This is a genomic window from Armatimonadota bacterium (assembly GCA_013314775.1).
Taxonomy (GTDB): domain Bacteria; phylum Armatimonadota; class Zipacnadia; order Zipacnadales; family JABUFB01; genus JABUFB01.
Genome location: JABUFB010000010.1, coordinates 115,343 through 173,013, shown reverse-complemented (window position 1 = coordinate 173,013; position 57,671 = coordinate 115,343). Strand labels below are relative to the sequence as shown.

Sequence of the window (57,671 nt, the reverse complement as noted above, 5' to 3'; positions counted from 1 at the left end):
TATACCACCGACCTGTACCTGCTCGGGGGAGCCACCTATCGCGTCGAAGCCTGGGTTCGCACTGAGGGCGATGCCACGGCTCAACTCGCCCTGCCCTTCGCGGGACGGGGACTTGAACGCGTGGTGCGAGACAGTCCGGACTGGACGCACGTGGATGGCGAGTTCACTGCACCCGACACCGGCAGCTATGGGATTTACCTGCAGAACCTGGGCACCGGAGCCGCATTCTACGATGACGTAACCGTGGAACTCGTCTCCGCTCCTCCTTCCAGGGCCGGCGAACCCGTTTCCACAGATGGTAAGCCGATCGTGGGGATCGTAACCCCGGACACCACGCTGCCCCACCACGTCTATCTTGCCCTGGAGACCCAGCGCATTCTCAAGGCGATGACCGGCGCGGCGCCCGGAATCACGTCAGCCGGAGCCGTACCGAAGGATGGTGCCGGACGGTTTGTCTGGATCGGCGTAACACCGCCCGGGTCTGACTATGCATCAAAGCTCGCGCTGGTTGGCGAGGAGGGCATCGTGCTGGACATCGGCCCGGATGCTGTCGTCTGCCTGGGGAATACCCCGCGCGGGGAATACTACGCGGTTCATGAGTTCTTTCATGAGATCGGCTGCCGGTGGTGCTGGCCGGGCAAGGACGGCGAGGTGATCCCGCAGGTGGAGACACTCGCACTGCATCCGCGCATGATCGTCCACAGGCCCAGCTTCGACCTCCGCGGCGGGCACACGATCCAGGTCTACCACACCCCGCCGGACTGGACACCGAAACACGTGAACACGACAGACTGGGTAGACTGGGCGGCGCGCAACCGGATGAACCGCCTGAAGGCCTCGTACACCACCACCTGGGAGCACGGCGCTATCCGCGGCGGCCAGGTGGACGAGGTGGCCGGGCACACGCTGTACACCATGCTGCCGCCTGAGAAGTGGTTCGCGACCCACCCGGAGTATTACACCCTGGTCAGGGGTAAGCGCACCGCGACACACTCCAGCGGACGACCTTCGGAGATCTGCGTCTCCAATCCCGACTTGCCCCGGATCTTCGCCGATATCATCTGCGACTTCTTTGCCGCCCACCCGTCGGCGATCCGGTACTGCGTGAATGCTGAAGATGAGCCGAGCTACTGGTGCGAGTGCGAGCAATGCAAGGCGCTGGACCCGGTGCCACAGGACTGGAGCAAGAACGGTGAGGGCAGTATGCACCTGACCGACCGCTGGCTCACTTTCATCAACCGCATCGCCGAACTGGTTGAAGAGAAGTACCCGGACAAGTTCGTAGCCACCTTTGCGTACGGTTCCACACATGAACTGCCGTACAAGGTGAAGCCGCGCCGGAACGTGATGATTGAGCTTTGCTGGTGGGACCAGTGCTTCAAGCACGACATCGAGGACCCGGACTGCCAAGTGAATGCCCGGGGAATGGAATTGTTCCGGGGGTGGAGCCGCCTGGCGCCGCTTGCCCTGTATCGGTATCTCGACTACCACCACCTCGAGAGTCCCGGCGCGTACCAGCGGTTCGAGCAGGACATCCTGCGCACCACCCACGCGGCGGGTTGCCGGTATCTGTCGGATGAGTGGGACACCACCTTCAACGCCTCGCCGCTCCTGCTCAACTACCGGGCGCGGTTGCAGTGGGATGTGAACACCGATCTCGAAGCCTTCACCGATGACTTCGCGAACCGGGTCTACGGCAAGGCCGGCCCGGAGATCGCCCGGTACTTCCGGCTGCTGGATCAGGCGGTGCTCGAGTCCCCCACCGACCATGTGAGCATGAACAATCTGGAGAAGTTCACTCCGGAGGTTCTGCGCCAGGGCCACGCGATCCTGGACTTTGCCGCCGCCGCTGCCGGGGAGGATGACACCGTGCTGGCGCGGATCGACCGCCTGCGGTATTCCCTGCTGTTCGCGGAACTCGACCAGATCGAGGCCGACGCGCTGCAGAAGCCCGAACTGTATCCGACGCTTGCTGCAGTCCAGGAACGCATCTGGCAGCTTGTGGAAAAGCGCGGCATCGAGCCGATCGTGGGCTACTACGGGAAACTCGGGCGCGAGTACAGCCCGCCCGTTCAGGCCATGTCGGGCCGGCGGGTGCTGCAGATGCCGCAGCAGTGGCTGTTTCGCCCTGACCCGGACGGGGTGGGAGAAACTGACGGCTGGTTCGCCGCAAAGCCGGACGCCAACTGGAAGCCCATCTCGATCCTGAGCCCCTGGGAAGGTCAGGGCTACGAGGGCTACGACGGCGATGCCTGGTACACGGTGGAGGTCGATGTGCCTGAGATTCCCGAGGCTCGGGTGTGGCTTTACTGCGAGGCCGTGGACGAGACCTTCAAGCTCTGGATCAACGGCAAGTACGTGGGCGCCAGCGACGGTGACCCCGGGCTGCTGTGGGATAAGCCCGTTGCGGTGGATATCACGGGTAAGCTGAAGCCCGGCGCGCGCAACCGGTTGACCATGAAAGTTCATGACATCGGCTACGCGGGAGGGATCTGGAAGCCCGTCTGGATTACGGCGAGCGAGTAGTGCTGCCGAGGCTCTACCTGCGCACCAGCACCGCTACCCAGGGACCGTTGCCGGGCGCGCTGACGGGGTGCTTCGCGCCGCCTGGCAGCGTGAATTCATCTGCCCATTCGCCCGTGCTGACGTTGATCCAGCGCCCGGCGAAGAGACCAGTCGCGGCAGACAGGTCCAGGCTTACCGAGCCGCCGTTGCAGATGAACAGGACGTAGGCCTGCCCCGGCTTTCCCGCAATATACGCTTCATTGGGCTCGCGGTCGCCGAGCAGGTCCATGCACGGGGTGATGTCCCAGAACCGCACTCGCTCCTCAACCTTCCGCGCCGACCGAATGCACGCCTGGGACTGCTCGTTCAGGCCGATGCCCGATGTTGGCCGGTGGAAGCGCGAGGACGCCGAGCCCCCCAAAAGATTGCGCCAGAAGCGCTCGATTCCGTCCTGTGGAGTTCCCGAGCCGAAACTCGTCTGCCCCGCCGAATATATCTTCGTGTGGTTCACCGGGCGCGGGTGGGTCTGAGCCTGCTCAACCACCCATCGCAGCCGCCGCCAGTGGTCTTCGCCGAAGTTACGGCTGTTCACCTGCGAGATGTCGATGAAGTCGTATAGCTCCGGGTGGTCGAGTACCAGGCGGATCTGAGGGGACTTCTCGGGGATGAACCCATTGTCGAACATGTCGGTGACATACACGTCCACACCCGCCGCCGCCGCGCGGTCCTTGATGAACCGCATCCAGTACTGCCCCCAACGCACATCGGTGGATGTCTCGTTGTTCATGCAGTAGAGCACATTCCCGCAGGGCAAGCTGTACTCCAGCATCTTCGCCACGAACCGCTCCTGATACTTGCGGATCGTGTCATACTTGGGCTGGTACTCCGCCATGCCCGGCACGGTGTGGTAGAAAGGCTGTTTGTCTGCAGCCGGGTGATCGGGGTAGCGATCCGCGAGTCCGGTCTCGTCCCCCGTGTAATTGACATTGTTCGCCGGCCGGTACGGATGACGCTGCCAGTTGCGGCCGGTCCCGGAGTCGGTCAGGTCGAAGCGGTCCCACACCTCGATCTGCACAATGATGTCCCGCTCTCCCGTCCAGCGCAGCATGTTGGCGAAGCGCGTCCAGTACTCTTCGTTCCACTGGTCGAGGTCGTACTTTCCGCCTTCGATCTGCTTGTAGGGGTATACATTCCCCTCGTCCCTGTCGCTCATGGTGTTGCGGATCACGTTTCCGCCCACACTGTGCAGCAGGTCGAGGTGCTCCTCGAGGTCCGGGATCTGGAACAAGTTATCCTCGCGTGAGCCCCCGATGAGGAGCACCGGTTCGCCTTTGTACTGCCAGTAGCGCGGGTTCTCGGACCACGGGCGAATTCGGTCGGCGTTGGCGGCGTTCTGCTCCTGTCCCATGGCACTGCCTCCGCAGAGAATCGTGGTGAGTACGAGGACGACCAGACTGACCTGCACACAGGTGCTCGCTCTGGCTATGGCCATCGTCGTTGAGGCCTCCTGTCGCCAACGCTATCCGTTGGCCCGAATCTGTCCTGGGATAGGTTCGTAACGCTTACCGCTGTGAGACGGCGCCTGCGCGGGATCCGACTCTGTGCACTATTCGTTCCAGTCCCGCGTATTCCTGCGTTCACCGCGGCTCTCCGCGCCGTGCAGGCTATTGTGGCATCCGCGGCGAACGTTTCAACCGCGCACCAGACCGCCGCGTGCCCAGCGGCGCCTTGGGGAGGCTTGCGATGGGTAGCCCGGCAGGGCTGTTTCTCACTGTTTTGATAGCCCTGATGCTGATAACTCCTGCGCACGCGCAGGGCGTCACCTTCCGCGCGTCTTTCGACCACTGGCTCAAGGCCGACCAGGCTGTCGGGCAGTCCAAGCCTCTGCGAATCATCGGCGGGCGCCTCAGTCCCGGCAGATTTGGTCAAGCGCTGCTTCTGGACGGCAACTCGTACCTGGAGTTCCAGCCAGAAGGCAACGTGCCAAATGACGCCGGGACCGTTGCGGTGTGGTTCCGCCCCGATGACTGGGGCCGCAAGACTTACGACAACTTCCTCGGATTCAGCGACAACGACGTGAACGCCCTGCATTTTGAGCGCTCCCATCCCAGCGGGAAACTGCGCATCGTGCTCGGGGGGCCGGATAGCGGGAAGAGCTGGTCGATCTACTCACAGCAGCCACTGGTGAATGGCCGGTGGTACCACTGCGCGGTGGCGTGGGACATATCAGCTCGCCGCGCTGAACTCTTCGTGAACGGCGTTAGCGAAGCGATGGCCACGGAGGCCGGGCCGCTTCCCAGCAATGTCCCCGCGCTCCTGGTGGGATGCGGGTTCGGGCGGATGAGCCGAGCGGCTGTGGGGGCACTCGACGAACTTGTCATACTCGATCATGCCGCGAACGCACTGGAGGTCCAGCAGATCATGAACGGCTCTCTTTCCGACCGCGATTCCGTCGCCGTGTCCGGGCCCGGGCTGCAGACGGTGGTCCACACCGAGAACGGGACGGTGACCTTCGGCGCGACCGGTGGTTGCTCGCTGGTGGCAGGACCCTTCTCGGCCCATGTGCGCGTGGGTGAGCAGGATCTAGCGCTGAACCATCTTTCGGCCCCGGAGGACCTTCCCCCGATTGCCGCGGCGCTGGGTGAGTCCGATCACCGGCGTTTCCGCGGACAAGCCGGCGCTGCCGGACTGGCGACAGCTCTGCATGTCCAGGCACAGCGCGGCAAGATGCAGGCGCTGGTGTGGCTGGAAGTCACGAACCAGAACGACCAGAAGGTGCGGGTAACCGAGATGAGTCTGCGCGCCGAGGGAGCCGAGGCCTTGATGCTTCCCGAGCCCCTCCCGCGGCTGCGCATTTTCACGGACAACGGCAGCCTGTGCGGATCGGGTTCCCGTGATCTCGCGACGCCGGGCGCCAGCCACAGTGCAGCGGGAGCTTTAGTGATTACCGATCCCGAGGCAGCCTGGGCTGCGTCCATGTCCTTCGCCAGCTTCCAGACCGCCACCGTGAGCAACCGGGTTCGCGTGAACAATGGGGGAGTGCCTGATGCGGTCGCGGCGGTCTGTTCGTACCCGGGCGGGTATGTGCTGGATGCGGGGGAGACGCTGGCCTCCGAGGTGTTCGAGTTCTCCATCCATCCCGGCGGGCATGCGGCCCTTGAGCACTGGGCGGACACGGTCATGGCAGTGGGCGATCTGAAGCCACCCAGACACTGCGTCTCGGGATGGAACTCGTGGTATGCGTACCGCCTGACGGTCTCGGAGGACATCGTGCTGGACAATGCCCGAATCATCCGAGACCGTTTCGCGCCGCTGGGTGTGAGCAATATCCAGATCGATCACGGCTGGCAGCACCGGGACATCATCGGCCATTGGGTGCCCAACGAGCGCTTCCCGCATGGGCTGCCATGGCTGAGCGACCGGCTTCGAGAGATGGGCCTGTCACTGGGTCTGTGGGCTGCAGTGACCAGCGTTTCCGAGTTCTCGCCCGAGTATCAAGAGCACCCGGAAATGCTGGCGAAAGACGCCGAGGGAAAGCCTTTCGTGTCCTGGGATAAGTGGTACTGGGTGCCGCATGGGGCTACTCTTGCCGTGGACCCAACCAGCCCTGCAGGTGCAGCTTATTACCTCGATGCGGGCGAGAAGTTTCGCTCCTACGGCTGCACGTACCTGAAGAATGATTTCCAGGCTCATCTCATCGATCCGCGGATGAAGCTGTACGATGCGGACATGACCTTGGGCGCTCCGGTCTGGCGCGAGTTCACGCGCCTTCTCCGCCAGGGCATGGGGCAAGACATGGCGTACATGGCCTGCAACGCACCACTGAACCTGGTGGCCGGGCTATGCGATGCCGCCTGGACACATCGCGATATGGGCAATCCCGCCGGGAACTGGGAGCACATGCGGGGCTGGACCAATGACTTCGCCTGCAGGTACCACGTGAGCGGGAAGTTCTACTGGTCCGACCCCGATTACCTGCAGATTGGCCAGGGCGACGAAGACGAGAACCGCATCCGTATGGTGATCTGCGCATTGGGTGGCGGCCCGGCGTTCCTGGGAGACCGGCTGCCCGACCTGCCCGAACAGAAACTTCAGATGCTGGCCAAGTGCTTGCCCTCATACCAGCGCTGTGCCAGGCCAGTCGACCTTTTCGCGCGGGATGAATACGCACAGGTCTGGGACCTTCCAGTGAAAACGGACTGGGGCGACTGGCATGTGGTGGGGCTGCTCAACCTGGACGAACTAGACGCGCGGGTGACGATCGAGCTCGCGGATATCGGCCTCGCGGACGGTCAGCCCGTGGTGATCTGGGACTTCTTCGAGGAGCGGCTCATGGGCGAGATTCGCGCCGAAGAAGGTCTCGGACTGGCCCTGCGCGTGCCGTTGTCCGGCACGTCTTGCAAGCTACTGCGAATCGCGCCGAAGCTGGAGCGGCCTTTCGTTCTCAGCACCGACATGCACCTCACTCAGGGCGGGGTTGATCTCACCGACGTGGTGTGGGATGGGAAAGCACTTAGCCTCAGCGGCATCGCTCACCGCATGAAGGGCATGTCCGGCCGGGTATTTGTGTACGTGCCGGACGGGTATGTGCCGGCCGAGGGGAAGGCGGAGGGCAATGTGCTGGCCGTGCCGGTGGAGTTCGACGAAGCGGCTAAGTCATGGGCGGTGAAGTTCGCAAAGGCGGCTCGGTGACCCCGGGGTGCGAGTAGCGTCCGGGGACCTCGGGTGCCACACAAGGCACTGCCTGGTGTGTTCCTTCCCAGTGCACTGCTTCGTGGAGCAGCGCCCCCCGCACCGGGTGCACCACGGGTTTTCGGCCGGGCCCTTTGCCTCACTGCCCGCGAAACGGGCGGCAGCATATTGCCACGGGTGGAGTGAAGCGAAGCGAAACGAAACCCGTGGATTCGGTTTGCCCTCTGCCCCTTGAGCCCCAACGGGGGCGGCACAAGCAGGGACTGCCGGCCTCTGTCTTGCCTTGCCCGATTACTGTCCCGTGATCTCCTTCACCTTCGCAAAGAACGCCCGCTTGCGGTCCGTGTTCAGCCCCCAGTTCACGGGCGGACACTGGTAGCCGTTTTCGTAGTTGCTGGCGCCCGGGTCGAAATACCCCCATGAGCAGTATTCGCTCAGCGCCGCCAGCATATTGTTCCAGGGCTTTTCGAAGTCGAAGTGGTCATCCTCATTGAACAGGATCGGCATTGGTCGGTAACCCGGAACCTGTCTGGTCTGCCGGACCATCTGGGCGATTCGATCCGGATCGCTTACGCCGTTGCCGTGGATGAGCAGGAAGTCGGCTTCGCGCACCACGTTCTCTTTCGGGACAGTGCCGCCGCCGTAACTGGTGCTTACCAGGAGCCGCCGGCCGTCCCGCTCCCGCTCTTTGACGCGTCGGATCAGCTCATGCACTCTATCGGGCTTGAGTATCGCGTGGTCGTACGCCTTCACGTTGCACTCGTTGTTGACCTCGATGAGGACGTTCCGATAGCCGCGATCGAAGACCCAGTCCACCGCATTATCCACCGCTGTGCATACCGCCGCCTCATCCCGCAGCCGCTGGTCCTGGCCGAAGTAGAAGATGCCCAGGATCGCCACCATTCCCAGGTCGTCGGCACGGTCGAGAATGCGCTCCTGCCGCGTCATGTATTCGACCCGCAGGGAGCCGTCGCTGTTCAGGGCGGAGTTGTGCCAGGGCTGCTCTTTGCTGTAGCCCTGGGGGCTGCCCCCCTGCAGGTTGATGGTGAAGGCCAGCAGGCCATGCGCGCGCCAGGTTGGCATGGCAGCGACGAACTCGGCGGTGTTGCGCTCCGGGTCCCACTCGCCTGTGTCCGGATAGACCCATCGGACCACTGTCTCCGGGTTCATGTCGTCGAAGATTCCCTGGACCATACGGGAGTTGAATAGCAGACCCTCCACCTTCCGGTCGTTCCAGACCCGCCCGGCGTACGTGGGCTGGCCGTTGATGTGGAAGGCCTCCCCCACGATACTCACCTCGGTTTTCCGCGCGGGCGCGGCGGACGCAGCGACACTAAGCAGCAGTAGGAAGCAGACGAGAGCGGCCATGTTCTTCTCCAATTCACCTGTTGGTGGGTCTCATCGCCCGCAGGTCGCGGCGGGGATCGCTCCAGGCCCGGGCGACGGCTTCGGAAACCAAGCGCAGGACTTCAGCGCAATCCGGGTCATCTTTGGCGTACGGGGCTGGATCGCACTTGCGTCCTGATGGGGTCGGTTGGCCGGAAGGCGCGGCGATGAACAGCGACTTTGCCGGATCCTTCAGATCGACCCATTCGGGCCGGGCGAGGTTGGTCTCGGCGTGACAGGAAGAACAGCGCCTGCCGTGTATCTCGCCAATTTTCGCCCAAAGCTCCTGATCCTCGACCAGCGAATACCCCGCGGCGCCTGCAGGCCGCTTGCGGATGAAGTCGTCGTGGTAGATGCCATTGGCGTCGATCCACATGTACAGGCGCTGCCAGTCGTCGTCCGTCAGTGTGCAGCGCTCGGCATGGGTGGTGCGCAGGATCTTCACCAGCCGGCTCTTGTGAGACCCGAACTCGCCCACGGGAGTGATCCGTGCGTCGTCGTTCTTGCTGCTCAGGCAGAGCATCCCCAACCCGATGAGAGTGTCGTACGCCCGGTTATTGTTCGCAGTCAGGCCGGGCGACAGGTCCACGTTCCCCGCGGGTTTCAGGCCGCTGTGGCATGACAGGCAATTGCGGTCGATTACCGGCTGGACATCTCGCAGGAAGTTGAGTGGCTTGTGCCCCCACGGCGGCGGGACAGGCGTGGATGGCTCGCGGCGAACCGCAAGCGGCACCCCTGAAGGCAGGCGAGGGGCCACTGCCCGCGTCTCGTGGCAACCCGCGCACCCCCGGGTCTCGCCGGGTTGGAAGCTCACGTAACTGCGCATACGGCGCAATTCCATGCCGTTTTCGTCCAGCGCCTGGAAATACAGTTCGGTATCCGCGGGAACCCGGAAATACGCCGATCCGTCGGCCTCGACAGGGACGGTGCCGAATATCCGCACCGGCGTCCAGTTCACCCCTGTTGCTTTGGCGTCGGGTTCGTAGCGTTGCCCGCCGATCTCATTGTCATATGGCCACGGCACGGGTTCGGCGATGCGCAGATACCGGACCGTGCCCTTCGCGAGTTCCGGGACGCCGTCGGTCACGTCGGTGAGCACGCAGAGCGCGTCCTTCATTTCGGGCGCCAGGGCACTCGCCACGATGGGAGGCCTCTCGCGCGGGCGCAGCGGGATGGGCATGACGCAAGAGATCGACGGATCGCGGTAGAGCAGTTCCCGGCCGCCGTAGACATCCATGAGATAGAGCGCATACCCGGTCTCGTCCTGCATCGAGCCGGCGCAGTAGGCCGCAAGGTAGGTTGTACCGGACAGCGGGTACGGGTCCATGTACCAGCCCTGTCCGGGTGGGATTCGCCAACCCTCCGTGTCGGGCGGCGGTGCGGCGCCACCCAGTTCCGGCCAGATATCCGGCCCGCTGATTCGGGTAATGCACGCCGGATCGTTCATCCCCTTCCGGCGGTCCACCAGCACCACGGGTCCGGCTGCAAGGGTGTGATGACCGGTTGCTATTGCCATTACCAGGTCCGAATCCGGCACTTGGCGCGGTACCGTCAGCGTCAGTGGATAGTTGAAGTGTTGCTTCGCGAAGTTGTCAGGACCCGTGCCGTCCGGCCGGATCAGCCACAGGGGATGGGGGAACATAAGCCCGCGCTCGTGGTACTCCCAGTGGGAGTAGACGAGGGAGCCGTCGGCCAAAACGCGCGGGTACCAGTCACCGTCCTTCGTGACAGATAGACGCTTCAGGCCGGTCCCGTCGCGCTGGATAGTGTACAGGTTGGTGGTAGGTTCGTCCTTGTCGTACTCATTGCACTGGAGGGAGAATTGGCAGCGTTCGGATTCGAAGGCGATCCCGCCGTCCGGCAGATAGCACGGGTTCAGGTCGCTCCATTGGCCATCCGTGATCCGGCGCAGCTGGGACCCGTCTGCACGCATTTCATACAGGTGCAGCAGGTCCAGCGTGCGGTGGAAGTCATAGGTGTTCTGGCGCACCGTCCAGCCTGGCGGCGGCTCGTTGCTCTGAGCCCGGGTGTACGCGAAGACAATGTGCCCGGCATCGAAATCCAGGTCGATTCCGTGTACGTTTCCCGGGCCCAGCCTTCCGGCAAGAAGCGGCGTCTCGCGCCAGTCCTCGCCCGGCCGGAACCCCTGGAGCACAACGATGTCCCCGCCCGGACGTGATCCCCAGGCGTGGTGATTCACATTGATGTCCGCATAGCTCTGCTGGGTGAACCGCTTCACGAAGAGCAGGCGTTCGAAATCCAGTGCGGGGTTTGCGAAAGCCAGTTCGCGCAGGGCTACCTGCTGATCTCGTCGCAAGGCCATCCAGCCGTCAACATCCTCGGGCGTCTGCCGCAGGCTCTCAACCCGCCGGCGCAGAAGCCTGAACCGCTCTTCGAATTGCGCCCGTTCATTCGCCGGCATTCCAGCAGTTGCGAAGTCGACCATCAACCGGCGCGCGCGGTCAAAACCCGCCTCCATCGCCCTCACTACCCGCCGCATGAGCGAGGGCGCGGTCGCCGGATTTTGTCGCCACAGGTCCCAGCGCAGTCCGAGAGCCGCGTCCTGTTGCCGCCACTCACGCTCGAGCATCTCCGCGGGGGTGGGTGGTCGAACATTGGCGGTTCTGAACTCTCCGTCGGCCAGGCCTTCCTCACGCCAGCCGTCCAGAGCGTCTGGTTGGTCGAAGGTGATGACGCGATCACCCAGGGGAATCCGGTCGCAGCCGATCCAGGCCCAACCGCTGGCGGGGTTGTTGTCCACCGCCCGGAAAAACACCCGCTTGCCAAGGAATTCGCGCACGTCCCAGGTGATGGGGCGCATGGTGTTGCCCACGATGGGCTGGGCTCTGCGCAGTATCTTCTCGGTCGCCGCTTCCACAAGCTGGAAGCTGTTGAGACCCAGGTCGCCAGACGGACTGTCGGCGCCCATGACGAAGAAGGTGTACTCGGGTGTCGTGAGCTCGAAGGCTGGCGACCGCACCGCACCCGTGCCCTGCTCCCCGCCGCGCAATGAAGACAGGTACGGCGGGCAGGCGCGGTTCTCCCCGTTCGTGGTCATAATGCCCCACGTGCGGGTGGATGGTATCTCCTCCAGGGCATACTCGTCGCTGGCGCCCGGGCAGTTGAGCCACTCCTCGACGGTCAGATTCTCAGGCTTCTTCTCTTCATACCAGCCCGCCGGCGGTTGGCCCGGCGTGAGTGTCCCCATAATTGCCCGGTCACCCACTCGCACGTTGGCCCAGCCGATCCAGGCGAAGGCGTTTTCTTCCAGTCCATCCACCGCGCGGAAGTAGACCCGCCTTCCCACAAGCTCCAGGACATCCCACACGACGGGCGTCATCGGGTCGGTTCCGGGTGGGGGAGTGCGCCGCAGCGCAAGCCCGGTGTCGGCGTCGCAGAGCGCGAACCAGTTGCGGAACTTGCGCTGACCCGGCCATCCATCAGCCCCGCACATTTCGAAGCTGACAATGTCCTCGTCCAGGACGAAGACATCCGAGCGCACCGCGCCGGTGCCGCGTTCGCCGCCTCCGAGTGACGACAGATATGGGGGGACTTCCCTGCCCGCTCCGTCGCGGGTGAGCACCGCCCAGGTCTCGGCGCTGGCGCAGGCGGTGAAAGCCATGAGGGCGAGGACGAGAACGACTCTCCCGAAGAGCATTCAGCAACCTCCCGGGTGGGGTCGAGCTGGATTTCGCGTTCTCGCAGCGTTTGCGGCTTCGCGCCTGTGGGAGCCCGGTCTTCCGACGCCCGTCTTGGGTTACCCGGTCGCCTCCAGGAATCCCCGCAGGTTGCGCGCCGCTTTGAATGTGTCGCCGCGAGGGTCGACCTCGCGCTGGTAGGGGCAGTCGGTGATCTCCACCATGTAGACACCCCTGTAGCCGACCTCGCGGAAAGCCGCTATGGCCGCAAGCCAGTCGATGGTGCCTAACCCCGGCGGAAGGTGGTCATCTCGGGCGCCGTGATTGTCCTGCAGGTGGGTGGTGCGGATCAGGTCGCCGCCCAGTCGGATGCAGTCCACCACATTCATGTCGCCCAGGTTCGCATGTCCGGTGTCGATGTTCAGTCCCACATTGGGCAGGGCCACCTCGCGTACCAGGGGCACCAGGAACTCCCAGTCTGCGCGGGAGGTCATGTTCTCGACCGCGATAGTGATGTCCGGGCCCACCATCTCCGAGAACGCCACCAGCGTCTCCGTGTTGGCCTTGCGCCGCTCTTGAAGGGTTTCGGGCGCAATGCCGCCGCTGCTGTGGACTACGATTACCCGCACCCCCAGGGCTTTCGCGCGCCTTGCCGAGTCGGCGTAGGCTTCCAGCGCCGCCGGGATTCCGTCCCTCGTGCCCGGCAGGGACATCCACGCATGCAGGGACCACGAAATGAGCCCGAGTTCGGCTGTATGATTCGCGACCCGCGCAAGCCCCTCGTCATCCAGTGGCGCGGGATGGGAGTACTCGACGGCATCGAACCCGGCATCCGCAATGGTGTCCAGCGCGCGCAGGTGGCAGTCGGTGGTGAAGGTTTCCTCGGCGCCCAGCATTCCGTCGGGGTAGAGGGTATTACAGCCGATCTTGGGCGCTTCCATGTCGGACCGTCCTTGGCAGATTGGCGTTGGCACGCTCACTGGCCGGAATGGAGAAAGCTTCGCCGCCCGCCGGGAAATGCCTCCGTGTCGGACGGGTGCTATTCCGGGCCACCGCTGTGCCTCAAGCGGCGTATCCTCATCGACAGCACGCGCCTGTAGGGCTATAATTCCCGTGCAGGACGCAATGCCAACAGCGGAACACAGCCAAGACTCACCGGATAAGACCGCCATCCTCCAACGGGGTTATGTGGTGGGCTGCCCAGTTAGCCTCTCGCGCTGGGGGCCCCGCACCCCCGTTTTGGCGTGAGTACTGCCGTGCGAGCCAGTGGGTCTTCCGCGATCCTTTGAGAGATGATTTGGTCATGCCCAGCATACTCCGTCGTATGCTCGTGGGGCAACCGCTTGCCACAGTGCAACAGGCCCACGAGCGCCTCGGGAACTTCGCCGCGCTTGCTGTCTTCGCATCGGACGGGCTCTCCTCGGTTGCGTACGCCACGGAGGAAATCTTGCTCATCCTCGTCTACGCGGGGACTGGAGCGCTCCACCTGTCGCTGCCGATCTCGCTTGCCATCGCGGTGCTGATCGCGATCGTTGCGACATCCTACAGGCAGGTTGTCTACGCCTACCCCTCCGGGGGAGGCGCTTACGCAGTAGCTCGTGAGAACCTGGGCGTCATCCCCAGCCTTGTGGCCGGGGCGTCGCTATTGGTCGATTATGTGCTTACCGTCGCCGTCTCGGTTGCCGCCGGCATCGCGGCCCTCACATCGGCGTTCCCCGCGTGGTACGAACACCGAGTCGCCCTGGGGCTTGCCGCCATCGCCGCCGTGACCATCGCGAATCTGCGCGGGGTGCGGGAGTCCGCGCGGGTCTTCATGCTTCCAACCTACGGTTTTGTGGCGAGCATGCTGGTGGTGATTATGGCTGGCCTGTGGCGCGGGCTTTCCGGGCAGGGGCCCGTTGAGCCCCTCCCGGCGCACACGGATGAGGCCGCGGTCGGTGCGGTCAGCCTCTTCCTCATCCTTCGCGCCTTCTCGTCCGGGTGCGCAGCTTTGACGGGCATCGAGGCAGTGAGCAATGGCGTCCAGGCGTTCCGCGAACCGGTCGGTGCAAATGCCGCGAAAGTCCTGACGTGGCTCGCGTTGCTTCTGGGCGGGCTCTTCATCGGAACCTCGGTGATCGCCAATCTCTACCACGTGATCCCAGTGCACGACGAGACCGTGGTTTCGCAGATCGCCCGGGGCACCTTCGGACGAACCGTACCGTACTACGCGGTGCAGTTCTTCACCGCTGTTATCCTGATCTTGGCCGCAAACACCAGTTTCAACGGATTCCCGCGCCTTGCCAGCGTGCAGGCGAATGACGGCTACCTGCCCCGTCCCCTGGGCAACATTGGCGACCGCCTCGTGTACTCTAACGGCATCCTCCTACTCGGCCTTGCATCGGGGTTCCTACTCGCCGCGTTCCGGGGCGAGACCCATCGCCTCATTCCGCTTTACGCGGTGGGCGTGTTCCTGAGCTTCACGCTATCGCAGGCCGGGATGGTGCGGCACTGGATATCGGTGCGTGACGAGCAGGTGGACTGGCGGCAGCGGGTCGCCATCAATGCCGTCGGCGCGGTAATTACGGGGGGCGTGACGCTCGTGATCGCCATCAGCAAGTGGTCTATGGGCGCATGGATTGTAGTAGTGGTGATCCCAGCACTCGTGCTCCTGTTCTTACGGATCCACGAGCATTACGAGTGGTTCGGACGGCGTCTCAGCCTGGAGGGCACGCCCCAGCCGCCTCCGCCCGGCAGGAACCTGGTTCTTGTCCTTGTTGCAAGCGTCCATCGGGGAATGCTGGAAGCGGTTCATTACGCCAAGAGCCTGTCGAGTCCCGATGGCGACGTGCGCGCGGTGCACGTTGAGACGGAGTCCGATCGCCCGCGGCCCAGTCTGCTCAGTGGGTGGGAACGCTACGGGCTGGGCATCAGCCTTGTGGCGCTGCAGTCTCCTTACCGGAGCGTTGCCGAGCCGCTGCTGGAGTATGTGGAGAAGGCGATGCAGGATGAAGGCTTCGACACCGTGACCATTGTGATCCCCGAGGTGGTGATCCAGGGCTTCCTGGTCCAGTTCTTGCATAACCAGACCGCGTTGTTCTTGCAGATCGCCTTCCGAAACAAGCCGGGGGTTGTCATCGCAAATTTCCGCTATTATCTCTAACCCCCTGCAGGCAGGGCCCACCGCCAGGTTCAGGACTTGAGCACAAACAGAGGCTCCAGGCGCGCCGCGATCCGTCCCATGCCGCACTCTACCGTGCGCTGCACCACCGACTCATCGCGGTAGCCGCAGGTGAGGTCTTTGGGGTCGCTGATGATCTGGGTATCGCGCTGGTTGAGGCGCTCGAGTTCGAAATAGCGGGTGCCGTCGATCTCGATGACTCGCCTGACGGTGCTGAGGTGGGGAAGGGAGTAACCCGCGCCGTGGGGCATGACGTTGGCGTTCAGCAGGCGATCGAGCACACCAGCGTTCTCCGCGCGCTCCTCGAAGCCCAGTTCGCGCACCTTGTCGAGGGTCAGATTCGGCAGTCCCTCCATGAGGAAGGCGGGGCGATCGGCCCGCACCATGATGGGGAGCAGTGTACTGGGTTCGGTCACGGTGCTCTGGCAGCCGAGCAGGATCACATTGGGGTCGGCCAGCCCCTGATGATTGATGTTAGCGATCAGCGTAATGTCGCCGAAGAGCTCACGTGCCGCCATTTCGCGCCGGCGTATGGCGAAATCGTCTGTTTTCCAGTAGACCTCCATGTACTCTGCGAGATCATCGCCCCGCAGGATATGCATGGGACCCCACGGGGTCTCGACGATCTGATACCGGCGCTTCCAGGCACCGCTATCGTCCCAGTACAGGCCGGGTCCATGGGCGCTCTCCCCGCGCAATTCGGCGCCGGAAGCGTGGATGACGAACATGTACCGGGGCAGGTCTGTGGCGGTGAATGTCTCTGCGGTCTCGTAGATGTCAATGAAATGGTTGCCGGTGCCAAAGTCCCACTTGATGGGCACCCCGTCCAGCTCGAGGTCGCTGCGGTGCAGGTCGTGCAGGCGTCCCGTGAGTTCAACCACGTCCGGGCGCTCTTGCAGGCCTCCCACCAGCATTCCGCAGGTGTTGGGCTTCACATCCATGACCAGCAGATCCCGGTTTCCGTCGCCCCATGACAGCTTGCCCCCGTAGCCGATTCCGGCCCTCCAGCGTCCGCTGTTGCGGGTGATGGTCATGTCGGGTGTGCCCACGAAGCAGGCGTCCGGCGGGTGCCCCAGCGACTCCTGGACCATGTGGATCTTGGCAAGGCCATAGGTCATGTTCGCGATGCACAGGTCCGCCGCCGCATCCTTCTCGGCGGTGGAGAAGATGAGATCGCGGGCCCGAACAAGTCTGATATCATCACTGACGCCCATCGCTGTTTCCCCCACGTGCTAAGCCTGGGTGTGTCGTCCGTGCTACTATACCATATAGTTCGTCTGCCCATGGTCTGGTTCCTCCTGTGCGTGGTATAATGGAGAAAAGAGGGGTCGCGATGCCGATTGGCCGCGACCAAGAAAGCTTGCCTGGAGGGCGGTGATGAGTAATGCGACTGCCACTGATGCCTCTGAATACCGTGCTTTTCCCGGGGATGCCCATGCCGCTTCTCATCATGGAGCCCAGGTACCTCGCGATGGTCCAGGAATGCCTGGATGCAGAAAGCCCCTTCGGGGTGGCGCTCATCGACAGTGGCCCCGAAGTGGGCGGGATTGCCTCACCACGCAATGTGGGAACGCTGGCGCGAATCGTGCATGTTGCCGAGAATGACACGCTTCAGGACAGGGCCCTGGACATCGTGGTCGTCGGCGAGGACCGGTTTCGCATCCGTGAGGTCGAGATCGATGGCGATCTCCTGCGTGGTGTGGTTGAGCCGTACAGGCCCCGGGAGGAGGATATCCGCGTATCTCCCGAATTGTGCCGGGAACTCGCGCAGATGCTCCAGGAACACGTCGCGGCAATCATGAAGCTCATCGGCATTCCCCATGCCCAGATCCATGTCCCGGAGGACCCAGAGCCGCTGTCTTTCATGATTGCTGCCCATATCACGGCGTCTGTCCAGGAGCGCCAGAGGCTCTTGGAGATGCTCCAGCCGGCGGAACGACTGCTCCGCGAGCGAGAGCTTCTTCTCGAGGAAACCGGGCACTACCGGCTCCTGCTCGCTTCGCTGGAGCGTGCGAAAAGACCTGAATCGGATGGGGACAGCGCCGGCGCATTCTCACTCAACTGAGCGGCCAGGCGCGGCCGTCTGCTGAATCTGCCACGGGAGGCTGTCAGGTGGAAAACGAGAGAACCTGCCCGCACTGCGGGGGCGCCGTGCCCGTATCACGCGTGGTCTGCCCCCACTGCAACCGGACGCTGCCTTCCGCCGGCACTGTCCCACCTGCCTCACCCCCGCCGCCATACCGTGGCCCGGCCTACGCCTCCGTGCCAACACGCTTTCCGCCCAGCTCTGCCCGGCAACAGCCTCCTGCGCCACCCCCGGCGTCCGTGCCGCCACCGTACCCGCCCCAATATGCGGGCTACCAGGAGCCGCCGCGGATCACTCCGCCCGAGCCGCCCCATGACGACACCATGGGGATCGTCGGCCTGGTTTTCAGCATTGTGGGGCTGTTATCTTGCGGCTGCCTGCCCATTCTATGCCCGGTGGGCCTGATCCTGTCCATCATCGCCCAGAATAAGCGGCAGACGGGTGTGACCATCGCCGGAATTGTGCTGGGGATCATCGGCACTCTCGTCTTCATCCTGTCCCTGGCCTGGGCAGTCTATATGGCCATGAACCCGGAGCTGCAAAACCAGATCCTGCGGCAGTTCTTCGACCAGATGGGCGTGCCGATTCCGCCGGGCCTTCGGGGGTCGTAGCGTTCACTTGCCAGTTCCAGAACCCGTCCCCGGACAATTCCACAGAGGACTCCCCGGTCATGACCGACAAGCCATCGCCCCTGATCCGCCCCGCTCGCCTTGAGGATGCCCAGCGTTGCGGGGACATTGCCGTCGCCGCATGGGAGCCCGTCTACGCGTCACTTCGCCGAATGGTGGGGGATGAGCTGTTTGCGCTCCAATGGCCCAACTGGCAGGATAATAAGCGCGGGCAGGTGGAGGGGGTCATCCGCAAGCACACTGACTGGGCGATTGTGACGGAGCTTGGCGACACCATCGCCGGCTTTCTGACCTACATCATCCATACCGAGCGCGGCAGCGGGTCCGGTTCGACATCTCCTGCGGCCTTGGACCGCAGAATACGGGTACGTACACGCTGACCATCCGCCCGGAAGGTGGCGAGGCGCAGGTGCTGGAGGGCATAGACCATGCGCCGAAATTCAAGCTGCTGGACTGCGTGGTGGTGATGTCCGTAGCCACCGGCCCGGCCACATTCTACCTGGACAATGTGGAGTTCAACTGGGAGAAGGCGGGAGGGTAGCAGCTGGAGAGCCGGCACCCGCTCCTCGCTTCATTGGGGGTGCCGGGCCGTGGCAGGCCCGCAGAGCGCCGCCGTCCCGTGAGCGCCCAACGGGGGCGACCGCCCATAGCCAGGGGCTTCCGCCCTTGGCCATATACTGGCGGCCCTTACAAGGCCTGAGTACGGCAGGCGAAGGCAGACGGCGCGTTGGGTACAAGCACCGAACTCCGGTGCGGGCCACGTTCGGATGTCGGTCCCCCAATGCACAGCACGGACAACCGCTAGCGCAGGGGCATCCCCAACTCCCGCAGGCGATCCTGCACGGCCTCTGCGCTTGCCTCGCGCGCATTCCCATCCGGGCTGAGCGACGCCGCGACTCCCGCCGCCTGCCCCAGTTGCATGCAGTTCACCATCACCCGCAAAGCACCGGCTGCCTCGTGGGTCATTCCCGCACAACGTCCGGCCGCGAACACGTTGTCCAGGTCCCGGACGATCAGGGAACGCAGGGGCACTTGATAGCAAAGCGCGTTGCGCTTCGGCGCGTTCACCGGCTCGCCGTCCCAGCGCCCGCTCTCCGTGGAACGGTCCGGGTTGATGCGGTGGAAGGTGCCGTCCAGGCGGTTGAACACGATCCCCGGCGCGCCGGGAGTGTGAATGTCTATGGGGTAAGTGCCCTGGGCGACCGCATCCTCAAACGGCCTGGCCCACAGCAGGTCATCGCCGGTGACCTGGTAATCCGCGATTATTCGGTGGCTCTCACGCAGCCCCAATGCCGTGGCGACGGCCACGAGGCGCAGGTTCTCCCAGCCCGGCATCCGCCTGGCGCGCTCCAGCACCCAGCGCAACTGGTAACGCGCCTCAATTTCCGCCCGGGCGAGGCTCAAGGCGTCCGCGCAGTTCACATCCAGCACGCGGGTGCCCGCGGCAAAGTGTTCGGTCTCAGTGCCCGGCCAGCGATCGCCCCAGAAGAAGGCGGGGAAGGGCTGGCCATTGTAGTCCATGGTGTGCTTTGTGAGCTCCGCCGACAACGCCCCCAGTCCACCGGGCCCGAGGTTGTCGAGACGGTAGCATAGGGTGGGTGCCTGGCAGGCCCCGGTGGCATCGCCGAGTTCCGTCTCCACGCCGCTCCGGCGCACCAGGTCGGCGTCCCCGGTGCAGTCGATGAAGGACTTCGCCAACACCGCCCCGCGCCCGCTCTTTGTCTCGACCAACGCCGCCGTGACCCGTCTGCCCTCGCGGATCGCTCCGGCGAGATGAGCGTTGACCAGCACCTTCGCCCCACTGGCCAGCACCATGTCGTCGAATGCGAACCGCGCGTGCTCCGAACAGATAACCCAGTTGCCCGTCTCTCCGTCTTCGGCGGTGTTGTAGACCGCTTCCATATCCTGCAGGCGCTGGACAAGCTGCCGGGGCAAGCCACCGATGATCAGTGTCTCTCCGTCCATCCCATAGAATGGGTGCCACATGTTCACGATACCCGCGGTGGACATGCCGCCCAGGAAGCCGAAACGCTCAATGAGCAGCACACTCGCTCCGAGGGTTGCGGCTGCAGCGGCCGCACAGGCTCCCGCAGGGCCGCCTCCCAGAACCGCCACGTCGCAATCCGCGATGATCGGGATATCACGCGCCGGCTCTCGGATTGTGGCGCCGGTGGGTTCGGGCAGGAACCCGCCGAGGGGAAAGGTGACTTCGGGGTAACCGGGCATGGGAGAGCCTCCGGCGATGGGATCTAGCGCGGGTTCAGGCGCGCATCGGAGAGTTCGCCCAATGGGCACCCGTGTCCTGTGTTGGCCGCGTAAGCAGGTAGCGAACCCCCGGGAAAGGAATGTTGGTCTGCACGCCATAGGCGATAACGCACAGCGGAGGCGATCCACATGCGAGACCTTCTGCTCCTTGCGCTCTTCCCCGTCACTGTGTGGTGCCAGCCCGACATCGTGCTCGTGCGCGATTCCGTTCCTGAAGCGACCATTGTGATCCCGGCTCATGCAAGCGACACGGTGCGCTTCGCCGCCGATGAGCTGGCGAAGTACCTGGAGCAGATCAGCGGCGCGAGGCTGTCTGTGGTTGGTGAAGGCGGCGATGTGGCCGGGATCCCGGTCCACGTGGGCCCGACGTCCCAGGGCAAAGCAGTCGCCCCCGATGAGGTGGAAGGATTCACGTTGCGCGCCAGCGAGGGCGGTGTGATCATCTGTGGCGGATCAGATCGCGGGACGCTCTACGGCGTGTACCGGTTCCTGGAGGAAGCGCTGGGATGCCGCTGGCTGTCGCAAGATGTGGATTTTGTGCCTGCGGCGACGACGGTGAGGTTGAAGCCAATTCAGGTGACTTCGGCCCCGGAGTTCGACATGCGGACATTCGTCGGCACCGGCGAACAGGGGCGCGTTTGGGGCCCGAAAATGGGCTTGAACGGCTTCTACACGGCCGAATCCGCGAAGACTAATGGCGGCGCGTACTATCTTCCCAGCTCTGTCACCGGTTGCCACGCGTATCACCAGATCATGCCACCGGAGACGTACTTCGCAGAACACCCCGAGTGGTCTCCGCTCATCAACGGCCAGCGCGTGCCTACCTCATTGCACAGCAAGCAGCTCTGCGTCACCGCGCCGGGTCTCGCGGAAGAGTTCGCAAGGCGCGTCATTCGTGTCTTCGATGAGGACCCGGCCCTGCAGGTGATTTCGATCTCGCCCAATGACGGCTACGGTTGGTGCGAATGTGACGAGTGCCTGGCGTTGGACAAAGAACTCTGCGGTGGGCGCACCACGAAGCAGGGGCTGGCAATGGAGCGGCCCTTCATGGGCGACCGGGTGTTCTGGTTCGCGAACCAGGTGGCGCGGAAAGTGGCGGAAGTGCATCCCGACAAGCTGCTCCTCGTGCTGGCGTATGTGAACTATGCAGAGCCGCCGGACACCATTGTCCCCGAGCCCAATGTGATCCCATGGCTGTGTCACTACGCCCCCGCGGATTACTCCCGGCCCATCGCCGACCCCACTTCCGAACCGAACGCGCAGTTCAATGCTCTCCTACAGCGCTGGGCCAAGCTTCGGCCGGACCTGCTGTTCTACTCGTACGTGAGCAAGAGCATGTGGTGGCGGCTGCCGAGGCCGGTGACGCAGACCTTCGCGGCGGACATTGACCACCTGTACAGCCTGGGCATCCGTCGGTACTACTGCCAGAGCAGCCTCAGTGACTGGGCGCTGGATGGACCCCTGTACTACGTGATCGCCCGGAAGCTGTGGGACCCCTCGGCGGATGCGGATGCGCTCGCGGCGGACTGGACGAGCCACATGTTCGGCCCGGCGGCGCAGGAGATGGCCGCTTACTATGCGGCGGTGGCAGACTCGATCAAGGAGTCGGGGCAGTCCTTCAGCGACAACCCGATCCACCAGGTGCCCGGGTTGTTCAGCTTTGCCGATCTCGACCGCGCCATGACCCATCTGGATAAGGCCGCGAAGCTGGCAGATGCGGAGCCCTACAAGGGGCGTGTGGCGAAAGTGGCCGCTGTGTTCCAGTATGGCTACCACATGATCCGCTGCCTGGAGGCTCGGGCGAAGTTCGAGCAGACCTACACCCGGGAAGCCCTGAAAGAGACGCTGGACCACGGGCGCAAGGCGCTCTCGTTCATCCGCGTGCGCGAAGCGGCCGAGCTCATCGACGGGATGAAGCTCAGCGACGAGCTTGGCGTGATCGCGTCTGGGCTGGGCGCACCCATGCAGCTCGGTGGGCGGCAGTGCTGGAACACCGACGAGACCGGCGTGGGGGACGGTGTCGCAGGCTGGGCGACGCTCATCGCCCCTAGCCCCGTGACCGACAAGCCGCTGCGCATCGAGATGGACGTGTGGGGCAAGTCTCAACTGACGTCCATCGTCGTCAATACGGACGGCGAGAACAAGAGCTACGCACAGGGCGGCATCTGGACTCCGGTCAGGCCGCAGCAGCCGCTGTCGGGCGAGGAGCAATGGGATACTCTCGTTTTCCTCGCACCGCCCGAGGCACTGGCGCCCGGGAAGCCCTTCCAGCGCATCGGTCTGGGCGGAGGGGATTCACAGATCTGGATTTCCGCGGTGCGGGTGGGGAACAACCGCGATGAGTAGCTTTCACACGGAGGATGACTGACATGGCGACTGCGTGCAGGCGGGACGCCCGACACACCGTCGCACTTGTGCTCCTCGCGCTGTGGCTCACCCCGGCGCTTGCACTCGGGCAGCCGGGAGAGACGCTGATCCCCAGGGGCGTACAGGTCACGACCGTCAGTACTGTCGATCAACTGCTGGCCGTCAAGGACCCGGCGGACGGCGCGTACTTCCAGGTCGAGGGCTACCATGCACCCGGCGATGACGGTGGCGGGGTGTTTCGATTCGTCGCGGATTCTGGGGCGGAACCCGACGGCGGCACCGTGCTCAAGCCGGTCGCGGGCGCGGGACGATACCTGCGGGTCTTTGACCCATACGCGGATGTGTACGCCGAGTGGTTCGGGGCATATGGTGACGGCGACGGACCGGATGCCCACGACGACCAGGCGGCCATCAACGCCTGCCTGAAACGGTTCAACCGGGTGAAGCTGCTGGCGAAGACCTATGGTGTCCGGGGCAAGCCGGCGCACTACGACCCAAGCATCACTTACCACTCCATCGACCTTGGCCCGTGGTACCGGATCGAAGGATCCGGTCGAGACAGGACTATCATCCGCCTGCTGGACGGCACGAACCCGGCCGGGAACCGGCGCGGCGACAACTACTTCATCGTTATCGCAAACCGCAACTTCTACGAGAGCGCCGATTACTGTACGGTCCGCGACCTCACTGTCGACTGCAACTTCGATGGACAGGATAAGCACTGCACAATCCACGCTATTCATATTCGGGGCGGCGGCGCACTCGTAGAGCGCGTGAACCTGCGAGGTTACGGGACGGGCTGGGACCCGGCTTCGGGCAACTCGCGGGAGTGTTTCGTGGTTGCACAGACCCTCGTTTACAAGCATGAGGCCTGCCGCATGGCCGCGGTTCTGCGCGATCTGGACTTCACTGACGCCGGGCACAATGGTGACGTGGCCGGGCACGTGGCGGAGATCACCCACATCGGGATCGGAGGGGCGAACAACTTCGACGATCTCAGCTGGATCACCCCGCAGGGCAAGGACCCGGACTTTGACCCCGCCGATGGCGGCGAGAACGAGAACAACTGGTGGCCCTCATACGGCGGGCTGGTAGAAAACTGCCACATCCACGACGTGCGGTATGACCCCGAGACCCAGAAAAGCCCGCTGAACGGCATAACCTACAGCAACTGCATTGGGTTGACCATCCGGGGCAATCGCGTGACCAACTTCGACGGCGCCGGCGTGTTCGTGATGAGCTGGTGGGACCGGTACACCACCATTACCGACAACCTGTTCGAGAATGTGGCGTACGGCGTGTCGCTGCAGATCAAGGGTGAGAACAACCTGCCGATCCAGCATCCGCGCCGGGAGCACACACTGGTGGAGCGCAACCAAATCATCCTTGGCGCCCCACGCAAGAACCCGTGGGGCGCCTCGGGGATCCATCTGTACGGTCAGTCGCTGGGTGAGGGCATCCGCATGCGCAACATTGTCATCCGGGGAAACCACATCACCGGACGGGCCTTCGAAAACGCGAAGGGCGAGATGTCCTACCCCATCGGCATCAGTTTCCAGGTGCTCCACGCGAACTACGCCAACATCGTGATGGAGGACAACGTGATCGACGTGCCGGACTTCCCCACGGATTCCGTCACCATACCGAAGGAGGCCGGGAGCCTGTCCATGCGCTTTTTCCCATTGGCCCGGTGGGACGCCGACAACAACTCGCGCAATGTCGTGTACCGGAACAATCGCGACCCGAAGGGGCGCCTGCTCGCGCCTAGTCTGGTGGACTGGTACTACAAGAATCCCGCGGAATATGGGAAGCCGGCGGTGGATTGACGACGTGGCGCCTCCGACAATGTGCGCCGGCAAAACAAGTCGGCCAGACAGGAGGTTCGGGATCCATTCCGGTGAGATCGGGATGCGTTGGCTCCTGTCCACTGCTGGTGGCACATCCAATGCCGTGCCATGAGGAGGGCGGTTCATCCTGACCCAGGCGCATCCCGGCGGTGCCCGTCTCAGCTGAAGCCGCGGACCGGGTCATCTAGCCCCACCGTCGTTGTGGGGGCATCGGCATCCTTCCTGCCCCTGTAACCCACGCACCCTACCTCCCCCGATGCAAAGTGAAGACAGGGTTGACGTGACCGAGCCCATCACCGCCGAGGCGGCAGGTCCCGCTGCGACAAGACTCAGGCAGGTCTGAAAGGCAGGAGCGGTGAACTTGCCACGAGCCCTGATCACGGCTAACTGAAAGACGGCGGAGGCCGGCATGGACAGGCATCGCTGCGACTGGATGGTTGATGAAGCGCCCTTCGGGATGATGGTGCACTGGATCGCCCCCGGACCTGCTCCGGAGCGTGGGGAACGCATCACCGACCTGGATCGAGCCGTGGACGCGTTCAATCTGGAACGCTTTCTGCAGCAGTTCGAGGAGAGCGGAGCGGGCTGGTTGATCTTCACCATCGGCCAGAACTCCGGCTTTTACGCCAGTCCCAGTGCCACGCTGGATGCCCTCGCCGGCCCGGGGCATTGCTCGAGGCGCGACCTGGTGCTTGAGCTTGCGCAAGGGGTCAAGGCCCTTGGCAAGCGCTTCATCGCCTACCTGCCGGCGGAGGTGAATGCGCCCACGGTCCTGCACGAGCCCTTCGCGTGGAACCCGGAAGACCAGAGCGAGTTCCAGCGGCGGTACACCGCATTCATCCGAGAGTATGCCGAGCGGTTTGGCGAGCTGCTGGATGGCTGGTGGTATGACGGCTGCTATACCTGGCCGGTATTCCACAACAGCCTGTATGACTGGCCACTGTGGGGATCGGCGTCGCGGGCCGGTAACCTCAATGCCGCGCTGGCGTTCAATGACGGGTCTTTCTGTATCGGGATCACCCGGCCGCTATCGGATGAGCAGGACTACCTGTCGGGCGAGGTGGAAGAACTGGTGGACGGGCGTATCCGTCTCGGCCGTGAGGACAACGCTCGCCTCTACCTGCCGGACTCCCGATTTGCTGAGGGCACCCGCTGTCAGTGGCACGCGCTCGTCCCCATCGACTGCTTCTGGGGGCACCATACACCTGGACCCATGGATCCGCCGAAGTATGACGATGACGTTCTCCTGCGCTTCCTGTCCTGTTGCCGGGAAGTACAAGGCGTGGTGACGCTCAATGTGGGTATCTACCAGGAGGGCCACATCGCCGGGGCGACACTCCGGCAGCTTCAGGCCCTGCACCGCGCGCTAAGATGATCCGGTGCTGGAATGTCTCATTGCCGCAGGTTTCGCCGCACCACTGTCGAACTTGCCGTTCAGACTCACGTACCACTAGGGGCTCCTCAGGCGGGCCCATGGAGGCAATGCAGATGCAGTATAGATCGCTCAAGCTTCTCGTCGTCGCGCTGGTCATGGTCGGCGCAGCCACGGCAGGCTGGTCTGATGTGCGGCTGCCCGGCTTCTTTGGCAGCCATATGGTACTGCAGAGAGACATGCCCGTACCGATCTGGGGCTGGGCAGATGCGGGTGAATCCGTTTCGGTGAAGCTCGGGGACATGCCCGCCGTGACAACCACAGCCGGTGCCGACGGCAAATGGAAGGTCTGGCTGCCGGAAATGCCCGCAGGCGGCCCCTTCAGCCTAACCGTCACCGGCAAGAACACGCTGACCCTCGATGACGTCCTCGTGGGCGAGGTATGGCTCTGCTCGGGACAGTCGAACATGGAGTGGGTCGTCTCCAACAGCAACGACCGGGACACTGAGATCGCGTCCGCCCAATACCCCAAGATTCGCCACATCAAGATCCCAAAGATACCCCAGGGACTGCCGCAGGACGACATCAGCGCCCCGTGGGAAGTCTGCTCGCCCGAAACCGTGGGCAATTTCACGGCAGTCGGGTACTTCATGGCCCGGCACCTGCACAAGGAACTCAACGTGCCTATCGGCCTGATCAACAGCTCATGGGGCGGGACGCGCATCGAGCCCTGGATTCCCCCGGTGGGATTCCAGGAAGTCCCGGCGCTTGAAAGCATCGCGAAGCAGGTCGCTCTCGCCGACCCGCGCACCGATGCTTACAAGGACACGCTCAAGAGCTATCTTGGCGCACTTGAGGCCTGGATGGGCACCGCTCGCGAGAGCATGGCGCAGGAGAAGATCCTGGAACCCTCTCCAGCATATCCCAGTGAACTGCTCCCGCTCACCGGGCCCCAGCAGCCCACGAGCCTTTACAACGGGATGATCCACGCGCTGATCCCGTACGCGATCAGGGGGGCCATCTGGTACCAGGGCGAGTCGAACCACGGCGAGGGCATGCTCTATACCGAGAAGATGCGGGCGTTGATCCAGGGATGGCGCAAGCTCTGGGGACAGGGCGACTTCCCCTTCTACTACGTGCAGATCGCGCCTTACAGCTACGGCACGGAAGACCCCTACGTTCTTCCGACTTTCTGGGAAGCACAAGCCGCGGCGCTGAGTATTCCCGGGACCGGAATGGCGGTGGCCAATGACATTTCCGACCTGAACGATATCCATCCCCGCAACAAACAGGATGTGGGCAAGCGCCTGGCGTTGCTTGCCCTGAAGAACGATTATGGGCGGCCCGAGACTGTGGCCTCCGGCCCGACCTTCAAAGCCCTGGAGATCGAGGCTGGCAAGCTCAGGGTGCGGTTCGACAACGTGGGCAGCGGCCTGGTATCCCGGGACGGCAAGCCCCTCAACTGGTTTGAGATCGTGGGCGCCGAGACCGACTTCACCCCGGCTGACGCGGTAATCGAGGGTGACAGCGTGGTCCTGTCCTCTCCGCAGGTGCCGGACCCGGTGGCCGTGCGATTCGCCTGGCACAAGAACGCTGAGCCGAACCTGTCCAACCGCGAGGGCCTGCCCGCCGTTCCCTTCCGCGCGGGCGAAGTGCCGACGCGAGACTGGCTGAAGCTCAAAGTCGGAGAGGCCCGGGACTTCGTACTGGTGTATGACCTGGACCTCTCCAAACTGGGGAAAGACGTCGCCTACACGGTGGATAACCACAGCAGCATCACAGGCGGGTTCAGCCGCGTGGCGTACTTCCTGGAACTGGAGACGGCCGGGCAGGGCACGCAGTGGGTCTACGTGTCGATGGATCCTTTCACCCAGGACCCGGGTAAGATCGGGGTCCCGACCCTTGCCAGCAAGGCTGTGTTCCAGACCCGAGTGAAGAACATGAATGTGCTGTCCAACGTGCCGGGGATCGTCACGGGAAACAGCCTCACCGGCGGGAACATCGAGTTCTGGCCACACAACTACGGCCAGCCCAATGCCATCGGCATCCCCAATGCCTCGGCGAGTGTGTGGGACTTCGGCGACCAGTATGGTCCGCCGGAGGATGGCTATGGCTCGATGCAGGTCCACAACCATGAGGCGAAGCAGACCATCTTCGCCATCAATAACTGGAAGGCCGGCGGGAACGCGGATATCGGCATCGGCAACAGCGACGGCGACACCCGCGACTGGACCTTCAAGCACAACGCGTCGTCGTATTCGCTCAAGCGCCTGCGGGTGCTCGTGAAGCCCAACTAGAGGCGGCTATGGCAAGAGAACGGGCGCGTGGCAATCCGCGCGCCCTGAGTCTTCGAGGGATCACTTATGCTGTCACAGAGATGGTCGCAAGCCGAGATCGAGAAACTGCTTGTGCCGCGAGACGAATGGAGGCCTTTCGCCACCGCGTCGGAACGTGAAGCCTGGGATGACCTGCCGGAGCCACTGCGAGAGGCACAGATCGCGCGAGGCCGGGAAAAGCTGGGCTTCGACTGGCCCTTCCTTCCCGCGGCGCGGTACCTGGATTACGCCCGCGACGGCAACCGCTCCCGGTACGAGACCCTCTGCCACAGGCGCCGGACTGCCCTGTGCGATCTGGTGATCGCCGAGTGCACCGAGGGGCAGGGCGCGTTCCTGGACGAGATCACCAACGGCGTCTGGGGGGTGTGCGAGGAATCATCCTGGTGCATTCCGGCACACATTGGCGTCCAGAAAGCGGGCAGAGGACTGCCGGATGTGACCGAGCCCGTCGTTGACCTGTTCGCGGCCGAGACTGGCGCGCTGCTGGCCTGGACGCTGTACTTGCTGGCCCCCGGGCTGGACACGGTGTCGCCGCTCATAGTGCCTCGCATCCGGATGGAGATCGAGAACCGGATTCTGGCTCCGGTGATGGAACGCGACGACTTCGGCTGGATGGGCCTGCATGGGCAGAATGTCAACAACTGGACCCCGTGGATTTGCTCCAACTGGCTCACCTGCGCTCTGCTGCTGGAAGAGGACGAGACGCGGCGCGCTGCCCACGTGGTCAAGGCGATGCAGGTGGTGGACAAGTTCATTGACCCCTATCCGGCGGATGGGGGCTGCGATGAGGGCCCGGGTTACTGGGGACGCGCCGGCGCCTCGCTGTATGACTGCCTGGACCTGCTGCACAGCGCAACGAGGGGTGCGGTGGATGTTTTCGACGAGCCCCTGATCCAGGAGATCGGCCGATTCATATACCGGGTGCAGATTGCAGGCCGGTACTATGTGAACTTCGCCGATGCCGCTGCGATCCAGCAGGTCGATCCCGGAGTAACCTACGGCTATGGCAAAGCCATCGACGACCCCGAGATGATGCAGATGGGGGCCTGGCTTGCGAAGGATCAAGAGACCCTGACGAAGGGGCCCACCTCGAGCCTTGGCCGCCGCCTGCGCACCGTCTTTTCACTGGCTGAGATGCAGAGCTGTCCGGCAGTGCAGCCGCTGCCGCGGGACTCCTGGTTGCCTGTGATCGAGGTCATGACTACCCGCGACCGCACCGGGAAGATTGAGGGCCTGTTCGTTGCGGCCAAGGGCGGTCACAATGCTGAAAGCCACAATCACAATGACGTGGGGAGCTTCATTGTCTTCCAGGGCGGCAAGCCGGTTCTGGTGGATGCGGGGGTCGAAGCATACACCGCGAAGACATTCAGCGGCCGGCGCTACGAGATCTGGACCATGCAGTCAGCCTATCACAATCTGCCCACCATCAACGGCGTCCAGCAGGCCCCAGGGAAGCAGTTCGCGGCCCGGGATGCCCGGTGTTACGCAGACGACCTCGCATCCACATTGAGCCTGGACATCGCTGGGGCGTATCCGGCCGAGGCGAAGGTGAAGCGGTGGGAGCGCGCGGTGCGTCTTGTGCGCCAGATGGAGGTCGCTATCGAAGACCGGTACGAGCTTGAGGAGGCGTCAGGGGAGACCGTGCTGCATCTCATAACTCCGTGCGAGGTGGAGCGGGCAGGTCCGGGGCGTCTGGTGCTCAACCGCGCCCAGTTGCCGGAGGGTCGTGAGACGGGCGTCGGCTTTCTGGAATATGACTCGGACCTGCTGCGAATGGAATTGGATGTGGTTCCACTCACAGATGGCCGCCTGCAGGGGATCTGGGGCGAGCGACTCATCCGTATCAATCTGCGGGTGGTGTCCAATGAGGCCCGCGGGGAGATCACCGTTCGCTTCGTGCCTGCGGAGTAGGGACACACACTTTGGCGCCCGTGTTTCGGGCACATTACGAGAAGAGGGCGGATCATGGGCATCATCACTCCTCCCGGGCCGTTCAAGCCCACCTGGGACTCCCTTACCGGTTACCGCGTTCCCGACTGGTACATGGATGCCAAGTTCGGCATCTTCATCCACTGGGGCGTCTACGCGGTCCCAGCTTTCGGCAATGAATGGTATCCGCGAAACATGTACTGCCGAGGCTCGCGGGAGTTCGAGCACCACATCGCGACCTACGGCCCGCAGACCGAGTTCGGCTACAAGGACTTCATCCCGAAGTTCACCGCCGCCAGGTTTGACCCGAAAGAGTGGGCCAGGCTCTTCAGAGACGCTGGCGCGCGCTACGTGGTGCCGGTGGCCGAACATCATGACGGTTACCAGCTCTATGAGTCCGCGCTCTCTGACTGGAACTCCATGAAGATGGGCCCGAAGCGCGACATAATCGGCGAGTTGGCCCAGGCGACGCGCGACGAGGGCATGGTCTTCGGGGTGTCCTCACACCGGGCCGAACACTGGTGGTTCATGAACGGCGGCAAGGAGTTCGACTCAGACGTCCAGGACCCGCAATTCGCCTCTCTGTACGGGCCTGCGCAGCCCAAGGAGACCCAGCCCGACCAGGAGTACCTCGAGGACTGGCTCGCTCGATGCTGCGAATTGGTTGACAAGTACCGGCCCCAGGTCTTCTGGTTCGACTGGTGGATTGAGGAGCCTGCTTTCCGGCCCTATCTCAAGCGTTTCGCGGCCTACTACTACAACCGCGCGGCGGAGTGGGGCACAGGTGTGGTGATCAACTACAAGAATGACGCCTACCCCCCATCGGCCGCTGTTTTCGACATCGAGCGCGGAAAGCTGGAGAACAAGCGAGACTATTTCTGGCAGACGGATACCTCATTGAGCTTCCGCTCCTGGGGATACATCGAGAATGACGAGTTCCGCACCGTTGCCTCGGTCGTGCACGATCTGGCGGACATCGTGAGCAAGAACGGATGCCTGCTCCTCAACGTGGGGCCGCGCGCGGACGGCACGATTCCGGACGAAGCCGCCAACTGCCTGCGCGGGGTGGGCAAGTGGCTGGCAGTCAACGGTGAGGCCATATACGGCACTCGCCCGTGGGTAGTGTATGGTGAGGGCGAGACTCCCGTTCCGGCTGGTTTCCGGGAGCACGAGCAGCAGCCTTACACCGTTCGGGATGTGCGCTTCACCACCAGCGCCTCGAAGCTGTACGCAATCGTCCTCGGAGTACCTGACGACCGCAAGCTCACTATCCAGTCGTTGAGCTCCAGCCTGAAGCTGTATACGAGTGGGATCGCCGACGTGTCTCTGCTGGGTTACAGCGGCACAGTGGAATGGAGCCGCGATGCCGCTGGTCTGCATGTGACGCTGCCCGGCGACGCTGCCCTGGAACACGCGGTGACGCTGGCGATCACGCCGGATATGGCATGACCTGGATGATGCGGCAGAAAGCCGGTGAAAGCAGACGAGGGATGCAGTGGTTGCTGCTTGGGCTTGTGTTCGCGCTCTGCGTTGCAGTCCCTGCACCGGCACAGGAAGGAGCCGTAATGCCTGACCGCCCCGACATTTCCGACGCCGCGCTCACTCCGCCGCCGGTGATCTTGAATCCGGGGCCGGAGTATGGGCCGGAGACCCGCTCTTTCCAGGGCATCCCGGGCATCGAGAGGGCCGCGAACGGTCGTCTGTGGGCCACGTGGTACGGCGGAGGCCCAACGGAGGGTCCGTGGAACTACGTGATGCTCAATACCAGTGCTGACGACGGGCAGACTTGGTCCGATCTGGTGCTGGTCGTAAACCCGCCTGACCCGGTTCGTGCTTTCGACCCCTGCCTGTGGATCGACCCGCTGGGTCGCATGTGGCTCTTCTGGGCGCAGGCCTGGGATCTGTGGGACGGACGGGGCGGCGTTTGGGCGATTGTCAGTGAGAACCCGGGAGATGAGTCCCCGAACTGGAGCACGCCGCGCCGCCTGTGCGATGGGGTCATGATGAACAAGCCCGTGGTGCTGAGCAGCGGCGAATGGGTGCTGCCGGCGGCGGTCTGGGCCAATGCGCCTTCCGTCCAGCCGGGGCATCTGCGCAAGGCCGAAGACCCTACCGGCTCGAACATGGTGGTCTCTACAGACCAGGGCGAGACCTGGGCGTATCGGGGCGGGGCGGATATTCCGGGGCGCTCCTGCGACGAGCATCATATCATCGAGCGCCTCGATGGATCTCTGTGGCTACTGGCCAGGGCATCCTACGGGATCGGCGAGAGCTTCTCCACCGACAAAGGCCGCACATGGGCGCCCGGAAGACCTTCGTGGATACCCCACGTGCCCACGGCTCGATTTTTCCTGCGCCGACTGGATTCCGGGAACCTGCTTCTGGTGAAACACTCGCCTCCAGACGGCCGCACGCGCTCCCACTTGACCGCGTATCTGTCCGAGGACGACGGGAGGACCTGGCAGGGCGAGCTGCACATTGACGACCGAGTGGGCGTTTCGTATCCGGATGCCACGCAGGCGGAAGACGGCACCATCTACCTTATCTATGACTACTCCCGTTACGCCGAGAAGCTGGTGCTTATGGCGACCTTCACCGAGGCGGATGTGCTCGCTGGGGAAAATGCTTCGGGCAAGCTGCGACTGAGGGTGGAAGTCAACCGCGCCACCGGCACGCTGGAGCACAAGCCGCTGCAACTGTCGGACAATGCAGACGGCGCGCCGCTCATGAAGGGTTCGGCGGCGACTTTCGCTGAGCAGGAAGGCGAGTGGGCGCCGCTGGAGATCGGCGCGCAACTCTTTCTGAACCGCACCACCCACAAGGTCGAGGCGATCCCCGATCCGCTCAAGGGCGCGCGGTTCCTGCGGGGCAACATCGACCGCATCCGGGCCACGGTGGACAAGCCCGGCGTCGTCTGGGTGCTGACGCCCACACCGGAACGCAACAAAGACAGTGTGGAGCTTGCCCTCTACCGCGCCGGGTTCGCGAAGTCCAACTTGCCGGAGTTTGTCTTCTTCGGCGGTTCGCCGGCCAATGCGGTGACGTTGTTCCAGAAGGAGTGCGACGCGGGTGAGAAGATCGAGCTGGGCAAGTGGGGAGTTGTGGTTCTGCCGGCGAAGTGAGACTAATGCGGGTGGGACACTGGAGGGACCCAAAGCATGCGCGTCTGGGATTGTCATTGCCACCTGAAGGGTACGGAGACCGGGCAGTATGTCATCGACCAGATGAATGCCGCGGGGATTGAGCGCATCAACCTGTTCTCCGCCTACCCAGGGCGGGGGCTCGCGCCCCATGAGACGGCCACCCACGCCGAAGTGCGCCGGGTCATCGACCACGTCGCCGAAGTCCAGAGCGCCGACCCGGGCCGCATCTACGGGCTGATCTGGGCGAACCCGCGAGCTGAAGGCATGGTAGAGGAGATCGAACGCGGCATTGTGGACCTGGGCCTGCGGGGGGTGAAGATGATCCCGGACCATTGGTCGCCCTGTGACGATCTGCCTGTCCCCGTGTTCGAGAAAGTGCAGGAGCTGGGCAAGCCGATCCAGTTCCATTCCGGCATCCTGTACGGTTTTGGCGACAGTTCCCGCTTCTGCCGGCCGGTGCTGTACGAGGCGCTGCTGAACTTCCCCGGTCTGCGGTTCTCGCTCGCGCACATCAGCTGGCCCTGGGTGGACGAGTGCATCGCGGTGTTCGGGCGATTTCGGGCGGCCTCGGGCTACAAGCTCGAGAACTGCCAGATGTGGATCGATACCTGCCGGGGGACGCCTGATGCCTGGCGCGAGGAGGCTCTGCGCAAAGCGGTGCCCTTCTGTGGCGTGGAGCGGCTCATGTTCGGGGTGGATTCCAGCCCCGATGGCCTGGCGCAGAATGCCCCGGTGCATGCGCGCAAGGATCACGACATTCTGCGCAATGTGCTGGGGCTGTCACAGGAGCAGATGGACATGTTCTTTTTCGGCGCCTGCGAGGCGTTCTGGGGCGAGTAGGCGGACACCCCGATTGCTCTTTACTGCCCGCCTTCGACGTGTTTCCAGGCGCGCACGTACTCGATGCTGAAAGTCGAGGGCAGGTCCTCATCCTTCGGCAGGCCGAACCAGTCGGGCATGGTCTCGCTGTCGAAGTTGAGGGTTAGTGGCTGGTGCCAGTGGGTATTCGGCCCTCTGCGCACCAGCGCGCCGTCCACGAAGAATTTGATCTCCTTCTCGTCCCACTCCAGCCCGTAGACATGGTAATCGTCGGCGAGGTCAAAGGGCGCTTCGTAGATACCCGCCCGGCACCAGTGTTCTTTGTCCTCCGGGGTGAAGAACACGTGTACGTTCATGTGCACCTTGCGTTTGTGCTCGGGCGCGCCGGCACCCATTTCGAACATGTCGATCTCCGTCCAGCGCTCGCTGTCATGGTTATAGAACCAGAACGCGCTGGAACCGTGGGACTTCATGGGCTTCGCGCAGACCTCGAAGTACCCGTACAATACGGTCCCCTTGCTCTTCACTGCCGCCGAAGCCCACGTGTGGTAACCCTTCGCCCTCAGTTCATCCGGCGGCTCCTGCCTCGACATAGTCAGTTGCAGCTTTCCATCGCTAACGCGCACGTTGTCCCGCGAGAAGAACGCCGGCTGCCGACCAAGCCATTCGGGATTGGTCGGCCACCACTTCTCCGGGTCCAGGGTATTGCCCTCGAATTCGTCGGTCATGGGCAGGTAGGGCACCCAGTTGCCGGCGTTCTGTTGGTCGGACAGCGGGAGGGCGTCGGTCACTCGTTGAGGCGCCGCCGCCGGCAGGTCCGGTCGGTAGTTGGTGAATTCCGACGGATCGGGACGCTCCGGAGCGCCCGATGCGCAGACCGCCAGCAGCGAACAGAACGCTGCTGCGGCCGGAATAGCGAGGGCGAAAGACATGGTTGGGCCTCCTGCCAGGGAATGGGATCCGCAGCGACTACTCTTCCCTCAACACCTCGTGCTCCGTGCTGACCACGAGGTCGCGTTCGTCGAACAGGTTCAGGTAGTAGACCGTCGCGCCGTCGGGAAGTTCGGCGGTCACGAGACCGCCCTCGCCGATCTCGGCAGGGACTGCTTCCCAATGACGGTCCGGCCAGTTGCCCAGGTCCCTTGTGAAGTTCAGTTCGGCTTTGATGATCGGCACGGGGCTTCGGAACGTGGCCCAGACCTTGTTCCCGTTACGTCCCCAGCCGGTGACCTTCGCCAGACCCGGGCCGCCTTTGAGGAAGTAGTCAGCGAACGCGTGGATTTCCGCCGGGGCCTCGCCTGCCGGGCCGTGACCGTGGGGCATGCGCAGGCGGATGCACAGGTCCCGGGTTCCCTGGGTCTCTCGGTACGATTTCTGCAGCGCCGGGAACCAGTACGCAAAGTCATTGCTGCCGGTGACCCAGAGCATGGGCGTAGCGCTGAACTTCAGGTAGTTCGACGGGTCCCACCAGCGCATCCATCGTTCGGTACGCTCTCCACCGAGGCTTCGGACAGCGGAGCCGAAGCTGGTCTCCAGGTAGTACCCGCAACCGTAGACGGGCACCGCGAATCTGAACCGGTTGTCTATGCCTGCGATGATGCAAGTGAGGTAGCCGCCCCACGAGATGCCCGTCAGGCCGATGCGGTCGGGGTCAACCTGGGGCAGTGAGCGCAGCAGAGAGTGACCAAGGATCGCGGCTGATACCGCGTGGTAGGTCCATTGATCCTCGCGGGGCCAGTCGATCTGGCCGAAGCCTCCCCAGCCCGGCGGGCCGCCGTCGGGATGTCGAGGGCGGGCACCGTGCTCGCCGCCGGAGGTGCAGCCGCAGGTGTCCATGGAAATCGCCGCATAGCCCCGATCATTCCACATCCTCACCCAGCCGGCGAATGCGGTGCCTCCGCCGCCATGAACCAGGACCATCGCCGGGACCTTCTCGCCTTCGGGAACATTGGGAATACCCAACCACGCGAAGACTTTCGTGGGTCTGCCGCGGAAGGGCTCGCCCTCATAGAAGATAGCTTGCAGTCCTGGTTCGTCATAGCCTTCGGCGAGTTCGTAAGCGGGCGGCTTTGAGAGCCTGTTGAGGTCCCACATGGGGCCCTCGGGGTCGGTGGGGGGCTCAATGACCCGTGCCGCTTCTTTCGCCGCCCGCTCCATTTCATCTTCAGTTGCGGTGCCGGCAGTCAGCGTCACTTCGCGGGTGGACTTCGCCGGGATGTCCACCTGCCAGACCTGATGATTGGTCGCGAATGGTCCCCAGACCCGGGTGCCGCCCTTGATCTCGAGCTTCGCGGGCCCGATGAACCACGTGGAATCCGTCCAGTTCGCTTCAAGGGGCGCTTTCCAGTACTCTCCCGCGTTGTCCCGCGCCGCCTGCACCGCCGGGGTGAAGACGATCACGTAGACCATGTTTCTCTCAGTTCTGTTGGTGAGCTTCCAGGTGATGGTATCCGGCCCGAACACGGACACTTGTTCGGCCTTCTCGCCGCGCGCCGATATGGTGTTTGCGTCGGGGCGGGTGATCTCAGGCAGCGGCAAGACGCCGTCCTGGTAGAAGTAGGCTCCCTGCGGGCCGCGAAAGAACTCCTTGTCGGCGATGGTGAGCTTCGAGACGTAGCCTTCTTTCGTAACGGCGGCCCGATAGGTGGTTGCTGACACTTCCTGCCCGTTTTCGGCGGATTGAATCACAACTGACGCCTCCTGGGCGTGGGCGGTGTTGAGGAGCGCAAAGGTGACGGCCAGTGCGGCGCGGACGCCGTGACTGCAGAGCATTGGGTGGGCCTCTGGCGGATCCCCCAGATGCGGGGGGAAGTAGGTCCGAGGGCGCTGCTTTGTATGGTCTGTGAACCATAAACTTCGCCGCCGGTTCGTCCGCGCCCTCCTGCAGTGCGGGCCTGCAGGATGTTTTGCCGCGCATCGCGGGGTTGATTGAGAAAAGATGCACAAACAGCTTGACACCTTCAGGAATCACCGTAGAATGTTGATTCATTGACTAGGCACTGCACGCAGTAGATTCGCGGCACAGCCAGGAGCGATCCCTCTGAAGCTCGCCGATGCTACTCATGCACTGCAAGCCGACCCCATCGTACCCGCGGTTGACCCGGATGTCCCTGTAACCGGGTGCTTCGCCGCGGACCTGATGAGTGACGTCCTTGCGTTCGCCAGACAGGGGTCACTCCTTCTCACGGGACTCACAACCGATCAGACTATCCGAACGGCCGCGATCAGGCACTTGGTCGCGGTCGTTGTCGTTGAGGGCAAGCAGATCGGGAGCGATATGATCGACGCCGCAACCGAAGAGAACATCCCTGTATACCGCACGCCTCTGTCCAAGTACGAGGCGTGCGGACTGCTTATGCAGGCCGGTCTGCGGCCATATCGCGCGAATTCGGGGGCCCAGGAATGAGGCAGGGCAGGCGCACCGCGAACCATGGATGATCAGCCCCTGTGCCATCATGAGTTCCCGATCCTGGGCAGCGCCTACTTTCTCGGCGGCCGTGCATCCACGTCAGTCAAGCGGGTCCTGTCGGAAGCCGGCGTGGACGGGGAGACGATCCAGCGGGTGAGTGTGGCCTGCTACGAGGCGGAGATGAACGTGGTCCTGCACGCCATCTCCGGCTACATCGCCCTCGATGTGTTCGCGGACAGAGTGGAGGTCAGCGTGAAGGACCGCGGGCCGGGCATCGAGGATATTGAGCTCGCCATGACCCCCGGCTGGTCTTCGGCGACAGAGGAGGCGCGGGCCCTGGGCTTTGGCGCCGGGATGGGTCTGCCCAACATCAAGGGCCAGGCGGACGAGATGGAGATTGAGAGCCCACCCGGGGAGGGCGTGCGCATGAAGCTGGTGTTCAGGCGAGGTGACCGGGGCGATGACTGAAGCCAATACCCTCACCGTGGCCCAGGTTGCCGAGAGCCTCGGGCTGAAAGTCTGCGCAGGCGGGCACAAGCTGGACAGCGAGGTGGTCGGCGCGCTCGTCAGCGACCTGCTGAGTTACGTGATGGCAAACGGCAAGCCCGGGCAGCTGTGGGTGACGATTCAGACCCACTCCAATATCGTGGCAGTAGCGGTGCTCGGGGGATTGGCGGGCATCGTCATCGCCAGCGGCTTCCACCCGGACGAAGACACCACCGGCCGTGCTGAGGAAGAGGACATCCCGATTCTCACCTGCGACGCGCCGGCCTATGAGATTGCCGGGATGCTGTACCAGTTGGGAGTGCGGTAGTGGCAGAGCAAGCATGCCCTGCAGATCCCACTGCAGATCGGAAGCAAGATCAGGTCGCCAAAGCCGGACTTGTCGCAGTGGACCTGCATATTCACTCAGCGCTGTCCCCGTGCGGCGATGGATCGATGCGGCCCGGGGAGGTGCTTCTGAGCGCCGAGCGCCGGCGCATTGCAGTGGTGGGCATCGTCGATCACTGCACCGCGGGCAATGCGAAAGCGTTCCTGGATGCTTCAGCAGCCTTTGATGTACGAGTGCTCGTTGGGCTGGAGGTTGAAAGCGCGGAGGGTGTGCACATCCTTGCGCTCTTTGACAGTCTTGATGCGGCCATGGATATGGACCGCCTTGTCGCGGACCATCTGCCCGACCTTCGTAACCGCCCCGACGTGTTGGGAGAACAGCTGCTTCTGGACGCGTGGGGTCACGTGATCGGGACCGACGATCGCCTCCTGGTGACCGCCACGGACCTGACCATCGAGCAGATCGCCCGTCACACCACAGACCGCCGTGGACTGAGCATCCCGGCCCACGTGGACCGTTCTTTGAACGGTTTGTTCCGCGTGCTTGGCATGGTGCCACCTGACCTGCGCGTGCCGGCGTTCGAGGTCTCGGCGAGCATGGCTCCGGACAGGGCTCGGGCGCGGTGGCCGCAGCTGGCTGAGGTCTGCCTGCTGACAAGCTCGGATGCCCACGTGCCCGAGGATATAGGCCGGGCAATGACCTTCATCAGCCCGGACCTCGCCAGGGCGGAACTGGATGCCTGCGACTGGGGCGAGGAACTGAAGAAAGAGTTGTGCCCCGGGGGTGGTGGAGGTGCGTGAGCTGTCGCTGCATATTCTGGATATCGCCCGCAACAGCGTGGAGGCAGGGGCGCGGAACGTGGCGCTGACGGTGGTCGAAGACCCGGAGCGGGACCGGTTGGAGATCACGCTGCAGGATGACGGGCGGGGGATGGATGCGGAAACCCTGGCGCGGGTCACTGACCCGTTCTACACGACTCGCACCACCCGTCATGTAGGCTTGGGGCTGTCACTGCTCAAGGCCACATGCGAGCAGGCGGGTGGCGTGATGGAACTGACTTCCACGCCGGGCAAGGGGACGCTGGTGCGATGTGTCATGGGGTTATCGAACTTTGACCGACCGCCGCTGGGGGATCTGGCCGCGGTGATACAGTCTCTGGCGTGCGAAACGGAACACACGGAGCTTGTCTATCGCCACATTGTGGGGGATAGCGAGTTCCGGCTCGATACGATGGAGGTGAAACGAGAACTCGAGGCAGACTGCCTTTGTGCCCCGCCGATCCTGCAATGGCTGGGGCGCCATGTGCGCGAAGGATTGCACGACCTGGGGAGCAGAGCCTGACCTGGAACAGGAACTGGCTGTGACCAAGGAGACGCAATGGACCGACGACGTAACCGACGGGACCCGCGCGGCGCCAATGAACCTGAACGAAGCCGGAAGGCCGCCGGCGTAAGTGACAGGCAGCGTGCTTGAGACACGCCCAGACAGTAACAGGAAGGGAGCAGTACGAACTTGAAGAGCGTACAGGAACTGCGAGAGCTGCGAGAACGCACGAAAGCTGCTCTGGCTGTACGGGACAGGGAGGGCGGGCCACGCATTGTGGTCTGCATGGGAACCTGCGGCATTGCCGCCGGCGCCCGCGATGTGCTCCGATCCCTGCTGGAGGAGCTGGAACGGCAGGGCCGTGATGACGTCACCATTACCCAGACCGGATGCAAGGGTCTTTGCGAACGGGAGCCGATGATCGAGGTGCTGATTCCCGGCAGCGCCCCGGTCACCTATGGTTCAGTGACGCCCGACGTGGTCAAGCAGATCGTGGATGACCACATCATCAAGGGCCAGGTCGTCTCCGAGTACGCCATCGCCATCGGATCGGAGGGCAACTGAACATGCTCACGGCTGCACCTATCGCCGAAGACGTTTTCCCCAAGATCGATGCCATCGTGGAAAAGCACGGCGCTGATCCCGATGCCCTCATAGAAATACTCCATGAGGTTCAGGAAGAGGTCGGATACCTGCCCCAGCAGGTGCAGGAGTACATTGCGGACCGCTTGTCCATGCCTCCAGGACAGGTCGAGAGTGTCATCAGCTTCTACAGCTTCTTCACCACCGTTCCGCGTGGGCGCCATATCATCAAGGTCTGCCAGGGAACCGCGTGCTACGTGCGCGGCGGCAAGCGCGTGCTGGATGAAGTTATAAAGCGCGCCGGCTGTGGAGTGGGCGAGACCAGCGAAGACATGCGTTTCAGCGTGGACGTTGTGCGCTGCGTGGGTGCCTGTGGCCTATCGCCAGTCATGACCATCGACGAGGACATCTACGAGCGGGTGAAGCCATCGCAGGTTGCCGACCTGCTCGCACGCTATGAGTAGCGTTCGCAGTGTCTTGCCAGGATGCGCCCAGACCGGGTGCAACTGTTCGACTTCTTCCCTGAAGGGAGCGTAACAACTCGATGCCAACCTACCGGTCACACGTGCTGGTCTGCGCCGGGGCAAGCTGCGTCTCCTCGGGTAGCCATAGCGTATCCGAAGCCCTGGAAGACGCCATCAGCCGGCACGGACTGAGCAATGAAGTGAAGGTCGTACGAACCGGATGCATGGGCTCGTGCGATCTCGGACCCGTTGCCGTGGTGTACCCCGAGGGCGTCTTCTACCAGAAGCTCACGCCCGAGGATGCCGAGATAATCGCCTCTGAGCATCTGCTGAAGGGGCGGCCTGTGGCGCGCCTCATGTATGTCTCAGCGGATGGCGAGACCCCAGCGCTGGACATGGACAGCATCCCCTTCTTCGCGCTGCAGCAGAAGATTGTTCTGCGCAACTGCGGTGAGATAGATCCCACAAATATCGACGAATACATCGCTCGCGACGGATATGAGGCGCTGGCCAAGGTTCTCACGGAAATGACTCCGGAGCAAGTCATCCAGATCATCAAGGACTCCGGCCTGCGCGGACGTGGCGGCGGGGGCTTCCCCACCGGCCTGAAGTGGGAGTTCACCGCCAAAGCCGAGGGCGACATCAAGTATGTGGTGTGCAATGCGGACGAGGGCGACCCCGGCGCGTTCATGGACCGCAGCGTGCTCGAGGGTGACCCGCACAGTGTCATCGAAGCCATGGCCATCGCGGGATACGCCATCGGTGCTAAGAAGGGCTATATCTACGTGCGAGCCGAGTACCCGCTGGCCATCGAGCGCCTGTCTATCGCGCTCACCCAGGCCAGGGAATACGGTCTGCTCGGAGAGAATATCTTCGGCTCTGACCACTCCTTCGACATCGAACTGCGCATGGGAGCAGGCGCATTCGTCTGCGGCGAAGAGACCGCGCTCATGGCGTCCATCGAGGGCAAGCGCGGCGAACCCCGCCCGCGACCGCCCTTCCCCGCACAGAAAGGCCTTTGGCAGCGCCCGACGGTGCTGAACAACGTAGAGACCTTCGCGAACATCGCCCCGATCATTCTGAACGGGCCGGAGTGGTTCGCTTCCATCGGCACCGAGACCAGCAAAGGCACCAAGGTCTTTGCATTGGCCGGGCATGTCAACAACACCGGTCTCGTTGAAGTCCCGATGGGCACCCCGCTGGGCACAATTATCTACGAAATCGGTGGCGGCGTACGCAACAAGCGCAAGTTCAAGGCAGCCCAAAGTGGCGGTCCCTCCGGCGGCTGCATTCCGCCCCAGTTCCTGAATACTCCGGTGGACTATGAGAGTCTCAAGGAACTTGGCTCCATCATGGGTTCCGGTGGTCTCATCGTGATGGACGACACCACCTGCATGGTGGACCTTGCGCGGTTCTTCATCGACTTCGTGCAGGACGAGTCCTGCGGGAAGTGCCCGCCGTGCCGCATCGGGACCCGGCGTATGCTGGAAATCCTGGAGCGCATCTGCCGTGGCGAGGGTCGGCCCGGCGACATCGACCTGCTCCTGGACCTGGGCGAGCAGATCAAGGTCACCAGTCTGTGCGGCCTGGGACAGACTGCTCCCAACCCGGTCCTGAGCACCATTGCGTACTTCCGGGATGAGTACGAGGAGCACATTCGTGACAAACACTGTCGTGCTGGAACCTGCCAGGAAATGATGAAGGCGCCGTGCGAGCATGCCTGCCCTGCTGGGATCGACGTGCCCGCCTACGTCAGCTTCATGGCCGAAGGGCAGATCGACGAAGCGTACGCGGTCATCCGCGACGCCAATCCGTTCCCGTCTGTCTGCGGACGGGTCTGCACCGCCTACTGCGAGGCCCACTGCCGCCGCAGCCAGCTGGACGGCCCTGTCTCAATCCGGCTCCTGAAACGGACGGCCTCGGATTATCGCACCAAGGCGTGGAAGCCTGAGCTTGCTCCGCGCCGCCACAAGAAGGTTGCGGTCATCGGTTCCGGGCCCGCCGGTCTCACCGCCGCGGACGATCTGAACCGCATGGGTTACGATGTGACGGTTTTCGAGAAGGAGCAATTGCCGGGCGGCATGATGGCACTCGGCATTCCTGACTACCGCCTTCCCCAGGATGTTCTGCAGAAGGAAATCCAGGACATCGTGGACCTTGGGGTGGAACTGAAGACCGGCGTGACCTTCGGCAAAGACGTCACCATTACGGATCTGGAAGCCCAGGGCTATGAGGCGATTTTCCTGGCCATCGGCTGCCAACAGGGCATTCCGCTGGACTGCCCGGGCTCCGATGCTGACGGCGTCCTGGACGCCATCAAGTTCCTGAAGGAGCTGGCGCTGGGCCACCAGCCCGAGATCGGCAAGCGCGTGGCAGTCATTGGCGGCGGTGACACCGCGATTGACTCGGCTCGTTCCGCCCTGCGTCTGGGTGCGGACGAGGTGCACCTCGTCTACCGCCGCACTCGAGACGAGATGCCCGCCCATGCTGAGGAGATCGAGGCCGCGGCCCATGAGGGCGTGCAGCTTCACTTCCTCATGGCCCCGAGCGAGATCAAAGTCGAGAACGGCAAGGTGGCCGGGATGGTCTGCCAGCAGATGGAGCTTGGCGACTTCGACAGCTCCGGTCGTCGACGGCCGGTCCCGGTTGAAGGCAGCGAGGTCAAATTCGACGTGGATACGATCATCGCAGCTATCGGCCAGCGGATCGACCCGGAGTGCGCGTGCCTGGAGACCAGCCGCGGCAAGCTGTGCGCCGATCCGGTGACCCTTGCCACCGCGAAAGAGAACGTGTTCGCAGGTGGAGACGCCACCGAGGGGCCGATGACGGTCGTCGACGCCATTGCCGATGGCCACAGAGTCGCCCGGTCGATCCACAGCTATCTGTCGGGCGAGCCAATACCCGAGCCGAAGATCCGCTCGCGCACCCGGGTGTCACAGCAGGTCCTCGCAGCCTTGGAGACCGGCGAGGAGGAGCGCCCGCCCACACCCGTTCCCTGCATTCCGGACAGCTACCGGCGGACTGGTTTCGCCGAGGTCGAAACGGGTTACTCAGTACCCGTGGCCTGCCGGGAAGCGGCGCGTTGTCTGCACTGCGATTACATCGCGATCGAGGAAGACTAGGCGCGGACAGCACGCCTAAACCTGTACTGCCCCAACTCACCAGGAGGACAGTAACCAATGTCGGAGTTCATGGTAACAATCAACGGCCGCGAGGTTCCGGCAAGGCCCGGCATGACGGTGCTCAATGTAGCCCAGCAGGCGGGAATCCATATCCCGACGCTATGCTACCACCCTGATCTGCCCCCCCTCGGCGCCTGCCGTGTCTGCCTCGTGGAGATCGAGGGCGAAAGGGGCCTGCAGCCCTCTTGCTCCTTCCCTGTACGCGAGGGCATGAACATCAAGACCCATTCGCCCAAGGTTCGCAAGGCGCGCCGCACGGTGGTTGAGCTGCTGCTGTCCGATCATCCTTCGGACTGCACCAGTTGCGCTCGGAATGGCTCGTGCGAATTGCAGCAGCTGGCCGAGGAGCTAGGCATCCGCGAGGTGCGCGTGCGTGCGGACTGCCCTGGCCACCCCATCGACGACGTCAGTCTCGCGGTGGTCCGCGACCCGGACAAGTGCATCCTGTGCCGCCGGTGCCTTCAGACCTGTGACATTATCCAGGGGGTATCCGGGCTGCGAGTTCTGGGGCGCGGATATGAGAGCATCATCGGCGCGCCATTCGGGCAGCCACTCGGGCACGCGCTCTGCGTCAACTGCGGCCAATGCATCAACCGCTGCCCCACCGGCGCCCTCACTGAAAAGAGCTACATCAACGAAGTCTGGGAAGCACTCTCGGATCCAGACAAGTTCGTGGTGGTCCAGACCGCACCCGCCGTCCGTGTGGCCCTGGGCGAGAGTCTCGGACTGGCTGCGGGCCAGGTGGTGACCGGCAAGCTCACCAGCGCACTGCGCGAGCTGGGCTTCGATCGAGTCTTCGACACCGACTTCACCGCCGACCTGACCATCATGGAAGAGGGCTACGAGCTGATCAAACGCATTACCGAGGGCGGCGTTCTGCCCCAGATCACCTCATGCAGCCCGGGTTGGATCAAGTTCGTTGAGCATTTCTACCCGCAATTGCTCCCGAACGTCTCCTCCTGCAAGTCGCCGCAGCAGATGTTCGGCGCTGTGGCGAAGACGTATTATGCAGAGGAGGCGGGCATCGATCCGGCGAAGATGGTCGTGGTATCGATCATGCCCTGCACCGCCAAGAAGTATGAGGCGGCCCGCCCCGAGATGTGCGACTCGGGTTACAGGGACGTTGACTACGTGCTGACGACTCGCGAGCTTGCCCAGATGATCAAAGAACAGGGCATCGACTTCGCCAATCTGCCGGACAGCGACTATGACGATCCGCTGGGTGAATCCACAGGAGCCGCAGTGATCTTCGGCGCTACCGGTGGGGTCATGGAAGCTGCGTTGCGCACGGCGTACGAGGTCATCACCGGCGAGAAGCTGGAAAACGTGGACATCCAGGCCGTGCGCGGGATGGCCGGCGTTCGCGAAGCGGTGGTGAAGGTGGGTGACATCGAGTTCAAGGCCGCTGTCGCCCACGGCCTGAGCAACGCCGCGAAGCTGCTGGACAAGGTGGCGGCGGGTGAGGCTGACTACCACTTCATCGAGATTATGGCCTGCCCCGGCGGCTGTCTCGGCGGTGGTGGCCAGCCGATTCCGACGTCGCCTGAGATCCGCCAGAAGCGTATGGACGCTATCTATACCGCTGACGCAGACCTGCCCATCCGCAGGTCACACGAGAACCCGTCTATCGCCCGCATTTACGAGAAGTTCCTGGGTGAACCTTTGAGCCACAAGTCACACCATCTGTTGCACACTGAATATACGCCGCGCACCAAGTCGGCGATTCAGGGCCCCCAGTAGGGGCAGTTGCGATGACTGTGCGGAGAGGGGCTCCTGGTGAGAGCCCCTCTCCCACATGGCGCCCAGTTCGGCTCGCTGCGCTCGAAAGGTGGGCCACGATGACGTCAGTTCAGGCTGTCCCGGCAGACTGGACGCCGGAGAGGGTGGCCGAGGTCGCCGCCCGTATCTGCCCGCGTGAGCAGATCCAGTCGATCCTCGAGGCTGGACAGGAGGCTGATTCCGAGACCGTCCGGGATGTGCTCCACCGCGCGCAGGCGCTGGAAGGCCTGACACCTGAAGACGTGGGCATTCTCATTCAGGTGCGCGAAGGAAATCTCCGCGAGGAGGTCTTGGCAACTGCCCGGCGCGTGCACGAGGAGACTTTCAACCGCCGCGTTGCACTGTCCACCCCGATCTGTCCCACCAACCGCTGCATCAATGACTGCCTGTACTGCCCCCTGCGACGTTCGGATGTGCGCCTGCGCCGGACCTCTTCCACGATTCGCGATCTGCAGCGCGAGATCACCGGTCTGCTGCGCGAGGGGCATCGGCACTTCAACCTGGTCTTCGCAGAGGACCGCAGCGGTGCGCACCATATCCACGACATGCTGGTTGCCGCCTACGGGACACGCTCAGGCGTTGAGGAGGCCTGTCGGGTAGATCTGAACGTGAACCCCATGCAGCCCGTTGATTTCCGGCTGCTTACCCAGGAAGGCTACCTGGGGACGTACCATTGTCACCAGGAGACCTACCATCGCGAAACGTACGAGCGCCTGCATGTGGACGGTCCGAAAGCGGACTATGACTGGAGAATAACAGGCCACGACCGAGCCATCGAAGGCAACGCGAGGAAGCTTGGGTTAGGGGTTCTCCTGGGCGCGTATGACTTCCGCTACGACGTGGTGGCCCTCATCGCGCACTCCGCCTACCTGGAGCAAGAATGCGGCAGCGGGCCTGCGTCCATCACACTCCCCCGGATGGTCCCGGCGAAGGAAGCGCCTGCCTCGCAGGACACGACTTACCAGGTGACCGACGAGGATCTCAAGCTGATCGTGGCGGTGGCTCGACTTGCGATGCCTCACGTGGCCATCGTCATGTGTACTCCGGCGGAGCGTGAGACCCGGCGCCATCTGTATGCGCTGGGAATCTCTGAAGTGAGTGTCGGCTCCCTCAGTTATCCCGGTGCGTACACTGCGGATGGTGACCCGGATGCAGCAGGCAGGCTGACCATCGGCAGGCCGAGAGCGCTCGAAGTGCTGATCTACCGTCTGTGCGACGCCGGGTTCGTGCCCTACATAGGCGCTGCGGACTCTCAGAAGCGATACCGAGTGACGCTCCCGCGCCCGCCCGGCGAGGAGCTGACAACGCCGGAGCGCCGATCCGCCAACTCTCTGCTGGCCCTGCGCGAGTACTTGATGGACTACGCATCGCCGGACACCGTACGCATCGGGGAGGCAATCATCCAGCGCGAACTCGTCCGGCTGCCGGCGGACCTGCGCGATATGACTCTGAAGCTCATGGAGGAAGCGGAAGCCGGCCTGCGCGGACAGATGTTCTGACAAGATCGGGGCCTCTACCCCCAGCGTTGATCTGACCGGGAGAGTGAATTGGACTCATCAGCCGGCCACATCGACAGCGTCGTCACCACCATCGCGGACAAGTGCCGCCGGTGCTATAACTGTGTGCGCAGTTGTCCGGCGAAGGCGATCCGGGTGCAGGACGGACAGGCAACCGTCATTGCCGAACGCTGCATCGGCTGCGGCAATTGCGTGCGTGTCTGCGCTCAGAACGCCAAGCAGGTACAGCCCGGGGGGCCGACGGTGGAACAGCTCCTCAACGAGGAGCGGCCGACCGTGGCCATACTCGCGCCCTCCTATGCCGCGGCCTACAGTGAGCTCTCGGCTGACCAGGTTGTGGGCGCCGTGCGCGCGCTGGGCTTCGACCGCGTGCTGGAGGTGGGCTTCGGCGCCGACATGGTCGCCGCCGAGTATGCGAAGCTTATTGCCGATCCCCCCGATCATCCCGTCATCACCACCCCGTGCCCGGCGCTGGTCAGTTATATCTCCAAGCACATGCCAGACCTGGTGCCCTGGATGGCGCCCATTGTCTCGCCCATGATCGCGCTTGGACGGGCGGTGCGCGAAGAGTTCTACCCGGACGCATCCGTGGTCTTCATCGGGCCGTGCATCGCGAAGAAGGAAGAGGTGCGCGATCCCGACGTGGCCGGCTCCGTGGATGCGGTGTTGACTTTCCGCGAGCTCCAGGACCTGTTCCAAGCGCGCGGGGTGGATCCGTCGGCCGTGGAACCGTCACGAGCGGACCCGCCGCTGCCCGGTTTTGGGGCTCTGTTCCCGGTGGCCGGCGGGCTGTTGAGGGCCGCCAGCGTCGATGCCGACCTCATGGACGATCGCATCGAAATCATCGAGGGCCCCGATAGCTGCCGGTCGGCCCTGCAGGCTTTGGCGCGGGGCGAGTTCCCTGCTCAATTCCTGGACATGCTCTTCTGCGAGGGCTGTATTGCGGGACCAGGGTTCGCCGACAATGTATCGCCCCTGTCGCGTAAGTCCCGGGTCACCGAGCACGTGCGCTCCCTGGTATCCGGGGAGGAAGCGCCGGAGTGCGTATTGGAGAAGCTCGCGGCCATCGACCTCAGCCGGGGATTCTCGCCGCGGGCGATTGAGCTGAATGTGCCCAACGAGACGGAGATCCGGGACATTCTCGCGCGCACCAACAAGCATGGCCGGCAGGACGAGCTGAACTGCGGCGCATGCGGATACCCAACTTGCCGCGAAAAAGCGATCGCGGTGTACCAGGGAATTGCAGAGCCGGAGATGTGCCTGCCCTATCTCATCGACCAGCTTGAGGTGAACATTCAGAAGCTCAGCTCCAGCAAGGGCGAGATCGAGCGTGCCCGCGATCTGGCCACCCGCTCCCAGCAACTGGCATCCATGGGCGAGCTTGCCGCGGATGTGGCCCAGGAGATAAGCAGCCCACTTGCAAAGATCGTGGCCTTCGCCCAGCTCCTGCGGAACAGTCTGCCCGAGGACGACGTGCGGCGGGACGATCTGGAGACCGTAATCGCCGAGGCCCGCCAGGTACGTCACGTTGTGTCTGGCCTGCAGGGCTTTGCGCGCCAGCGCGAGCCGGTGTGGGAGGACACCCGGGTCGCCGACTTCGTCCAGTCGGCCCTGAAGGAGCTCGAGCCCGAACTTGCCGCCGCCAATGTTCAGCTTTCGGTGCACATCCCCGAGAATATCCCGACCATCACAGCTGATGGGTCTCAGCTTACCCAGGTCGTGAGCAACATTCTGGCCAACGCCATCGAAGCCGTGGAGCCAGGCGGGCACGTGAGCGTAACTGCTGAACTGCACGATCAGGGCCGGAATGTGGACATCATCATCGAAGACGACGGGCACGGGATCGATCCGGCGCTCATGCCCCGGCTGTTTCAGCCCTTCGTCACCACGAAGACCGACCGTCCCGGCTCCGGACTGGGCCTTGCCGTGGCACACGGGGTGGTGCTGGCCCACGGTGGAGATATTCATATCAAGAGTGAACCGGGAGAAGGCACCCGCGTCACCATTCGCCTGCCCATTGACACCCCGCCACGAGCCGCGCGTGAATCCATGAAAGTGCTGGTTGTGGACGACGACCCGGACTTCATCGAGCAGCACCGCATCGTCCTGGAAAGCAAGGGGTTCGACGTTGTCACGGCGGAGCGCAGCGATGAGGCCATCGAGGTAGCCAACCGCGAAATCCCCGACGCATTCCTGCTGGACATGATGATGGAACGCACCGACTCGGGCGCGCGTCTGGCCAGAGCCCTGCGCCGGGACCCACGCTTCCGCACCGCACCCATCATCATGCTCACGTCGGTCGTACAGGTGACCGGGTTCGACTACCACCGCAACCCCGAGGAAGTGCTGGACTGGATGAAGGCGGACGCGTGGTTCGACAAGCCCGCCCCCTTCAGCGAACTAACGAACACTCTCCAGAGACTGCTGGCCGAGCGCGACCAGTCAGCCGGGCCCGCCGGGGAGGGCCCGCCCTAAGCAATCGGCGCCGGAGCGAGGGGAACTTGTCCGGCGCCGAAAACGTATTCCTCAATGAGTATCCGCAGTACGTGCACGCTGGCAGCCCGCATTCCCTGCTGGGGGGAGTGGAGCCTTGCGCCTGCTTTGTCTCGCCGTCCTATGTGGGGCCGTCCTTGCCGCGCCCCCGGTGTGGGCGCAGGTGCCCCAGTGTGCTGCTGTGGTGGGTATCGGTGGCGCCGCACGTCCGGGGGATTGGACGCCCATCTGCTTCCAATTCGCCACCAACAAGGGCCCATCCACAACCGCCGAGATCACCCTCGTCGCGAACGCGCCCAGTAGCTCCGGCTCGCAGGGACCCGGGCGCGTGGTCTACAGCGCCGAAGTCGAGATTCCCCGTGATTCTGCCAAGTCCGAGACCATCTTCGCCCGTTTCGGGGCCTTCGAAAAGGCCCTCGTGCGTTACTCGGGGGGCCACCCCATCGAAGTCCCGACGCTTGCGAAGGAAGTCGGCTCTAATGACCTGCTGATTGCCGTCCTGGGCGGCGAACCGGGGCTGCTGCGGTTCCTGCACGGGCAGCCGGTTCTCACCAGCAACCGCGCCCGGTTCGGCCAGCTTGTCATTTCGGGCCACGCGAGACACCCCTCGGCCGCCGGCACGATCCACGTTGCGCAGGTCCTGTCCCGAAGTGCGCCCCGGCACTGGCTGGGGTGGGAGAGCGCGGATGTGGTGGTCTTGGCGGACGACGGCAGATCGCCGGCCGACCCCGCTACCATCAGCGCCCTTCTGCAGTGGGTGCGATCCGGCGGCGTGCTGTTCGTCCCCGGAGGAATGAAGGCGCTGGTCCACGCATCTGGCGCCGTTGGGCCCTACCTGCCTTACGCAGTGAGCGGAACCACGGACGCGGGCAGCATCGAGACTCTTGCGCGGTGGGTGGACAAGCGACCGCCGGAATCCGTGGGGCTGTTGACACAGGGAGCTTTGGCGCCCGGCGCTGTCGGCATGCCTGCGACTTCCGGCGACCCGATGATCGCCGCGCGTCCACTGGGCGCGGGACGCATCGTGATGACCCGCTTCGACCCCTTCGCCGATCCGGTCAAGGGTTGGTCCGGCACAGGCGATCTGCTCACGCGGGTGTTTGCCGAGAGCGCCGCTGCCTGCTGCCGGCCCGGCGCACCGGCACTGCACCCCGAATACATGTCCCGGAGCTCATTGGAGCTTGCTCCGGCCGAATTGGCCAAGCACACGCCAGAGGCCCGGCTGCCCTCGATCTGGCTGGTGGTGGGGTTCCTGGTGGTCTACGTGCTGTGCTTGTCGCCTGTGAACTATCTGTTCCTGAAGCGAATCGATCGACGGGAACTGGCCTGGCTCACCACCCCGGTGATCGTAGCGGTTTTCACCGTGGGGGCGTATGGGATCGGCTACGGAATCCGCGGTGGCTCGATCATCCTCAACCGGGTCAGCATCGTGGATTGTGCCGCCGGGCAGGGACTTGCCCGGGCAAGGGCATATATCGGCCTGTTCTCGCCCACCCGCAGGTCCTATGACATCAGCATTCCCGAACGCGCCGCCGATGACGTGAGCGACCCCTCAGTGCCCTCGCGTCTCGAGGTCCTCTGCCAGGACCCGCCACTGCTGTCGGACGTGTCCATGAACATGTGGTCCACCCGTGCTTTCAGCGTGGAGACGCTGGCGGACCTCGGCAAAGGGCTGGACGGGGTCATCGAGTATGACGGCCGGGAGTTGTCGGCGACAGTGCGGAACAACACCGGGAAGGCGCTGCGCCGAGTCACGCTTCTGGGCGCGGGCGGCCAAAGCGCCCAGGTTGATCTGGCGCCGGGCGCGGAGAAGGAGCTGACCTGCACCCCGGCCACTGCCCCCGTGAGTTCGCCCGGGTACAGCCCTCCGAGACCTGACGTGAAGCTCGACGAACTGCTCTTCGACGGCCTGCTCCTGGGCCAACCCCGGTTCACATCGCGGTTCGGCTACTACGGGCCGACAGGAATGAGTGGTGCTCCGGAAATGCGCTGGCCTTGCGTTGCGGCGATCTGTGAAGCGCCGCTCGTCGATGCGGAGCTCCGGAGGGCCTCGCCGCGCACACAGGACTGCAATCTGCTCCTGGCGAATCTTCCTGTGAGGCTCAAAGGAAACGCGTCGGTGGACGTGCCCTACTGGCTGGTCAGGCAGGAGTGCATCCAGGCCCAGGGCGATGTGGAAACCGGGCAGCCGAGGGTGGGCGGGATCATGCCCCACCCCAACGGTTCCGGACAGGCGATCACCTTGATCGGCGGGCAGGCGACGCTCCAGTTTCGGGTGCCCGTGGGACCGAGGGGCCAGCGCGTCGATTTCCTGCGTTTCGCCCACCACACGATCTTCAACGAATCGCAGGTCGGGCTGCCGCCTGCCACAGCGCGGGGTGAGTGGTGCCGTGCCTGGAACCATGTAAAGGGTACCTGGGAAGCGGGCACCGTCTGTGCTGACGTGAGCATGGACACGATGAACCGCACCAACTTCGTCTTCCGCAGGCCCGAGGAGTTCATCTCACCCGACGGCCGTGTAGTCGTGGAGCTTTCCACCCCTCATGGGGAGCAGATGCAGTTCGAGAACCTGCGGCTTGCCGCGAAGTTGAGCACACGATAGGAGCGCACCTCCGTACAGGGGGCGTCACCACGATGATCCAGGTCAACGGGCTCACCAAGCGCTTCGGCGGGCTGACCGCAGTGAACGGCCTGACGTTTTCGGTGGAACGCGGCGACGCCCTGGGGTTCATCGGGCCCAACGGGGCGGGGAAGACCACCACGATCCGCATGCTGGCCACGCTCCTGAGGCCGGACAGCGGCACGGCGATCATCAACGGCCACGACGTGCTCAAGGAACCGGAGAAGGTGCGGGCCTGCGTGGGTTACATGCCCGACTTTTTCGGCGTGTACGACGATATGAAGGTCACCGAGTACCTGGACTTCTTCGCCGCTGCATACCGCGTACCGCCCAGCGACCGTCCGGGGCTTATCGACGATGTGCTGCAACTCACCGACCTTACCGCCAAGCGAAACGACTACGTGGACACACTCTCCCGCGGCATGAAGCAGCGCTTGTGTCTGGCGAAGACTCTCGTGCATGACCCCGAAGTGCTGCTACTGGACGAGCCCGCGTCCGGTCTCGACCCCCGGGCGCGCATTGAGATCAGGGAGCTTCTCAAGGAGCTCTGCGCCATGGAGAAGACGATCCTGATCTCCTCCCATATCCTTACCGAGCTTGCCGACCTGTGCAATAAGGTGGTCATCATTGAGCAGGGCAGGCTTGTGTACGCGGGGTCGCCGAAGGAAGTTGCTGCCCAACTCGAGGGTGGCCGGAGAATCGTGGTGAAAGTCCGGGAGCGCTCCGAAGATGCGTGCAGGATCCTGGCGCAGTGCGAGAACGTAGTGAGTTCGGAGATCGTGGATGACGCGATCCATGCCGTATATACGGGTGACCAGTCGGCGCAGCATGAGCTTCTTCTGGCGCTGGTGAACGGCGGGTTCGTGGTCCAGTCATTCAGCGAGCAGGAAGTGAACCTGGAGGAAGTCTACATGCGGCTGACCCGGGGAATCGTGTCGTGAGAAAGAGGGCGAACACCGCCTGATGTTCACGAATCTCGGCTGGGCAATCCTGCAGCGGATGGGGTTCAACATCTGCGTGGGCACCCACGAACTGCGCACTCGGATGCGGGGTGCGCGCCCTTTCTGGCTACTCCTGGGGTACGCGCTGGTGGCGTCGGCGTCGGTGTTGATCACCTACCTAATCATGAGCGAGGCCGGGCAATACAGTTACGGAGCGCCCGCGGACAGCGCCGAGATCGGCCGCATGAGCTTTTCGGTTCTGGCCTATGTGCAGCTTGTGTTCATGGCCCTGCTCCTGCCCGGTCTGTCGGCGGGGGCGGTGACCCTAGAGCGCGAGAAGCGCACCCTGGAGATGCTGCGCGCTACGCTGCTGACCTCCTTCGACATCATCACCGGCAAGATGATCGTCACCCTGGGTTTCGTAATTCTGCTGCTGATCTCGTCCTTGCCGGTAGCAGCCTGGAGCCTGATGCTGGGCGGCATCCAGCCGATGGACCTGTTCTATGTCTACACCTATCTCTTTTCCGCCGGGGCTCTGCTCTCAGCCATCGGGTACTTCACTTCGGCCAGTGTGAAGCGCATGGTGGGAGCGGTGATGTCGGCGTACGGCGTGATCTTCCTCGTCCTTGCGGCGCTGCCGGTCCTGTGGTTCATCGTTATAGAGAGTACTCGGTACAGCACGTACTCGTCGGGCGGCACCCCCCATGTGAGCGCTCCTGTGGCCTTCACCCTGACCTTGGTCCCGCTCTTCATCCTGGGCGCCCTCGCGGGGCTGATCGTGCGCTGGCTGCTCTCGCTAAAACAGTCCTGGCGTGGCAGTTCAACGGTTACCCTGTTCTCGATTCTTGTGGGTCTTGCCGTGTGCGCTGTGGGGGCGATCTACGTGCTGGAGCCGGTGGCCGGGTTCCTGATCACTATGGCGCCGGAGACGCCCATGGTCCTCCACCCGGCGATGCTCCTTGCGGCGCTGATCTTCTCCGACATTGCCCGCGATGCCCTGAGCGCCTTGACCACCGCCCATCCGGGGCTCGACCCGCAGCCGTACCTTTGGGGCGTCGGTTCATCCGCGGCCTTGCTCCTGACCCTGGGGCTTTGGGCACTGACCATACGTATTTTCGATCGCCAGACGAATTAGCCTGCACATCCGAGGCGCACATATGCTGCTCGGATTGCTCATCAAACACGAGGACTGGCTGACGAAACACGGGTTCAACCCGTGCGTGGCCGTGCGCGAACTGCGGTCGCGGCAGCGCGTCACCTGGACCCGCTGGCTCATCGGCATCGGCGCGGTTGCGGCCGGGATTGGTCCCGTCCCCATGTTGGTGAGCGTTACCGCGGAACTGGTCGCGGGCAATGCGCAGGATCATCTCCGTCCTGTGAGCTGCATGCTGCTGACCTCGGGCGCGGCGTCGCTGCTCACGCTCTTGCTGGTGATCCCTTCGGCGCTGGGCCTCGTGATTGAGCACGAAAAACGCACGCTGGAGCATGTTCGCGCCACACCGCTGACCTCGGGCGACGTGGTCACCGGGAAGATCATCGCCACCGTGGATGCGGGCCTGGTGCTGCTGTGTATCCTGGTCCCGCTCCAGTTCTGGGCGATGCTCCTTGGTGGGCCCACTCCCGGGGAGTGGCTGGGGGGCGTGGTGCTGCTGGTCGGCCTGGTGGTGTGGGCGTCGTGCCTGGGCACGGCGATCTCGGCGATCTCGCTGAACACCGTGTCGGCCGTCATCCGCGCCTTCGTGATCCTCGGCCTGCTGCGCGTGGTCCCGTTTCTGGGGATGGCACTGAGCACTTGGGTGGTGGGCAGCGAGGACGCCCTTGGAGTGCGCGGCGCGGTCTTCGTGGCCGTTGTGGCCGCCCTGCTGGCTCTTCCGGTGGCATACCGGGCCCTGGCGCGGATCGCCCGGTACGCGGCGGATTGCACGGCGCGTCTCGTCGGGGCACTGGTGGTCTCGTGTCTCTTCGCCGGACTGTTGCTGGCGTTTCTGCTGGCATCACAGACTGACACGAGAGCCACCATCATACAGTTCCTGTATCCACCTTCCGGAATGCTCCTCGGGAGCCGATACGTTATGGGCGTGTTCTCCGCGCCCGACGAGCAATCAGCGGCTCCCCTGGTCTGGCTGGCTGCGCTGGTGTTCAGCCTGCTGGGGTCCGCGTTCTTCCAGTCCCTGGCCGCTATGGGGTACGAGGGCCAGGCGCGCAGCCGCATCTGGCGCATCCTGATGTTCGGGGCTGACACCCAATGAGCACTCTCGCACGGGACAACCCACTGACGCCTGCCGACGTCGTCCGCGAGGGACTGCGGCGCATGAGCCTGCGCGCCCGGTTCCTGCTGGGGGCGCGCGGGGTGCAGATTGCTTGCGCTTTCATTGCCGCGCCGCTGGCGGCGTGGGTCCTTTGGCTGCGACTGCATGATGTCCAGCCCGCTCCCGGGGGACTGTGGCCCGCGCTGGTTCCGGTGGCCGCTGCGGGGCTGATTGCACTCCTTTGGCCCCTCCCCGAGAAGCGCGTGGCGCGGACCCTCGACCATCGCCTGGGCCTGCGGGACCGCATCTCCACCGCCGCCGACCTGCTGGCGCGCCCTGAAGTCTCGGGCATGGAGCGGGCGGCGATTGCCGACGCATCCCAGGCGATCTCGCGCCTTGAGCCCGCCGAGGCGCTGCCATTGCGGCTCTCGCGCGCGGGAAAGGTGGGCGCGTGGAGCCTCGTTGCCCTGGCCCTGGCGCTCTACCTGCCGATCCCGCCGCTGCTCACGGCCGCGGGCGAGCGCGAGGATAAGACTGCCCTGCGCGAGCACGCGAAGCTTATGAAGCCCCGGGCGAAGGAATTGGAGAAGGCGGCCCGCGAGGCGAAAGATGAGGACGCGTTCGAGCTTGCCCGGCGGCTGAAGAAGCTGGCGAAGGAGCTGGACCGGGGGTCGCTGCCCCGCAAGCAGGCGCTGCTGAAGATGCGCGACCTGGAGAAGGACCTCGAGAAGTACGCAAGACAGATCCAGCCGCCCGCCATGAAGCCCGCGAGCAAGGCAGGCGAGGAACTGACTGGGAAGACCGCCGAGGACATGGCGCGGCAGGCTGAGAAGCTGGCGGCGCAGGCGCGCGGGGCCGGAAAGCTGGACCAGGCGAAGGAACTCGAGCGCCTGGCTGACGAAGCGCGCGAGGCCGACAGTCCCGAGAAGCTGGCGAAGGCGGCGAAGGCCCTGCGTCAGGCAGCCCAGCGCATGGGCCAGCAGATCCCGGTATCGCCCGAAACTGCAGCCGCGCTGGCGAAGGCCATGACCAATGAGGACATGCAGGAGGCCATGGAGAAGCTCTCGGAGCTTGCGAAGCAGTCGGGACAGAAAATGCAGAAGATGTCGAAGAAGGACCTTGAGGAGATGGCGAAGCAGCTCGAGAAGCTCGCGGAAGCCCTCAAGGACACCAACCTGGACGAGCTGGGCAAGGCACTCTCTGAGGCCGTCGAGAAGATGAAGGCGGGGGACAGGGAAGGGGCGCAGAAGGCCCTTGAGAAGGCCGAGAAAGCCTGTTCAAGCGGCAGGCTGAAGCTGCGGATGGCCCAGATGGCGAAGGACGGCGCAGGGTGACTGGGTGGTGGGGCCGCCGGTTTCGGCGGTCAGGGCTGCGGTGCGGCAGGCTCCGGCGGACCGGGGCAGGGAATGGCGACAGGCACGATGCCCGGAAAGGGCGCCGGGTATGACTCACACGGGCAGGATGGCAGTCCGATCCCGTCGTCGCCGGTGAACCTGTACACGCCGCGAGAGACGCCCTCCGAGGGCGAGATGCTGCGGGTCCCGGTGGATGTAGACCCCGAGGGTGAGATGCTGTCCATTGAGGAGCGCGGCGCGCCCGGGGCAACCCCGGCCAGCAAGGTCCCGTATTACGAAGTGATCGGCGAGTATTCGAAGACCGCCGAGGAAGCCGTGGAGCGCGAGGAAGTCCCGCCCGGGTACCGCGAGCCCGTGAAGGACTATTTCCGGGCGCTGCAGGACGGTGCGAAACAGCCCCGCGCAGCAAGCGAACGGGACAAAACGGAGGACTGAGTTGCTCCCACACAGTGCGGATTCACACGAGCAGGCGGTCCAGCAGGCGGAGCAGTTCCGGCGCCTGGTGCAGACCCTTCGGGGCGAGGTCGGCAAGGTCATCGTGGGCATGGATGATGTGGTCACAGACACTCTCATCGCCCTCCTCTGCGGCGGTCATGTGCTGCTCGAGGGCGTGCCGGGACTGGGCAAGACGCTGCTGGTGAACTCTCTCGCCAGTGCCTTGGACCTGCGGTTCGCGCGCATCCAGTTCACCCCGGACCTCATGCCGGCGGACATCACCGGGACGACAGTTCTGTGGGAGCGGCCTGACGGT

At 63.9% G+C, this 57,671-nt stretch carries 39 protein-coding genes (2 of these 39 running past the window's edge); 31 read left to right on the top strand and 8 right to left on the bottom strand.

Annotated elements, in window-relative coordinates; translation table 11 throughout:
• Window positions 1-2,526, top strand: partial view of a DUF4838 domain-containing protein gene (locus tag HPY44_13730; protein ID NSW57067.1) — the 3' portion only. It extends 225 nt beyond the left edge of the window; only the last 2,526 of its 2,751 coding nucleotides appear in the window; the start codon falls outside the window, past its left edge; it ends in the stop codon at window positions 2,524-2,526.
• A 13-nt stretch (window positions 2,527-2,539) separates the two neighbouring features.
• Here HPY44_13730 and HPY44_13725 read toward each other — a convergent pair whose 3' ends face one another.
• A complete protein-coding gene (locus tag HPY44_13725; GenBank protein NSW57066.1) occupies window positions 2,540-3,997 on the bottom strand; it encodes a hypothetical protein in 1,458 nt (485 codons plus the stop codon).
• Window positions 3,998-4,248: 251 nt separating this feature from the next.
• Here HPY44_13725 and HPY44_13720 point away from each other — a divergent pair, with 251 nt between their 5' ends.
• Entirely contained in the window at window positions 4,249-7,197 is a 2,949-nt protein-coding gene (locus HPY44_13720; protein NSW57065.1) for an alpha-galactosidase, read from the top strand.
• 291 nt (window positions 7,198-7,488) lie between these two features.
• Here HPY44_13720 and HPY44_13715 read toward each other — a convergent pair whose 3' ends face one another.
• From HPY44_13715 to HPY44_13705, 3 genes are all read right to left on the bottom strand, one after another.
• Window positions 7,489-8,565: a hypothetical protein gene (locus HPY44_13715; GenBank protein ID NSW57064.1), complete on the bottom strand. Its 1,077-nt coding sequence runs from the start codon at window positions 8,563-8,565 to the stop codon at window positions 7,489-7,491.
• Window positions 8,566-8,578: 13 nt separating this feature from the next.
• The gene (locus HPY44_13710; GenBank protein NSW57063.1) at window positions 8,579-12,241 is read right to left on the bottom strand and encodes a hypothetical protein; all 3,663 of its coding nucleotides are present in this window, start codon (window positions 12,239-12,241) and stop codon (window positions 8,579-8,581) included.
• A 99-nt stretch (window positions 12,242-12,340) separates the two neighbouring features.
• Window positions 12,341-13,162: a sugar phosphate isomerase/epimerase gene (locus HPY44_13705; protein ID NSW57062.1), complete on the bottom strand. Its 822-nt coding sequence runs from the start codon at window positions 13,160-13,162 to the stop codon at window positions 12,341-12,343.
• A gap of 362 nt (window positions 13,163-13,524) precedes the next feature.
• On the opposite strand from HPY44_13705, the gene HPY44_13700 reads away from it, so the two are divergent.
• The gene (locus tag HPY44_13700) at window positions 13,525-15,363 is read left to right on the top strand and encodes an APC family permease (protein NSW57061.1); all 1,839 of its coding nucleotides are present in this window, start codon (window positions 13,525-13,527) and stop codon (window positions 15,361-15,363) included.
• Between the two features lie 29 nt (window positions 15,364-15,392).
• Here HPY44_13700 and HPY44_13695 read toward each other — a convergent pair whose 3' ends face one another.
• The gene (locus HPY44_13695; GenBank protein ID NSW57060.1) at window positions 15,393-16,595 is read right to left on the bottom strand and encodes a hypothetical protein; all 1,203 of its coding nucleotides are present in this window, start codon (window positions 16,593-16,595) and stop codon (window positions 15,393-15,395) included.
• A gap of 170 nt (window positions 16,596-16,765) precedes the next feature.
• On the opposite strand from HPY44_13695, the gene HPY44_13690 reads away from it, so the two are divergent.
• From HPY44_13690 to HPY44_13680, 3 genes are all read left to right on the top strand, one after another.
• Complete coding sequence (locus HPY44_13690; GenBank protein NSW57059.1) at window positions 16,766-17,446, top strand: LON peptidase substrate-binding domain-containing protein; 681 nt, start codon at window positions 16,766-16,768, stop codon at window positions 17,444-17,446.
• A gap of 260 nt (window positions 17,447-17,706) precedes the next feature.
• Window positions 17,707-18,078, top strand: coding sequence for a DUF4190 domain-containing protein (locus HPY44_13685; protein NSW57058.1), 372 nt, complete (start codon window positions 17,707-17,709; stop codon window positions 18,076-18,078).
• Between the two features lie 59 nt (window positions 18,079-18,137).
• Entirely contained in the window at window positions 18,138-18,476 is a 339-nt protein-coding gene (locus HPY44_13680) for a hypothetical protein (protein NSW57057.1), read from the top strand.
• Window positions 18,477-18,897: 421 nt separating this feature from the next.
• On the opposite strand, the gene HPY44_13675 is transcribed toward HPY44_13680, so the two are convergent.
• On the bottom strand, window positions 18,898-20,322 hold the full coding sequence (locus tag HPY44_13675) for an FAD-dependent oxidoreductase (GenBank protein ID NSW57056.1): 1,425 nt from the start codon (window positions 20,320-20,322) through the stop codon (window positions 18,898-18,900).
• Window positions 20,323-20,490: 168 nt separating this feature from the next.
• Between HPY44_13675 and HPY44_13670 the strand changes: the two genes are divergently transcribed.
• The 8 genes from HPY44_13670 (at window position 20,491) to HPY44_13635 (ending at window position 34,195) form a co-directional block, all read left to right on the top strand.
• Complete coding sequence (locus HPY44_13670; protein ID NSW57055.1) at window positions 20,491-22,707, top strand: DUF4838 domain-containing protein; 2,217 nt, start codon at window positions 20,491-20,493, stop codon at window positions 22,705-22,707.
• Between the two features lie 23 nt (window positions 22,708-22,730).
• On the top strand, window positions 22,731-24,554 hold the full coding sequence (locus HPY44_13665; protein ID NSW57054.1) for a right-handed parallel beta-helix repeat-containing protein: 1,824 nt from the start codon (window positions 22,731-22,733) through the stop codon (window positions 24,552-24,554).
• A 430-nt stretch (window positions 24,555-24,984) separates the two neighbouring features.
• Window positions 24,985-25,950, top strand: a complete 966-nt coding sequence (locus tag HPY44_13660) for a hypothetical protein (GenBank protein NSW57053.1) — start codon at window positions 24,985-24,987, stop codon at window positions 25,948-25,950.
• A 113-nt stretch (window positions 25,951-26,063) separates the two neighbouring features.
• Complete coding sequence (locus tag HPY44_13655) at window positions 26,064-28,244, top strand: 9-O-acetylesterase (protein NSW57052.1); 2,181 nt, start codon at window positions 26,064-26,066, stop codon at window positions 28,242-28,244.
• 66 nt (window positions 28,245-28,310) lie between these two features.
• On the top strand, window positions 28,311-30,194 hold the full coding sequence (locus tag HPY44_13650; protein ID NSW57051.1) for a heparinase II/III family protein: 1,884 nt from the start codon (window positions 28,311-28,313) through the stop codon (window positions 30,192-30,194).
• Between the two features lie 54 nt (window positions 30,195-30,248).
• A complete protein-coding gene (locus HPY44_13645; GenBank protein NSW57050.1) occupies window positions 30,249-31,661 on the top strand; it encodes an alpha-L-fucosidase in 1,413 nt (470 codons plus the stop codon).
• A 116-nt stretch (window positions 31,662-31,777) separates the two neighbouring features.
• The gene (locus tag HPY44_13640) at window positions 31,778-33,334 is read left to right on the top strand and encodes an exo-alpha-sialidase (protein NSW57049.1); all 1,557 of its coding nucleotides are present in this window, start codon (window positions 31,778-31,780) and stop codon (window positions 33,332-33,334) included.
• A gap of 36 nt (window positions 33,335-33,370) precedes the next feature.
• Window positions 33,371-34,195, top strand: a complete 825-nt coding sequence (locus tag HPY44_13635; protein NSW57048.1) for an amidohydrolase — start codon at window positions 33,371-33,373, stop codon at window positions 34,193-34,195.
• 20 nt (window positions 34,196-34,215) lie between these two features.
• Here the strand turns inward: HPY44_13635 and HPY44_13630 are convergent, their stop codons facing one another.
• Both HPY44_13630 and HPY44_13625 read right to left on the bottom strand, forming a co-directional pair.
• Complete coding sequence (locus tag HPY44_13630) at window positions 34,216-35,106, bottom strand: family 16 glycosylhydrolase (protein NSW57047.1); 891 nt, start codon at window positions 35,104-35,106, stop codon at window positions 34,216-34,218.
• A 37-nt stretch (window positions 35,107-35,143) separates the two neighbouring features.
• The gene (locus tag HPY44_13625) at window positions 35,144-36,331 is read right to left on the bottom strand and encodes an acetylxylan esterase (GenBank protein ID NSW57046.1); all 1,188 of its coding nucleotides are present in this window, start codon (window positions 36,329-36,331) and stop codon (window positions 35,144-35,146) included.
• Between the two features lie 1,273 nt (window positions 36,332-37,604).
• On the opposite strand from HPY44_13625, the gene HPY44_13620 reads away from it, so the two are divergent.
• From HPY44_13620 to HPY44_13540, 17 genes are all read left to right on the top strand, one after another.
• Window positions 37,605-38,051, top strand: coding sequence for an ATP-binding protein (locus tag HPY44_13620; protein NSW57045.1), 447 nt, complete (start codon window positions 37,605-37,607; stop codon window positions 38,049-38,051).
• A complete protein-coding gene (locus HPY44_13615; protein ID NSW57044.1) occupies window positions 38,044-38,397 on the top strand; it encodes a serine kinase in 354 nt (117 codons plus the stop codon). Before HPY44_13620 ends, HPY44_13615 begins: the two co-directional genes overlap by 8 nt.
• Window positions 38,397-39,215, top strand: a complete 819-nt coding sequence (locus tag HPY44_13610) for a PHP domain-containing protein (GenBank protein ID NSW57043.1) — start codon at window positions 38,397-38,399, stop codon at window positions 39,213-39,215. The genes HPY44_13615 and HPY44_13610 overlap by 1 nt, the downstream gene beginning before the upstream one ends.
• Window positions 39,208-39,756 carry an ATP-binding protein gene (locus HPY44_13605; GenBank protein ID NSW57042.1) on the top strand — a complete coding sequence of 183 codons (549 nt, stop codon included), beginning with the start codon at window positions 39,208-39,210 and terminating at the stop codon, window positions 39,754-39,756. Before HPY44_13610 ends, HPY44_13605 begins: the two co-directional genes overlap by 8 nt.
• 171 nt (window positions 39,757-39,927) lie before the next feature.
• Window positions 39,928-40,302, top strand: coding sequence for a (2Fe-2S) ferredoxin domain-containing protein (locus HPY44_13600; GenBank protein NSW57041.1), 375 nt, complete (start codon window positions 39,928-39,930; stop codon window positions 40,300-40,302).
• Window positions 40,303-40,304: 2 nt separating this feature from the next.
• The gene (locus HPY44_13595; protein NSW57040.1) at window positions 40,305-40,784 is read left to right on the top strand and encodes an NAD(P)H-dependent oxidoreductase subunit E; all 480 of its coding nucleotides are present in this window, start codon (window positions 40,305-40,307) and stop codon (window positions 40,782-40,784) included.
• Between the two features lie 80 nt (window positions 40,785-40,864).
• Complete coding sequence (gene nuoF / locus HPY44_13590; GenBank protein ID NSW57039.1) at window positions 40,865-43,906, top strand: NADH-quinone oxidoreductase subunit NuoF; 3,042 nt, start codon at window positions 40,865-40,867, stop codon at window positions 43,904-43,906.
• Between the two features lie 57 nt (window positions 43,907-43,963).
• Entirely contained in the window at window positions 43,964-45,706 is a 1,743-nt protein-coding gene (locus HPY44_13585; GenBank protein ID NSW57038.1) for an iron hydrogenase small subunit, read from the top strand.
• Between the two features lie 98 nt (window positions 45,707-45,804).
• Window positions 45,805-47,244 (top strand): hypothetical protein, encoded by a 1,440-nt coding sequence (locus HPY44_13580; protein ID NSW57037.1) that lies wholly within the window; start codon window positions 45,805-45,807, stop codon window positions 47,242-47,244.
• Between the two features lie 48 nt (window positions 47,245-47,292).
• On the top strand, window positions 47,293-49,737 hold the full coding sequence (locus tag HPY44_13575; protein ID NSW57036.1) for a response regulator: 2,445 nt from the start codon (window positions 47,293-47,295) through the stop codon (window positions 49,735-49,737).
• A 181-nt stretch (window positions 49,738-49,918) separates the two neighbouring features.
• On the top strand, window positions 49,919-52,357 hold the full coding sequence (locus HPY44_13570; protein NSW57035.1) for a hypothetical protein: 2,439 nt from the start codon (window positions 49,919-49,921) through the stop codon (window positions 52,355-52,357).
• Between the two features lie 32 nt (window positions 52,358-52,389).
• The gene (locus HPY44_13565) at window positions 52,390-53,316 is read left to right on the top strand and encodes an ABC transporter ATP-binding protein (protein NSW57034.1); all 927 of its coding nucleotides are present in this window, start codon (window positions 52,390-52,392) and stop codon (window positions 53,314-53,316) included.
• A gap of 22 nt (window positions 53,317-53,338) precedes the next feature.
• On the top strand, window positions 53,339-54,451 hold the full coding sequence (locus tag HPY44_13560; GenBank protein ID NSW57033.1) for a hypothetical protein: 1,113 nt from the start codon (window positions 53,339-53,341) through the stop codon (window positions 54,449-54,451).
• 22 nt (window positions 54,452-54,473) lie between these two features.
• The gene (locus tag HPY44_13555; protein NSW57032.1) at window positions 54,474-55,565 is read left to right on the top strand and encodes a hypothetical protein; all 1,092 of its coding nucleotides are present in this window, start codon (window positions 54,474-54,476) and stop codon (window positions 55,563-55,565) included.
• The gene (locus HPY44_13550) at window positions 55,562-56,899 is read left to right on the top strand and encodes a hypothetical protein (GenBank protein ID NSW57031.1); all 1,338 of its coding nucleotides are present in this window, start codon (window positions 55,562-55,564) and stop codon (window positions 56,897-56,899) included. Before HPY44_13555 ends, HPY44_13550 begins: the two co-directional genes overlap by 4 nt.
• 87 nt (window positions 56,900-56,986) lie before the next feature.
• On the top strand, window positions 56,987-57,355 hold the full coding sequence (locus tag HPY44_13545; GenBank protein ID NSW57030.1) for a hypothetical protein: 369 nt from the start codon (window positions 56,987-56,989) through the stop codon (window positions 57,353-57,355).
• Window positions 57,356-57,464: 109 nt separating this feature from the next.
• On the top strand, window positions 57,465-57,671 hold the 5' end (the start) of the coding sequence (locus HPY44_13540) for an AAA family ATPase (GenBank protein ID NSW57029.1). The gene runs 717 nt beyond the window's last position; only the first 207 of its 924 coding nucleotides appear in the window; it begins with the start codon at window positions 57,465-57,467; its stop codon lies beyond the right edge, outside the window.

Bases quoted from the DNA above. Each gene is read 5' to 3' on its own strand.
- HPY44_13725 (NSW57066.1), bottom strand. From the start codon at position 3,997: ATGGCCATAGCCAGAGCGAGCACCTGTGTGCAGGTCAGTCTGGTCGTC.
- HPY44_13720 (NSW57065.1), top strand. From the start codon at position 4,249: ATGGGTAGCCCGGCAGGGCTGTTTCTCACTGTTTTGATAGCCCTGATG.
- HPY44_13715 (NSW57064.1), bottom strand. From the start codon at position 8,565: ATGGCCGCTCTCGTCTGCTTCCTACTGCTGCTTAGTGTCGCTGCGTCC.
- HPY44_13710 (NSW57063.1), bottom strand. From the start codon at position 12,241: ATGCTCTTCGGGAGAGTCGTTCTCGTCCTCGCCCTCATGGCTTTCACC.
- HPY44_13705 (NSW57062.1), bottom strand. From the start codon at position 13,162: ATGGAAGCGCCCAAGATCGGCTGTAATACCCTCTACCCCGACGGAATG.
- HPY44_13700 (NSW57061.1), top strand. From the start codon at position 13,525: ATGCCCAGCATACTCCGTCGTATGCTCGTGGGGCAACCGCTTGCCACA.
- HPY44_13695 (NSW57060.1), bottom strand. From the start codon at position 16,595: ATGGGCGTCAGTGATGATATCAGACTTGTTCGGGCCCGCGATCTCATC.
- HPY44_13690 (NSW57059.1), top strand. From the start codon at position 16,766: ATGCGACTGCCACTGATGCCTCTGAATACCGTGCTTTTCCCGGGGATG.
- HPY44_13680 (NSW57057.1), top strand. From the start codon at position 18,138: ATGACCGACAAGCCATCGCCCCTGATCCGCCCCGCTCGCCTTGAGGAT.
- HPY44_13675 (NSW57056.1), bottom strand. From the start codon at position 20,322: ATGCCCGGTTACCCCGAAGTCACCTTTCCCCTCGGCGGGTTCCTGCCC.
- HPY44_13670 (NSW57055.1), top strand. From the start codon at position 20,491: ATGCGAGACCTTCTGCTCCTTGCGCTCTTCCCCGTCACTGTGTGGTGC.
- HPY44_13665 (NSW57054.1), top strand. From the start codon at position 22,731: ATGGCGACTGCGTGCAGGCGGGACGCCCGACACACCGTCGCACTTGTG.
- HPY44_13660 (NSW57053.1), top strand. From the start codon at position 24,985: ATGGACAGGCATCGCTGCGACTGGATGGTTGATGAAGCGCCCTTCGGG.
- HPY44_13655 (NSW57052.1), top strand. From the start codon at position 26,064: ATGCAGTATAGATCGCTCAAGCTTCTCGTCGTCGCGCTGGTCATGGTC.
- HPY44_13650 (NSW57051.1), top strand. From the start codon at position 28,311: ATGCTGTCACAGAGATGGTCGCAAGCCGAGATCGAGAAACTGCTTGTG.
- HPY44_13645 (NSW57050.1), top strand. From the start codon at position 30,249: ATGGGCATCATCACTCCTCCCGGGCCGTTCAAGCCCACCTGGGACTCC.
- HPY44_13640 (NSW57049.1), top strand. From the start codon at position 31,778: ATGCCTGACCGCCCCGACATTTCCGACGCCGCGCTCACTCCGCCGCCG.
- HPY44_13635 (NSW57048.1), top strand. From the start codon at position 33,371: ATGCGCGTCTGGGATTGTCATTGCCACCTGAAGGGTACGGAGACCGGG.
- HPY44_13630 (NSW57047.1), bottom strand. From the start codon at position 35,106: ATGTCTTTCGCCCTCGCTATTCCGGCCGCAGCAGCGTTCTGTTCGCTG.
- HPY44_13625 (NSW57046.1), bottom strand. From the start codon at position 36,331: ATGGAGCGGGCGGCGAAAGAAGCGGCACGGGTCATTGAGCCCCCCACC.
- HPY44_13620 (NSW57045.1), top strand. From the start codon at position 37,605: ATGGATGATCAGCCCCTGTGCCATCATGAGTTCCCGATCCTGGGCAGC.
- HPY44_13615 (NSW57044.1), top strand. From the start codon at position 38,044: ATGACTGAAGCCAATACCCTCACCGTGGCCCAGGTTGCCGAGAGCCTC.
- HPY44_13595 (NSW57040.1), top strand. From the start codon at position 40,305: ATGCTCACGGCTGCACCTATCGCCGAAGACGTTTTCCCCAAGATCGAT.
- nuoF (NSW57039.1), top strand. From the start codon at position 40,865: ATGCCAACCTACCGGTCACACGTGCTGGTCTGCGCCGGGGCAAGCTGC.
- HPY44_13585 (NSW57038.1), top strand. From the start codon at position 43,964: ATGTCGGAGTTCATGGTAACAATCAACGGCCGCGAGGTTCCGGCAAGG.
- HPY44_13580 (NSW57037.1), top strand. From the start codon at position 45,805: ATGACGTCAGTTCAGGCTGTCCCGGCAGACTGGACGCCGGAGAGGGTG.
- HPY44_13565 (NSW57034.1), top strand. From the start codon at position 52,390: ATGATCCAGGTCAACGGGCTCACCAAGCGCTTCGGCGGGCTGACCGCA.
- HPY44_13560 (NSW57033.1), top strand. From the start codon at position 53,339: ATGTTCACGAATCTCGGCTGGGCAATCCTGCAGCGGATGGGGTTCAAC.
- HPY44_13555 (NSW57032.1), top strand. From the start codon at position 54,474: ATGCTGCTCGGATTGCTCATCAAACACGAGGACTGGCTGACGAAACAC.
- HPY44_13550 (NSW57031.1), top strand. From the start codon at position 55,562: ATGAGCACTCTCGCACGGGACAACCCACTGACGCCTGCCGACGTCGTC.
- HPY44_13545 (NSW57030.1), top strand. From the start codon at position 56,987: ATGCCCGGAAAGGGCGCCGGGTATGACTCACACGGGCAGGATGGCAGT.